The sequence below is a fragment of the Acinetobacter sp. YH12069 genome (assembly GCF_013419675.1).
Classification (GTDB): domain Bacteria; phylum Pseudomonadota; class Gammaproteobacteria; order Pseudomonadales; family Moraxellaceae; genus Acinetobacter; species Acinetobacter amyesii.
Genome location: NZ_VOZS01000004.1, coordinates 1 through 57671 on the forward strand (window position 1 = coordinate 1; position 57671 = coordinate 57671).

At 39.6% G+C, this 57671-nt stretch carries 52 protein-coding genes and 2 pseudogenes; 33 read left to right on the forward strand and 21 right to left on the reverse strand.

The genetic code is table 11. The features are described from left to right. The 8 genes and pseudogenes from FTU16_RS02810 to FTU16_RS02845 all read left to right on the forward strand — a co-directional run. Positions 1–92: pseudogene (locus FTU16_RS02810) on the forward strand (IS5/IS1182 family transposase); the annotation flags it as partial. A gap of 237 nt (positions 93–329) precedes the next feature. Then, positions 330–725 carry a hypothetical protein gene (locus tag FTU16_RS02815; protein ID WP_257227080.1) on the forward strand — a complete coding sequence of 132 codons (396 nt, stop codon included), beginning with the start codon at positions 330–332 and terminating at the stop codon, positions 723–725. A 308-nt stretch (positions 726–1033) separates the two neighbouring features. Further along, positions 1034–1486 (forward strand): GNAT family N-acetyltransferase, encoded by a 453-nt coding sequence (locus FTU16_RS02820; RefSeq protein WP_180162743.1) that lies wholly within the window; start codon positions 1034–1036, stop codon positions 1484–1486. 370 nt (positions 1487–1856) lie between these two features. Next, the gene (locus FTU16_RS02825) at positions 1857–2423 is read left to right on the forward strand and encodes a hypothetical protein (RefSeq protein ID WP_180162651.1); all 567 of its coding nucleotides are present in this window, start codon (positions 1857–1859) and stop codon (positions 2421–2423) included. A 96-nt stretch (positions 2424–2519) separates the two neighbouring features. Continuing rightward, on the forward strand, positions 2520–3482 hold the full coding sequence (gene puuE / locus FTU16_RS02830) for an allantoinase PuuE (protein ID WP_180162652.1): 963 nt from the start codon (positions 2520–2522) through the stop codon (positions 3480–3482). Positions 3483–3625: 143 nt separating this feature from the next. After that, positions 3626–4129, forward strand: a complete 504-nt coding sequence (gene uraD, locus FTU16_RS02835) for a 2-oxo-4-hydroxy-4-carboxy-5-ureidoimidazoline decarboxylase (protein WP_180054671.1) — start codon at positions 3626–3628, stop codon at positions 4127–4129. Next, a complete protein-coding gene (uraH, locus tag FTU16_RS02840; protein ID WP_168379624.1) occupies positions 4126–4446 on the forward strand; it encodes a hydroxyisourate hydrolase in 321 nt (106 codons plus the stop codon). The genes uraD and uraH overlap by 4 nt, the downstream gene beginning before the upstream one ends. A 30-nt stretch (positions 4447–4476) precedes the next feature. Next, positions 4477–5857 (forward strand): annotated as a pseudogene (locus FTU16_RS02845) (nucleobase:cation symporter-2 family protein). A 204-nt stretch (positions 5858–6061) separates the two neighbouring features. Here the strand turns inward: FTU16_RS02845 and FTU16_RS02850 are convergent. Both FTU16_RS02850 and alc read right to left on the reverse strand, forming a co-directional pair. Beyond that, on the reverse strand, positions 6062–6562 hold the full coding sequence (locus FTU16_RS02850; protein ID WP_180022856.1) for an ureidoglycolate lyase: 501 nt from the start codon (positions 6560–6562) through the stop codon (positions 6062–6064). Positions 6563–6652: 90 nt separating this feature from the next. Continuing rightward, entirely contained in the window at positions 6653–7660 is a 1008-nt protein-coding gene (gene alc, locus FTU16_RS02855) for an allantoicase (RefSeq protein WP_180162653.1), read from the reverse strand. A 208-nt stretch (positions 7661–7868) separates the two neighbouring features. Between alc and hpxO the strand changes: the two genes are divergently transcribed. Beyond that, the gene (gene hpxO / locus FTU16_RS02860) at positions 7869–9026 is read left to right on the forward strand and encodes an FAD-dependent urate hydroxylase HpxO (protein WP_180162654.1); all 1158 of its coding nucleotides are present in this window, start codon (positions 7869–7871) and stop codon (positions 9024–9026) included. A gap of 104 nt (positions 9027–9130) precedes the next feature. Here the strand turns inward: hpxO and FTU16_RS02865 are convergent, their stop codons facing one another. Further along, positions 9131–10060, reverse strand: a complete 930-nt coding sequence (locus FTU16_RS02865) for a LysR family transcriptional regulator (protein WP_078190745.1) — start codon at positions 10058–10060, stop codon at positions 9131–9133. Positions 10061–10308: 248 nt separating this feature from the next. On the opposite strand from FTU16_RS02865, the gene FTU16_RS02870 reads away from it, so the two are divergent. Further along, a complete protein-coding gene (locus tag FTU16_RS02870) occupies positions 10309–11364 on the forward strand; it encodes an aromatic ring-hydroxylating dioxygenase subunit alpha (RefSeq protein WP_180008136.1) in 1056 nt (351 codons plus the stop codon). An 85-nt stretch (positions 11365–11449) separates the two neighbouring features. Here FTU16_RS02870 and FTU16_RS02875 read toward each other — a convergent pair whose 3' ends face one another. Further along, positions 11450–11890, reverse strand: coding sequence for a DUF2147 domain-containing protein (locus FTU16_RS02875; RefSeq protein ID WP_168379617.1), 441 nt, complete (start codon positions 11888–11890; stop codon positions 11450–11452). Positions 11891–12414: 524 nt separating this feature from the next. On the opposite strand from FTU16_RS02875, the gene FTU16_RS02880 reads away from it, so the two are divergent. Further along, positions 12415–13251, forward strand: a complete 837-nt coding sequence (locus FTU16_RS02880; RefSeq protein ID WP_180035226.1) for an SDR family oxidoreductase — start codon at positions 12415–12417, stop codon at positions 13249–13251. A gap of 179 nt (positions 13252–13430) precedes the next feature. Here the strand turns inward: FTU16_RS02880 and benE are convergent, their stop codons facing one another. The 6 genes from benE to catA form a co-directional block, all read right to left on the reverse strand. Beyond that, complete coding sequence (gene benE / locus FTU16_RS02885; protein WP_180162655.1) at positions 13431–14654, reverse strand: benzoate/H(+) symporter BenE; 1224 nt, start codon at positions 14652–14654, stop codon at positions 13431–13433. Positions 14655–14717: 63 nt separating this feature from the next. Next, positions 14718–15503: a benzoate diol dehydrogenase BenD gene (gene benD, locus FTU16_RS02890; RefSeq protein WP_180162656.1), complete on the reverse strand. Its 786-nt coding sequence runs from the start codon at positions 15501–15503 to the stop codon at positions 14718–14720. Positions 15504–15517: 14 nt separating this feature from the next. Next, positions 15518–16534: a benzoate 1,2-dioxygenase electron transfer component BenC gene (benC, locus tag FTU16_RS02895; RefSeq protein WP_078190731.1), complete on the reverse strand. Its 1017-nt coding sequence runs from the start codon at positions 16532–16534 to the stop codon at positions 15518–15520. 94 nt (positions 16535–16628) lie between these two features. Further along, a complete protein-coding gene (gene benB, locus FTU16_RS02900; RefSeq protein WP_180128009.1) occupies positions 16629–17138 on the reverse strand; it encodes a benzoate 1,2-dioxygenase small subunit in 510 nt (169 codons plus the stop codon). Next, entirely contained in the window at positions 17135–18532 is a 1398-nt protein-coding gene (benA, locus tag FTU16_RS02905; protein ID WP_168379611.1) for a benzoate 1,2-dioxygenase large subunit, read from the reverse strand. The genes benB and benA overlap by 4 nt, the downstream gene beginning before the upstream one ends. 85 nt (positions 18533–18617) lie before the next feature. After that, positions 18618–19538, reverse strand: coding sequence for a catechol 1,2-dioxygenase (gene catA, locus FTU16_RS02910; RefSeq protein WP_078193335.1), 921 nt, complete (start codon positions 19536–19538; stop codon positions 18618–18620). A gap of 281 nt (positions 19539–19819) precedes the next feature. Between catA and FTU16_RS02915 the strand changes: the two genes are divergently transcribed. The 4 genes from FTU16_RS02915 (at position 19820) to FTU16_RS02930 (ending at position 26237) form a co-directional block, all read left to right on the forward strand. Beyond that, complete coding sequence (locus FTU16_RS02915) at positions 19820–20734, forward strand: LysR family transcriptional regulator (protein WP_180022865.1); 915 nt, start codon at positions 19820–19822, stop codon at positions 20732–20734. Positions 20735–20925: 191 nt separating this feature from the next. After that, a complete protein-coding gene (locus tag FTU16_RS02920) occupies positions 20926–22299 on the forward strand; it encodes an MFS transporter (protein WP_180162657.1) in 1374 nt (457 codons plus the stop codon). A gap of 126 nt (positions 22300–22425) precedes the next feature. Then, positions 22426–23739: a DcaP family trimeric outer membrane transporter gene (locus FTU16_RS02925; RefSeq protein WP_180162658.1), complete on the forward strand. Its 1314-nt coding sequence runs from the start codon at positions 22426–22428 to the stop codon at positions 23737–23739. Positions 23740–24179: 440 nt separating this feature from the next. Then, positions 24180–26237: a TonB-dependent receptor domain-containing protein gene (locus FTU16_RS02930; RefSeq protein WP_257227081.1), complete on the forward strand. Its 2058-nt coding sequence runs from the start codon at positions 24180–24182 to the stop codon at positions 26235–26237. A 106-nt stretch (positions 26238–26343) separates the two neighbouring features. Here the strand turns inward: FTU16_RS02930 and FTU16_RS02935 are convergent, their stop codons facing one another. Together FTU16_RS02935 and FTU16_RS02940 are read right to left on the reverse strand one after the other, a co-directional pair. Then, a complete protein-coding gene (locus FTU16_RS02935; protein ID WP_180162660.1) occupies positions 26344–27780 on the reverse strand; it encodes an amidase in 1437 nt (478 codons plus the stop codon). A gap of 120 nt (positions 27781–27900) precedes the next feature. Then, positions 27901–29325, reverse strand: coding sequence for a PLP-dependent aminotransferase family protein (locus tag FTU16_RS02940; protein WP_180162744.1), 1425 nt, complete (start codon positions 29323–29325; stop codon positions 27901–27903). A 197-nt stretch (positions 29326–29522) separates the two neighbouring features. Here FTU16_RS02940 and FTU16_RS02945 point away from each other — a divergent pair, with 197 nt between their 5' ends. Continuing rightward, a complete protein-coding gene (locus tag FTU16_RS02945; RefSeq protein ID WP_180162661.1) occupies positions 29523–30338 on the forward strand; it encodes a hypothetical protein in 816 nt (271 codons plus the stop codon). A 213-nt stretch (positions 30339–30551) separates the two neighbouring features. Here FTU16_RS02945 and FTU16_RS02950 read toward each other — a convergent pair whose 3' ends face one another. Next, entirely contained in the window at positions 30552–30710 is a 159-nt protein-coding gene (locus FTU16_RS02950) for a hypothetical protein (RefSeq protein ID WP_168379604.1), read from the reverse strand. Between the two features lie 121 nt (positions 30711–30831). Beyond that, positions 30832–31713 (reverse strand): LysR family transcriptional regulator, encoded by an 882-nt coding sequence (locus FTU16_RS02955; protein ID WP_218955614.1) that lies wholly within the window; start codon positions 31711–31713, stop codon positions 30832–30834. 163 nt (positions 31714–31876) lie between these two features. Between FTU16_RS02955 and FTU16_RS02960 the strand changes: the two genes are divergently transcribed. The 7 genes from FTU16_RS02960 to FTU16_RS02990 all read left to right on the forward strand — a co-directional run bounded on the left by FTU16_RS02960 (position 31877) and on the right by FTU16_RS02990 (position 40739). Next, a complete protein-coding gene (locus FTU16_RS02960) occupies positions 31877–33394 on the forward strand; it encodes a CoA-acylating methylmalonate-semialdehyde dehydrogenase (RefSeq protein ID WP_180162663.1) in 1518 nt (505 codons plus the stop codon). 15 nt (positions 33395–33409) lie between these two features. Beyond that, the gene (gene mmsB / locus FTU16_RS02965) at positions 33410–34303 is read left to right on the forward strand and encodes a 3-hydroxyisobutyrate dehydrogenase (protein ID WP_180114644.1); all 894 of its coding nucleotides are present in this window, start codon (positions 33410–33412) and stop codon (positions 34301–34303) included. Positions 34304–34392: 89 nt separating this feature from the next. After that, positions 34393–36048 carry an AMP-binding protein gene (locus tag FTU16_RS02970; protein WP_180162664.1) on the forward strand — a complete coding sequence of 552 codons (1656 nt, stop codon included), beginning with the start codon at positions 34393–34395 and terminating at the stop codon, positions 36046–36048. 120 nt (positions 36049–36168) lie between these two features. Next, positions 36169–37296 carry an acyl-CoA dehydrogenase family protein gene (locus FTU16_RS02975; protein WP_180162665.1) on the forward strand — a complete coding sequence of 376 codons (1128 nt, stop codon included), beginning with the start codon at positions 36169–36171 and terminating at the stop codon, positions 37294–37296. A 79-nt stretch (positions 37297–37375) separates the two neighbouring features. Then, complete coding sequence (locus tag FTU16_RS02980; RefSeq protein ID WP_180162666.1) at positions 37376–38149, forward strand: enoyl-CoA hydratase; 774 nt, start codon at positions 37376–37378, stop codon at positions 38147–38149. 24 nt (positions 38150–38173) lie between these two features. Further along, positions 38174–39199, forward strand: a complete 1026-nt coding sequence (locus tag FTU16_RS02985) for an enoyl-CoA hydratase/isomerase family protein (protein WP_180054714.1) — start codon at positions 38174–38176, stop codon at positions 39197–39199. Positions 39200–39401: 202 nt separating this feature from the next. Next, positions 39402–40739: an MFS transporter gene (locus tag FTU16_RS02990; RefSeq protein WP_180162667.1), complete on the forward strand. Its 1338-nt coding sequence runs from the start codon at positions 39402–39404 to the stop codon at positions 40737–40739. A 175-nt stretch (positions 40740–40914) separates the two neighbouring features. Here the strand turns inward: FTU16_RS02990 and FTU16_RS02995 are convergent, their stop codons facing one another. The 3 genes from FTU16_RS02995 to FTU16_RS03005 all read right to left on the reverse strand — a co-directional run bounded on the left by FTU16_RS02995 (position 40915) and on the right by FTU16_RS03005 (position 43242). After that, positions 40915–42240, reverse strand: a complete 1326-nt coding sequence (locus FTU16_RS02995; RefSeq protein ID WP_001280601.1) for an ISNCY family transposase — start codon at positions 42238–42240, stop codon at positions 40915–40917. 130 nt (positions 42241–42370) lie between these two features. Beyond that, positions 42371–42691: a GrlR family regulatory protein gene (locus FTU16_RS03000; RefSeq protein WP_179997607.1), complete on the reverse strand. Its 321-nt coding sequence runs from the start codon at positions 42689–42691 to the stop codon at positions 42371–42373. 176 nt (positions 42692–42867) lie between these two features. Then, positions 42868–43242 carry a hypothetical protein gene (locus tag FTU16_RS03005; protein ID WP_086322809.1) on the reverse strand — a complete coding sequence of 125 codons (375 nt, stop codon included), beginning with the start codon at positions 43240–43242 and terminating at the stop codon, positions 42868–42870. A 258-nt stretch (positions 43243–43500) separates the two neighbouring features. On the opposite strand from FTU16_RS03005, the gene mobQ reads away from it, so the two are divergent. The 3 genes from mobQ to FTU16_RS03020 all read left to right on the forward strand — a co-directional run bounded on the left by mobQ (position 43501) and on the right by FTU16_RS03020 (position 47492). Further along, the gene (gene mobQ, locus FTU16_RS03010; RefSeq protein WP_233945590.1) at positions 43501–45255 is read left to right on the forward strand and encodes a MobQ family relaxase; all 1755 of its coding nucleotides are present in this window, start codon (positions 43501–43503) and stop codon (positions 45253–45255) included. Positions 45256–45941: 686 nt separating this feature from the next. Beyond that, positions 45942–46865: a replication initiation protein RepM gene (gene repM / locus FTU16_RS03015; protein ID WP_005174434.1), complete on the forward strand. Its 924-nt coding sequence runs from the start codon at positions 45942–45944 to the stop codon at positions 46863–46865. A 60-nt stretch (positions 46866–46925) separates the two neighbouring features. After that, positions 46926–47492: a plasmid replication DNA-binding protein gene (locus FTU16_RS03020; protein WP_233945591.1), complete on the forward strand. Its 567-nt coding sequence runs from the start codon at positions 46926–46928 to the stop codon at positions 47490–47492. 189 nt (positions 47493–47681) lie between these two features. Here FTU16_RS03020 and FTU16_RS03025 read toward each other — a convergent pair whose 3' ends face one another. Then, entirely contained in the window at positions 47682–47996 is a 315-nt protein-coding gene (locus FTU16_RS03025; RefSeq protein WP_005108843.1) for a hypothetical protein, read from the reverse strand. A gap of 106 nt (positions 47997–48102) precedes the next feature. Between FTU16_RS03025 and FTU16_RS03030 the strand changes: the two genes are divergently transcribed. The 5 genes from FTU16_RS03030 (at position 48103) to FTU16_RS03050 (ending at position 50333) form a co-directional block, all read left to right on the forward strand. Then, on the forward strand, positions 48103–48534 hold the full coding sequence (locus tag FTU16_RS03030; RefSeq protein WP_005108844.1) for a hypothetical protein: 432 nt from the start codon (positions 48103–48105) through the stop codon (positions 48532–48534). After that, positions 48524–48850 (forward strand): hypothetical protein, encoded by a 327-nt coding sequence (locus FTU16_RS03035; RefSeq protein ID WP_005108845.1) that lies wholly within the window; start codon positions 48524–48526, stop codon positions 48848–48850. The genes FTU16_RS03030 and FTU16_RS03035 overlap by 11 nt, the downstream gene beginning before the upstream one ends. Positions 48851–49429: 579 nt before the next feature. Further along, on the forward strand, positions 49430–49630 hold the full coding sequence (locus FTU16_RS03040; RefSeq protein ID WP_163146734.1) for a hypothetical protein: 201 nt from the start codon (positions 49430–49432) through the stop codon (positions 49628–49630). A gap of 174 nt (positions 49631–49804) precedes the next feature. Next, positions 49805–50050 (forward strand): type II toxin-antitoxin system RelB/DinJ family antitoxin, encoded by a 246-nt coding sequence (locus tag FTU16_RS03045; RefSeq protein ID WP_111885987.1) that lies wholly within the window; start codon positions 49805–49807, stop codon positions 50048–50050. Beyond that, positions 50040–50333 carry a type II toxin-antitoxin system RelE/ParE family toxin gene (locus FTU16_RS03050; RefSeq protein WP_074947749.1) on the forward strand — a complete coding sequence of 98 codons (294 nt, stop codon included), beginning with the start codon at positions 50040–50042 and terminating at the stop codon, positions 50331–50333. Before FTU16_RS03045 ends, FTU16_RS03050 begins: the two co-directional genes overlap by 11 nt. Before the next feature lie 77 nt (positions 50334–50410). On the opposite strand, the gene FTU16_RS03055 is transcribed toward FTU16_RS03050, so the two are convergent. Continuing rightward, a complete protein-coding gene (locus FTU16_RS03055; protein ID WP_180162668.1) occupies positions 50411–51736 on the reverse strand; it encodes an ISNCY family transposase in 1326 nt (441 codons plus the stop codon). A 377-nt stretch (positions 51737–52113) separates the two neighbouring features. On the opposite strand from FTU16_RS03055, the gene FTU16_RS03060 reads away from it, so the two are divergent. Together FTU16_RS03060 and FTU16_RS03065 are read left to right on the forward strand one after the other, a co-directional pair. Continuing rightward, a complete protein-coding gene (locus FTU16_RS03060) occupies positions 52114–52350 on the forward strand; it encodes a VF530 family DNA-binding protein (protein ID WP_078193741.1) in 237 nt (78 codons plus the stop codon). Positions 52351–52478: 128 nt separating this feature from the next. Then, on the forward strand, positions 52479–53177 hold the full coding sequence (locus FTU16_RS03065) for a DUF1826 domain-containing protein (protein WP_180004439.1): 699 nt from the start codon (positions 52479–52481) through the stop codon (positions 53175–53177). Between the two features lie 114 nt (positions 53178–53291). On the opposite strand, the gene FTU16_RS03070 is transcribed toward FTU16_RS03065, so the two are convergent. Continuing rightward, a complete protein-coding gene (locus tag FTU16_RS03070; protein WP_180162669.1) occupies positions 53292–56447 on the reverse strand; it encodes an efflux RND transporter permease subunit in 3156 nt (1051 codons plus the stop codon). Further along, positions 56437–57663, reverse strand: coding sequence for an efflux RND transporter periplasmic adaptor subunit (locus tag FTU16_RS03075; protein WP_180065440.1), 1227 nt, complete (start codon positions 57661–57663; stop codon positions 56437–56439). The genes FTU16_RS03070 and FTU16_RS03075 overlap by 11 nt, the downstream gene beginning before the upstream one ends. Between the last annotated feature and the right edge of the window lie 8 nt (positions 57664–57671).

The following is a 57671-nucleotide window of genomic DNA, read 5'->3' on the forward strand; positions in this document are numbered from 1 at the left end:
TTAGAGGAATTGCCACAAGATACGATAAGCTAAAACGTAACTATCAAAGCGCTGTTGCTTTAGCTTGTATATTTATATGGTTGCCTCTTTAGCTCAATTTATCGGCTGTAAATGTCAACACACCCTAGTCTTTAGTATAAGCGTGAAATTATCAAACTCTATTTAATTAAAAAGATTTAGAGCTCGTCGTACGTCAAGAGCAGCATGGCGATGAACTAGGTTTAGGTTCTGGTTTATTAACACAAGATTTAAAACTTGGTCAATATATTCATACCTGTATTCGTGCGAATCCAAATTTTCACTTAGCAGAAGGCGTTCACTCTGCGATTTTGATTTGCAATGGCTCAGGAATGGCGAGTTTGCTTTCACATCTAAGGCAACGCGTCGCAACGGTGCACTATCAAAACTGGTTTATTTATGGTGAACGTCAACAAGCTTTCGATGCAATTTTTGCTGATGAACTGCATGAATTACAAAACCAAGGTAAAATTGCAGAAATCGATCGGGTATTTTCTCGTGATGGATTTGCTGAAAAGTATGTGCAAGATGTCCTAGTTGTAAAAAAAGCTGAATTGATTGATTGGCTAGAGCAAGGGGCTTGTCTCTATATCTGCGGCAGTTTGAATATGGCTAAAGCGCTAGATGCCACTTTGCAAGAGATACTGGGCATTGAACAATTGCATACACTGCGTAAAGCAGGTCGTTACCGCCGTGATGTGTATTAAATAATTGACGGCTATTCAATAAATAAAGTAAAAAATCCTCCAAACGTGGGGGATTTTTTTATGTTTTTAGAATTCATTCAGCGTTTATACTTAGCATATTTTTAAAACTGTGCTAAAAAATATTCGAATGACAATTGCATATTGGATGTACAACATCTATTTTAAATTTAGCTGAAGTAACTTTTTAAACCTATTGAAAAATAACAGCTAAAATCGATAATTCATTAAATGACTCTTTTGAGAAAGTTTATTTTCTTTGACGGAGGAAATTGAAGGATTACTTTTATAAAGAGAACAACATGCTAAAAATGATCATACGCCCAGCCTGTGTAGAGGATGTTGATGCAATCGCAGCAGTCATTGGGCCATTTGTCGATGACGTTATTTGCAGTGAAGAAGGCCGTGAGCGCTTTAGGCCTCACATGCTCAAACATATTTTTGAGCGTGATTTAATTCATTATTTTGTTGCAGAAATAAATCAAGAAATCGTTGGCAATGTAGCTTATGTGCATCCTTCACATCTCATGCATTTTTTCTTGAAACCTGAATATCATGGCCAAGGTTTTGGGCGTCAAATGTGGAAGTTTATAGAACGCGAAATAATGCAGCATAAGCCTGAACATATTACGGTAAATTCGAGTTTCTATGCTTTAGAAATTTATAAAAAATTTGGCTTTGAGATTGTAGGTGAATTAACTCAGCAATGGGGAATTCACTACATACCTATGAGAAAGCAGGTAACTAAACCTATAAAATATTGAAAAATATTAAATCTTATTTAAAAATCATTAAATAAAAATTAATTTTCCAGAGCATGATGAGATAGTTTTACAAAGACATTTCATCATGACGCTTTAAATTTATCAATAATTAAGTATAGTTATACCATTAAAAAATTACTAGATTAAACAAACAATGAGAATGCATATTTTTTTAAATTCCTTACTTACGATGTATTGTTCAATTTCAATATTTATGGTCATTTTTATATATTTTTTATCTAATTGGCAAATATGGGAAAAACATTTTACATTCATTAGTTTAATATCATTCTTAATACTGGCAATTTGTTTTTACTTTAAATATAACGAAAAATTGAATGATGGTAATATTTTATTCAAGCAGTTGCCAATGAAAGTACAACTACCAATAAGAACTTCAACTATATTATTTTTAAACCTAAATTTGGGTTTTATCTTATTTATATTGGCAGTGCTTACGATAGTAATTACAGCTAATATATGGTTTTTTACACTTTGTATTTTTATTATTTGGAATGCAATAATTTGTCATCCTCATATTTGGTTTGTAGATTCAATTGATTTAAAACAAGATATAAAGAATAAAACAATTGAATTTGAGAGTCTAAGACAGGATAAAGGTGATTTTGAATATTTTAATGATGGTTTCACATATACTATAATTGGGCCTGAAATAAGCACAAAAACTATATTATGGAAAGATATTCAAAGTATAGATGTCGTACGCCAAAATATTGGAACCATTGATGAGATTCAACTCTATATATTGTGTTCAAATACAATCATTTATATTGCCGAAAATACACCGGGTTATTACTATTTCATTGATCAACTGCATCAGAATTTTCCAGAAATAGATGAAATTTGGCAAATTTCAATCATTGCAGATGATTCAGGACAACCATTCAATATTTTAAAAAAAGGCAATGGTCATTGATATGAAAAGCTATTTAGCCGTCTACGACATTGGCGCATAATTTGCTTGTTTCTACCTAATTTTTTACTGTTTGATATAACAAATTAGGAAGTTGAAGTGACTACAGGCTACTTACGTGGACAAGACTTAATTGACCAGATCCAACAACAGGATTATTCCAGAGACTTAATTGGATATCATGGTAATGTACCTCAAGTCGTATGGCCTAATCAGGCACGGATTGCTGTGCAGTTTGTGTTGAACTATGAAGAAGGTGGGGAAAACCACATCGAACATGGGGATGCAGGATCAGAACAATTCTTATCCGATATTATTGGAGCGGCCAGTTTTCCTGCCAAACATATGTCGATGGACTCGATGTATGAATATGGCTCCAGAGCAGGTTTTTGGCGGATTCATGAAGAGTTTAAAAAACGTGATTTACCCATGACGGTCTTTGGTGTCGGTATGGCTTTAGCGCGCAATCCTTATATCGTCGATGCGATCAAACAAGCCAATTATGATGTCGTTTCACATGGTCAACGCTGGTTACATTATCAGGATATGCCGATAGAGTTGGAACATCAGCACATGGATCAGGCAATTAGTGTGCTTGAAGCTTTATTTGGAAAGATGCCTATTGGTTGGTACACAGGGCGTGACAGTCCCAATACACGTCAGCTATTGGCTGAATTCCCGCAAATCAAATATGACTGTGATCACTATGGTGATGATTTACCTTTTTGGAGTCATTTGACGAATGAAAATGGTCTAACCCGTCCTCATTTAATTATTCCTTATACACTCGAAAGCAATGATATGAAGTTTTGTTCACCGGGTGGTTTCAACAGTGGTGAACAGTTTTATCAATATCTTAAAGACGCTTTTGATGTGCTATATGCAGAAGGTGAAAGCGCGCCAAAAATGTTATCGATAGGGATGCATTGTCGTATTTTAGGGCGACCAGGCCGTTTTAAAGCACTACAACGATTCTTAGATTATGTGCAATCACATGAAAAAGTCTGGATCTGTCGCCGTGGTGATATCGCGGAACATTGGTATACACATCATGCAGTCTAGTAAAAAAATATTTGGATAAAGAGGAGCTTAGCTCCTCTTTTTTTAGGCCTGTACTTAGGTAACTGACATCATAGACCTAGGTTGGCACTGATATTGCAAAACTAAATTTGAACAATCATTCAATAATTTTAGGCGATTTTATAGTGCAACTTGTTGAATTTAATAAAGCATCCGAAGCAGATGTAAAAACTTTTTTAAAGCACTGTGTGCAAATTGAAGGCTGGGCAGAACATATTGTAGCGCAGCGTCCTTATACCTGTGTCACACAAATCATAGAGCAAGCAGTAAAAGCTGCAAATGCTTGGACTTGGGATGAAATCAAAAATGCTCTAGATAACCATCCACGGATTGGTGAAAAAAAGGCACAGGCAGAATTAAGTTGTTTGGAACAACAATTTTCTAATCGAGAACAGTCTGAAATTTCAGCAGATGAAGAAACTCAATTTGCATTGCTCAAAGGCAATATCGCGTATGAGAAAAAGTATGGTTATCTCTTTTTAATCAAAGCCTCTGGCCTTAGTAGTGAAGATGTACTACAGGCACTGCAATATCGATTATTGAATGATCCTGAAACTGAAAAACGAATTGTTCATCATCAATTGGCTGAAATTGCCTTATTAAGATTAAAACAGGAGCTTAGCGCATGATTAGCTCACATATTTTAGATACCAATCTGGGTAAACCTGCAGCGAATGTCCACATTCAATTATTTAATGCACACGGAGAGTTACTAGGTTCAGCCCAAACCAATGCAGATGGTCGCGTCAATGATTTTGCGCTGAAGGACTTTACAGCAGGTGCTTATAGCCTTGAATTTGCGACTGCTGAATATTTTCAGACTTTAAATACCGAAACCTTTTTTCCAAAAGCTGTGATTCATTTTTATGTAAAAGATGCCTCACAGCATTTTCATATTCCTTTACTCATCAGCCCATTTGCATATTCAACGTATCGCGGAAGCTAAGAGCAAAGTTTAAAAATAGGGGATATAAAAATGACAGAACAAGATAAAACAGTTTCACCAGAACATGAATATTTAGGCGCAGGGAAAAGCCTTGCCTATGGACTACAGCATGTATTAACCATGTATGGCGGTATTATCGCTCCGCCATTGATTATTGGTACAGCCGCGGGACTTGAACCTGCGCAGATCGGTTTATTGATTGCGGCGGCGCTTTTTGTCGGTGGCTTGGCGACCATCCTACAAACCGTAGGTGTGAAATATATCGGTGCAAAATTACCCTTAGTACAAGGTGTTTCATTTGCAGGTGTGGCGACGATGATTGCCATAGTAACCGCAGGCGGTGGGCTTTCTGCTGTTTATGGCGCAGTGATTGTTGCATCTCTAATTGGCTTTTTTCTAGCTCCATATTTTTCAAAAATTATTCGTTTTTTCCCACCGATTGTGACTGGCTGTGTGATCACTGTGATTGGTCTTTCATTGCTGCCTGTAGCGGTACGCTGGATGATGGGGGGGGAACAATAAAGCACCAGACTGGGGAAGTGCTGAGAACATCAGTTTGGCATTTTTAACTTTGGGTATCGTGATTGCGCTGAACTTAACCCGTAATGCAACTATCCGACGTTTATCAATTTTGTTGGCCATTGTCTTCGGTACGGTGCTGGCTTATGCCTTTGGTTTTGGCGATTTTTCTAAAGTTGCAAATGGTAACTGGATTCAATTTCCAAGCTTCTTTGCTTTCGGTATGCCAACTTTTGAGTTAAGTGCCATTATTGCTATGTTGATCGTGACTTTAGTGATTATGACTGAAACGACAGCAGATATTATTGCCGTTGGGGAGATTGTTGGTACTAAAGTGGATGCTGAGCGTATTACCAATGGCTTACGTGCAGATATGTTATCTAGTGCAGCAGCGCCAATTTTCGGTTCATTCATGCAAAGTGCTTTTGCACAAAATGTCGGTTTAGTCGCGATTACAGGCGTGAAAAGTCGCTTTGTTGTCGCTGCGGGTGGAATGATTTTAGTCGTATTAGGCGTTCTACCAATTATGGGGCGACTGATTGCAGCGATTCCTGTCCCTGTATTAGGTGGTGCTGGTTTAGTTTTGTTTGGAACGGTTGCGGCAAGTGGTATTCGTACCTTGGCGAAAATTGACTATAACGAGCAAAAGAACCTCATCATTGTTGCGACTGCGATTGCAGCAGGGATGATTCCAATTATCGATCATTCTTTCTACGCAAACTTCCCGAAATGGGTGCAAACACTCTTTCATTCAGGCATTAGTTCAACTTGTTTGATGGCGATTATTTTAAATATTGTGTTCAATCATTTGAATTTATTTAAAAATAAAGAAGTGACTATGAGCAAAGATCAGGTTAAAAAACCAAGCATGGCGATAGATGTACAACATTAATCATTGGCAATCTTGGGTCTTGAACCACACGATGATTCATAGAATATAGTTTGTATAGAATAAATAAAGCCCTTTGAATTGAGGGCTTTTTTAATGCGTTATGTTTAAATTAAATAATATCAAAAGATGAAATTAATTATGTATTAACAATTGGTTAAGTGATTTTTAGTCTATTTAACTGTAAGTGTTTAAGCTAAAAATACATTAATTTGAAATGTGAATAGGCGTTTGGAACTGGAACACATCACAATTATGTCCAATGCCAATACGATCGATGACGGCAAAGCTACTGGGTGCTTCGAGTGTCAGGAGAGGATGATGCCATGTTCCTGCACGATAGTTGACTCCTTGGCTCCCATCAGTGATGAAAGCACATAGCTGTGTAAGATCAGGGCTGTGATCATCCAACGCAGGTGCAACTACCACTAAAAAAGCCTGCGCTTGCATTGGAATAAACGCTTGTGAGCCGTTGGGATGACGCTCCAACATCGAAATCGTAAAAGGCAATTCAGTGGTTTTGATATTTCTAAAGATGCTAATTCCAGCAACCGCATCACCTGAAATTTCTGTTTCCACGAGGGCATGATATCGCTCTGTATGTGTGTCATTGATGTGGAAAAAATCATGTCCAGTCGTGCAAATGACCTCTCCAAAAGGCGCAAAGCCTTCAATACTTAGAGCTTGTATTTTTATGCTATGTGTCATGTTTAGATATCTTAGTAAGGCATTTAATTAAAAAAATTGAAACCATACACATAGGAAGCACGAAGGCTTCCTATTTTATCAATATTGCAATTAAGGATGTATTTTTCCCCATAACCGTATGCGACTAATCCCCCCGTCAGGAATCATATTGATGCGGATATGCGATATTTTTTCATGCTTTAAAATCTCACTGACGAAGCTATGAATGTGATCCATCTGCATGTCTTGTGCGTCGAGCAAAAACGGCCAGAACATACTTTGCGGAATCAGTTGAGGGTCAGTGGCATCTTCCACATAGATCGCTTGTATGGAAACCTGCGCAGGGAAGTTGCCTTTAAAATGGGCAGTATCAATATCAATTTTCTCTATTGCACCAGATTGACCCAAAGCCAAAATACACCAGTCAAAACCTGGTGCACGGCGACGTTTAGTTTCCCAACCATCTCCCATATTGATACCACGACCAGGGTTAATTAAGTTTCGTGGATGTCCAAAATGAGCATCACTATAAGCAATTACGCGTCCACCATTTTCCAGTGCAACAAGGTCTAATGTGCTCGTACTGTCTTGAATTTGAACCTGAACTTCACCATAGACTTTAAATCGTGCAATACCACCGTCTGGATATATATTTAAACGTACATGGGTAAACACCTGATCATTTGAGACCTTCAATATATGGTGTTGGCTCGGGCCCAATACGGTATTGTCTAAGATATTGACCCATGCTGCCTGTGCTAGCTCACCACTTGGTGCAAAACAGGCTTCAACTGATGCGGAAGCTGGATAATTCCCTGTAAAGAATGTTGTATCAATATCTAAGGCTTGAATTCGTCCAGCAACACCGAGTTGGATGATTGCCCAATCATAACCTGCATGGCGTTTACGACGCGTTTCCCAACCATCCATCCATTTGCCATGATCATCAAATTTATCTTCGACGAAGATAGGTGCATTAAATTGAAGCATGCGTTTTGCTTCTGCAAAAAAATCATCTGAACATTCAAGTATTTTTGCACCAATACGGTCATCTGCTAAATTTGTAAGTGTCTGTAATTGTGCAGGAATATCAAAACTTGGTGCGAGTAAAGTCGCCATATATAAAATCCATTCACTATTTTCATTTAAAACATATGCATTTTGTTTTTAGTGTTAAAAATTTAACATTTGATAAAAACTAGCATTTACACGTGTTTAGAAGCACAGCGTGTGCCAACTTTAGATTTTTTTATTGTTTGTTTGAAAAAATGGCATGCTTTTCGCTTTTTAGGAGAAAGATATTTAAAAAAACACAGGGGAGTTATAGATGGACATTAGAATTATTGGTGCAGGTATGGCGGGCCTAACGACAGGGATCGCTTTGAAAAAATTTGGACACCAAGTAACCATCTATGAACAGGCAGAACAAATTTTACCTGTTGGAGCCGCTATTTCTTTATGGTCTAACGGTGTCAAATGTTTGAACTATTTGGGGCTAACCGAACAAGTCGAAAAGCTCGGTGGCAAGATGGATCACTTAGCCTATATCGATGGCTTAACGGGCGATGTTATGACGCAGTTTAGTCTGTTTCCTTTAATCGAAGAAGTTGGTCAGCGACCTTATCCAGTTTCACGTGCAGACTTACAAAATATGCTTATGAATGAGTTTGGCCGCGAAAATATTCATCTAGGAAAAAAAATGGTGAGCTTCTCAGAACAAGATGATCAAGTGATCACATGTTTTGCCGATGGAAGTGAGGTTCAGGCTGATTTATTGGTTGGCGCCGATGGTACACATTCATTGACACGGGCGTATGTATTGGGGGAACAAGTTGAGCGCCGCTATGCAGGTTATGTCAATTGGAACGGGTTAGTCGACATTTCAGAAGAATTTGCTGCGGCAGATCAATGGACGACATTTGTAGGAGAAGGTAAACGTGTTTCGCTGATGCCCGTTGCCGACAACCGATTCTATTTCTTCTTTGATGTCCCTTTAGCAGCAGGCTTAGAAAATGACCGCACACAATATAAGGCTTTATTTAAAGAATACTTTAAAGGTTGGTGTGAACCGGTGCAAAAGCTGATTGATGCTGTAGATGCCCAAAAAACCAATCGGGTAGAAATTCATGATATTGAACCTTTTGCAGATTTCTACAAAGGTCGTGTGGTGATCGTGGGTGATGCAGCACACAGTACAACGCCGGATATTGGACAAGGTGGCTGCCAAGCAATGGAAGATGCAATTTATTTAGCCCGTTCTCTGCAAATCAATACTTTAGGCTTACAAGATTCATTGCGTCGTTATCAAAATAAACGTAATGAACGTGCCAATGAATTGGTACTGCGAGCGCGTAAGCGTTGTGATGTGACCCATATGAAAGATGAAAGTGTGACGCGTGAATGGTATGCAGAACTGCGTAAAGAACAAGGCAATCATATTATGAAAGGCATTATTAGTAATATTGTAGGTAATCCATTGGATTAAAAAATAAACAGATAAAACTTTAGCTTTCAGCAGCCAGTACGGGTTATTCGCACTGGCTTTTTTTTACAAAAAAATAAGTGACAAAAAAAGCCTAAATAATGGTTTTAGGGGTTCAAAGATTTTAAATTGATCTTAATTTCTTCCATTTTTTCCACCAAAAGATTAATCATGATCTGAGAAATTCGGGAGGTTTGGCGCTTCGATGCGACACATAAAGCGATGGTTAAACTGTGTAAACCTTTTTCACGGATCGGTTTAAAAATAATCTTATTATTCTCAAGCAGTGGCAAAGCATCCATATATGACATCAAACTGATGCCTAATTGTTGCTGAACCAATGACAATATCATTCTAATGTCATTACATTCGATCTTTTGAATCGGACTAAACTTATGATGTTTATATAAAGTCTGTACATATTCACTAATAATGAGTGGATCACTCGGTAAAATATGTCGTTCATTTAACGTATCTGAAAGATAAATTTTATCCATTCCACCCAAGGTATGATGCGGCGACATCACAAAGCCCAACGGAATTTCTATAAAGGATAAAATTTCTAATTGGCTATGGCTTTTGGGATTTAAAATAATGCCAAAATCTAATTCTGCATCGACGATTTTTCTGGAAATATCTTCACTGCTATTCATGCTGATGTTGAGGTTGATCCACGGATAGGTTTCAGCCATCTTTTGAATGCAGTCGACGACAAAACTGTCATTCAAAGCCGCAATAAAGCCCATTTCAATGTTTCCACGGTTCAAACCTTGGATTTCATCAAATCGAGTTCGCGTCAGTTGATACTCTTTTTGCCATTTTAATAAATCGGCATACAGTAATTCACCTGCAAGCGTCAGTTTTAAGCCCTGAGGTAGTCGTTCAAATAGGGCAACCCCGAGTTCTTCCTCTGCCAAAACGATTTGTCGATGAACTGCCGAGACTGAAATAAAAAGTTGTTCAGCAGCTTTGCGCAGACTCCCAGTCCGTGCAACCGCCATAAAATATTCAGAAAATCTAGAAAAAGTAATCGACATACAGGCTTCAATCTCTATCGCGTGATTAGCGAATCATAATGTTATGCATTTTAAGCGATATTCATGCCAGCTTTATCAAATCAAGCAATGATGAATGTTTAATGTTCTAAAAAACAGAACAATCTATGCAAATCATTCTAATAGACAGAAATGTATTTGGATTTTAATTTCGACTTAGAAAATAAGGATTTAGCAAAATTTAAATAGCGCTAAATGCTGAAGAAATATTGAAATTGTCGAGATGAACTATGAATGCCATTCCTGTACTCAATTTATTTACCCAACCTCAGTGCAGTACATTTGATGCTAACGACTGGAATATTTTGGCGCAGCATTGGTATCCCGTTGCACGTGTAGAAGATGTTTCGATTGAACCGCAACAAGTGCAATTACTCGATGTAAAAATGGCGTTATATCAAACTGAAAGTGGAAAAATTCATTTGGTTCGTGACATCTGTCCACATCGTGGGGTGCCATTAACCAAAGGCTGGGTCAAGGGTGAAGACATTATTTGTCCATATCATGGTCTACATTATAACGGCGCAGGAAAGTGTGTAAAAATTCCCGCACAGCCAGAGCTGACTCAAATTTCAGAGCGTTTTTCATTAACTAAATTTCCAGTTGTATTGAAATATGGATTAGTGTGGACCAGTTTATTTAACCGCGATGAATCTACGGCCAATTTTCCCGATTTAGACACGTGGGATACCGAGCAGCACCAATCTATATTGCCACCTCATGTTGATATTGGAGGTTCAAGTGGACGTCAACTCGAAGGCTTTATTGATGTTGCACATTTCGCATGGGTGCATCATGAGAGCTTTGCAGACCGTGAAAATCCTAAAGTACAAAAATATTCCACAGTACGCACGGACTATGGACTACATACAGAATATCTTAGTGATGTGAGTAATTATCCGCATGGCTTACAACATTTAGCGCCAGAAGATTTTTTATGGAAAAGAACATTTGATGTCTATCCACCATTTTCAGCAATTTTAACCATCGATTTTCCTGAAAATGGGGTGTTAAAAATATTAAATGCCTGTTGTCCTGTATCGCATAATAAAACCCGTTTATTTGTGCCTTTAACTCGTAATTTTGATACCACAGGCGATTTACAAGCGGTCTATGATTTTAATGCACAAATTTTTGCTGAAGATCAGGACATGGTGGAAAGTCAAAAACCTGAGGAATTGCCACTGGATATCAGTATGGAGGCGCATTTCGAAGCAGATCGCTCATCGACAACCTATCGTCGAATATTAGCCGAATGGGGGCTAAGCAAACGTTATACCGTTTAATTTTTATTTTCGAATAATTTCATTCTTGGTTTTCATACAAAAAAAGCGACTCAATCGAGCCGCTTTTGACTTTGTACATAAAGGATTAGTTTACACGTATCCATGTTTGGCTGCGTCCAAGCGCAGATACACCAATATAGCCACGACCATTCAAGGTCTTGCCGTCATTCGACATTTTGGCATTGAAACTATAGGTTTTACCATTTTTCGGGTCAGTAATTTTACCGCCGTCATAGGTATTTTTACCGGTATTTTTCAAACCATTCACGATTTGCACACCGAGTAGTGGTTTATTGTGGAATTTACCTACACATTTTTGGCAGTTTTCTGCTTCACCCGGGGTGAGTACATCAACGATTTTTGCAGATAAAACGCCCTTTGATGTTTCATTAAATTGAACTACAGATAAAGGTTTTTTGGTTTGGTCATCGATGGTTTTCCATTTAGTACCATGCAATGGATCAGCAGCCAAAGCTAAGCTAGACACCAGTGACAAACCGATTAGGCTAAGAGTTGTTTTTATCATTTTAGAACCTCTATTGAACATAGTAAGAGATGTGCATCCCTGATCTTCCAAAGGGTGGATACACAAGACTTGGAAAATTACAAAGCATCAGCCTTGTTGTCTTCAAGGGCTATATTCACAAAAAAATAAGTATATATTGTGGATTTTATATACTGATTTTGAATATGTAGAATCTGGATCGTGTAGAAAAATAGAATAAATGTTGAGCTTTGTTTATAACATTTGGGATTTGTATCACTTTTATAAATATCAAACGCTGTTTGAGCTGAAAAATTTAGAGCTACAATCCCAAAAAAAGCCGGAGCTAAAAGGCTCATTTAAGTTTTCAATTTTTGCTCTAATCATGTTGAATTACATTAATTTGATTTGAAGCAATAACGCTAAAGAGCTATGTATAGCATTCATATTTTACAATTAAATAAAATCATTTCATTCATAGATCAGTTCTCGTTAAGCTTGTGTTATGAATAATATGAAAATGCAGCTTGTTCACTGAACGAGATTAAGTGTGTATAGGAATCACGATGAAAAATTTTAACAACAAAGTCGCAGCCATTACTGGAGCAGGTTCAGGTATTGGGCAGCAGTTAGCCATTCAACTGGCTCAATCAGGTGCGCATCTAGCATTAAGTGATCGCAACCTTGACGGTCTTGCACAAACGGCTGAAATGATTAAGCACACCGGTGTGAAAATAATTCAGACCCAATTAGATGTATCTGATCGTGCCGCTGTCGAGCAATGGGCGGCTGCAACCCAAGCTGAATTTGGCCAGGTCAATTTGATCTTTAATAATGCAGGTGTCGCGTTAGCCAGTACTGTAGAAGGTATGCATTATGATGAAATTGAGTGGATTATGAATATTAATTTCTGGGGCGTGGTATATGGGACAAAAGCATTTTTACCGTATTTAAAACAAAGTGGCGATGGACATATAGTTAATATTTCCAGCTTATTTGGTTTGACGGCTCAACCGACTCAAAGTGCCTATAATGCAACGAAGTTTGCGGTACGAGGTTTTACTGAATCTTTACGCCAAGAATTAGACTTGGAAAATGCTGGAGTCAGCGCAACTTGCGTGCATCCGGGTGGGATTCGAACCAATATTGCAAATAGCGCGCGTATGAGTGACAGTATTCGTGCGTTAGGGATGAACCCAGATAGAGCCACGAAAGCATTTAATAAAGTGCTAAAAACACCGCCTGAAGTCGCAGCAAAAGTCATTTTAGATGCGGTAAAGCAGAATAAACGTCGAGTTTTAATTGGTAATGATGCCAAAATTATTGATTTAATTCAGCGAATTGCACCTACACGTTATGCCCAAGCCATAGATCTACTTAGTGGTAAGAAAAAACGTAAATAATTCAAAGATAAGTAAAAAAGGGATGATGCAACATGATCCCTTTTTTATCCTATAGAGCTCTTAATTTCGAATATTGAATTTTTAAGTTTAAATGACAAGAAAATCAAAAAATTGAGTTTTCGATTAAACAAAGAAGATGTAGTGTTCCATCTTCTTTGTATTGGCAATGCGTTTGGACATTATGAACTTTTAGAATCTTGAGTCGTTGTCATCGGTGCTTGTGTGGCTACTCGTTTGGTCAAAATGACATGTGCAGCGACACCGATACAAATCCCCCAAAATACTGAGCTTAGCCCTAAAAAATGCATACCTGAGGCTGTCGCTAAAAAAGTGATTAGCGCCGCATCACGGTTGGCCTCATTTTTCATCGCAACGGACATGTTTGTTCCAATCGCACCTAATAACGCTAAACCTGCAAGTGCGGCGACTAACTCTTTAGGTAATAGGCTAAATAACATGACAATACTGCCTGCAAATAAGCCGCCTAAAATATAAAAAATACCATTGGCAATACCGGCTATATAACGTTTTTCTTTTAGTTCATGTGCATCTTTGCCCATACACATGGCTGCGGTAATTGACGCTAAAACAATGGTAATGCCGCCGACACATGCGACAGCGAGCGAGGCAATACTGGTCGCTGTGATAATCGGCTTGGCTGGCGTGTCATATCCACTGAGTTTCATGATCGCCATCCCCGGAAGGAATTGTCCACTCAGACTGACTAAGATTAAGGGAATCGCCAAATTTAAAGTTGAGTTCCAAGTCCAAATTGGGGCAATAAACTGTGGTATAGCGAGTTGAAAATTCACATCAACAGGATTGATTTTCCCTAATGTAAAACTCAGGACAACACCAGTTAGCAAGACCCAAATCATCGCGTAGCGTGGCGATAGTCTTTTAGAAATAAGAAAGACCAATAACATGCCAAAGACAATGATCGGCATACTATCTGTAGCAGTGAAAAGCCCAAGACCAAACTGAAATAAAATACCTGCCATCATCCCCGCAGCGACATCTTGAGGAATCCATTTTAAAAGTTTGTCAAAATAGCCAGTGATGCCGATCAAAAAAATAACGATAGCGGATGTGATATAAGCCGCTATGGCTTCATTCAGCGAAATATTCGGAAAGAGCGTGACTAAAAGAGCCGTACCAGGCGCTGACCACGCGGTAATTACCGGGGTTTTATATTTAATTGAGAGATAAATACCCGCCAGCGCTGCACCAATAGAAATGCCCCAAATCCATGAAATCATCATGGCTGGGGAGACTTGGGCTTTTTGTGCGGCTTGGAAAAAAATAATTAGTGGGCCTGAATATGAGATCAGCACGGCTAAAAATCCTGCAACCGTCGCTGAAATCGACCAATCTTCTTTTAATGTTTTTAACAGGGGTGCCATCGCTTTTGCCTCCATGCGACTATGTCAATGAGCCTGTTGAATTAAACCAATGATTTTTAGAGATTAACCTTGATCTCCACCACCAACAGGGACGACTGTTCCTGTCATATAAGATGAATCATCGGATGCCAAAAATAAGATGGCATTGACTTGTTCCTGAATTGTGCCATAGCGGCCTAAGAATGTGCGGTCAATGGTTTGATCGACCACGTCTTGCATCCATTGTTTTTCATGATCTGACAATGGGTTGGCGTTTCTAGGTACTTTTCGTGGTGGCGCTTCTGTACCACCTGTAGCTACGGCATTGACTCGAATACCATCTTTGGCATGTTCAAAAGCGAGTGCAGAGGTTAAGCCATTTACCCCACCTTTTGACGCTGAATATGGCACACGGTTAATACCACGGGTTGCAATAGAAGATACATTTACAATTGTCCCTTGCTGATTTTGAATCATTTCAGGTAACACGGCTCGGCAGCACCACATAGTTGGAAATAATGAACGATTAACTTCCTTAATGATTTCTTCTTCTGAAAACTCTTGGAAGGGCTTCATCCAAATCGCACCGCCAACGTTATTGATTAAGATATCAATTCGGCCATATTTTTCAATGGCTTGAGCAGCAACTGCATGAGCGCCTGCAAATGTTTCAAGGTTGGCTTTAACAATAATGGCATCGCCATTGTGGGCTTGAATATCGTTCAGCGTCTCTTCAACAAAATCTGAGAGATCTGCCAATACCACTTGAGCACCTTCTCGGGCCACTTGAAGGGCGACTCCACGACCGATACCTTGAGCGGCACCGGTTACGATGACAACTTTATTGTTAAATCTGGCTTGTTCTGACATTAAACTATTCTCCCTTAATTCGCTGAGAATTTTTCAAACAAGAAGTTTGCAGGTTTAACGCCTTCGGTATCTAACCAGCCACGTACCGCTTCGACCATCGGCACAGGACCACAGAGGTAAATATCTACATCGCCATTGTTTAACCAATCTTTTTCAACATGACTGGTCACATAGCCTTTACGTTCATGCTGTGACTCAGGGTGAGCGACCACAGTACGGTATTCGAACCATGGGAGTTTGCTTTGTAATTCATCGAGTTTGTCTTTAGCTACGATGTCAAAGTCATTGGTTACGCCAAATACAAGACGAACAGGTTGCTCAGACCCTTTTTCTTCAAGCACTTGTAGCATGGACATAAACGGCGCAATACCTGTACCACCTGCAAGCATGACCACAGGACGGACAACATTACGTAGATAAAAACTACCAAAAGGTCCTTTGAAGGTCATTTTGTCGCCAGCTTTCGCATCGGCACTCAGGAAGGTACTCATTTTTCCTTCAGGGACATTACGAACCACGAAGCCTGTTAAGCGATTGCCCGGCTTTGAACTAAACGAATATGAACGAGTTTCTTCAGTCCCCGGAATGCCGACATTGACGTATTGACCTGCCAAGAAGTTAATGTCCGGTTGACCTTCATCCAGTTGAATATCAAAGGTAATCGTAGAATCCGACATATTTTCAACACGAGACAATGTGCCTTGAAACTCATGAATTTCAGTTTTACACACGTCAGATGATGCACTGATTTGGAAAACAGCATCTGAACTTGGACGACATTGGCAAGCTAAAATATAACCTTGCTCAGCTTCTTCGGGGGTTAAAGCGTCTTCGATATAAGATTCTTCAGGCATGTCGTAAGTACCCGACTCACAAAATGCACGGCATGTCCCACAGGCGCCATCACGGCAATCTAGTGGGATATTGATTTTTTGACGATAGGCTGCGTCGGAGAGGGTTTCACCTTGAGCAACACTAATAAAACGAGTAACGCCATCTTCAAATTGAAGTGCAACATTATGGTTTGACATGGCTGAATATCCTTTTGAAAATCTGGTATAACGTGTCCTTTCAGCCAAATATCCTTCTGGCTGAAAGTTAAACCTTGCTTAGTGAAATAAGCTTTTAGAGGTGATAAATATCAATCACTTGGTTGATATAATCGTTTTTCAGAACAACATATTTGCTGAGGATTTTTGGCTGCTCACCTGAAAAATCAATTTCATAACGTGACATGCCAAAGTAGCTATAGTTGGTTTTGTAGCGGAAACTTAAGGTGTTCCAGTTAAAACGCACAGTTACTTTGTCGCCATCACGTTCAATAATCTCGACGTTATTAATGTTATGGCTGGTTCGGGTATCTGGCATCGTGGCAGATGAACGCTCTGTTTTAATGCGGAAGACACGGTCTTCTAAACCTTGACGGTCTGGATAATAAATCAAAGAAATCTCAGACTGAGGATCTTCTGTCAGGCGGTCATCGTCATCCCAAGCAGGCATCCAAAATGATGCAGATGGGGCATAGCACTCTAGCCATTCATCCCACTGTTCATCATCTAAAAAACGCGCTTCGCGGTAGAGGAACTGAGATACAGCTTCAATGCTTACGCTGTCTAAATGTGCAGTTGCATTCATGCGACATCTCCTTGTTCATTTGCGACTTGTTCAGCTAGTTCTTTTTCTTCAGCGATGGCATGTTTCATGGTTTTTAACCAATATTGATGCTGAGCAAGGTAAAGACCTTCATCTTCGGTTTTGATGCCACTTAATAGCGGTTTTAAACCAATTTCATTGGCTGCATCATCTGGTCCATGAATCCAGTGTTTTGAACCACGGCACATGTCGTTCCATTCCAGCTCAATTCCTGCATAACCTGCTTGGCAGGCACGGAATTCTTCTAAATCATCAGGTGTTGCCATGCCTGAAGCATTAAAGAAGTCTTCATATTGACGAATACGACGTGTACGTGCTTCTGGCTCTTCACCGACAGGGGCGATACAGTAAATGGTGACTTCAGTTTTATTGACAGAAATCGGGCGTAAAACTCGAATTTGTGAACCGAATTGATCCATCAAATAAACGTTTGGATAAAGACATAAGTTACGTGAACGTTCGATCATCCATTTCGACATCGGCGCGCCGAATTTTTCGGTATATTCATCGGCTTTGCTAAAGTTTGGACGGTCTTCTGGGTTAGCCCATTGCGTCCATAACAACATGTGACCACTGTCAAAACCATAAGAACCACCACCTTGCTTGCCCCAAGAACCCGCACTCATGGCACGAATATTATCCGCTGCTTGTGCTTCTTTACGGTGCTGTGTGGTGGCTGCATAGTTCCAATGCACGGCTGAAACGTGATAGCCATCTGCGCCATTTTCAGCTGTCAGTTTCCAGTTACCTTCATAGGTATAGGTAGATGAACCACGTAAAACTTCTAAACCATTTTCCGACTGACCTTCGATCATGTCTATAATTTTGGTGGTTTCACCTAAGAATTCTACTAGACTTGGCACATCAGGATTTAAGCTGCCAAATAAAAAGCCTTTATAACTTTCAAAGCGTGCGACTTTTTTCAAGTCATGTGAACCATCTTGGTTAAAGCAATCTGAATAACCCGCTTCGGCAGGGTCTTTAACTTTGAGTAATTTACCTGAGTTATTAAAGGTCCAACCATGGAATGGACAGGTATACGTCGCTTTGTTGCCTTTTTTATAACGACATAACTGTGCACCACGGTGTGAGCAGGCATTGATCATGGCATTCAGTTCACCATTACGGTTACGTGCAATGATGATCGGCTGGCGACCAATATGAGTCGTGTAATAATCATTGTTATTTGGAATTTGGCTTTCATGTGCCAAATACACCCAGTTACCTTCAAAAATGTATTTCATTTCAAGATCAAACAACGCTTGATCGGTAAATACTGAGCGGTGCAGTTTAAATTCACCAGTGTCAAAATTATCGACAAGAAGTTCATCAATACGATCTAGATGGCTGGTGTTAATTACAGGAATACGTGGCATGTCCATTCTCCGACTGTCCAATGAGGGGATAGTCGCCGAGTTGTCATACTAGGATGAGGCAGCTCGGCTTCCTTTGAGTGAGTAATTAAGCGCTAGCGCGTCGACGATCAACTTCAGTATTTGGTGCTGCAGCTTGTTCTTTAACTAACTCAACATTAAAGCTAATGTGTTTAAACGGCTGGTTTAGACCACGACGTGCAATTTCAGCTTCGTCTGTGATATCAACAGCAGTTGCCACCAGACCATCACGAGTTGCAAAGGCAAAGTCGTCCCAAAGGTATTTGTCACCTTCGATGTTGAATTGAGTGGTTAACTTGCGGTAACCCGGTGCAGAGATAAAATAATGTACATGTGATGGACGGTTACCATGACGGCCTAATTTGTCTAAAACAAATTGGGTTGTGCCTTCTGGAGGACAGCCATAACCAACTGGCATCGTAGTTTGTGCAACATATTTACCGTCTTGGTCAGAAAGAATGGTACGGCGAAGGTTGAAGTCAGATTGAGACTTATCAAAGAAAGAATAGTTACCTAGGCTGTTGGCATGCCAAATTTCAACTTTAGCGCCTTCAATGATGTTGCCTTCGGTATCTGTTACTGTACCTTCAATAAACAGAGTTGGAATTTTATCGGTTTCCGTACCATCATCCATACGAGCAAAGCCCACTGATTCAGGTGCGCCAGCCACATATAAAGGGCCTTCAATGGTACGTGGTGTACCACCTGTAATACCTGCTTTCGCATCAGCTTCATCGGCACGTAAATCTAGATAGTGCTCTAAACCTAAACCAGCGGCTAAAAGACCTAATTCGTTCGCTTGACCCGCATCTGTAAAATACTCTAGACCTTTCCATAGTTCAGTTTGAGTAATATCTAGATCTTCAATCGCTTGGAATAAATCACCCAATAAACGTACCACAACTTGTTGTACACGTTGGTCAACAGGCCCTGTCGCTGTATCTACGTTCATTTGTTTAACCAGAACATCAATCTCTTGACGGTTCATACTATATCTCCTTAAGTATGCATTTAAGTATGGGTGGCTATCACTCGATAAAAGAGGTCTTTGGCTGCCACGTTCCTTGTTTGGTTGTCTAACAATACTTTTTAAGTTGTTTCGTGTAGCGGCTGAAGTTTCTTTCAGGGAATGGGCTACACGATGTTTTTGATCTGTTGGATGGGATTAAAGTTGCTTAATCCTGTCTATGTGATATACCTTAAAAGAATAAAATCTTCACGTCGAAGATCAAATTTGCATTTTATTATACTTAATAGGTATCGAAAGCTATGGAACTAAGACACTTAAGATACTTTGTCGCGGTGGTTGAAGAGCAGAGTTTTACCAAAGCGGCAGAAAAACTATATATAGCTCAACCACCTTTGAGTCGGCAGATTCAAAATTTGGAACATGAGCTTGGAATTCAGTTATTTGAACGCGGTAGCCGTCCGCTTAAGACCACAGAAGCAGGCCAATTTTTTTATCATCATGCTTTAAAACTTTTGTCTAATGCAGAAGAAATTAAATCGATGACGAAACGAATCGGTTTGACAGAAAGAACAGTGACAATCGGTTTTGTGAGCTCTTTATTGTTTGGTTTACTCTCGAATATTTTGTATTTATTCAAACAACAACATCCACATTTAAAAATAGAAATGGAGGAAATGGCCACCACTGAACAAATCAAAGCATTAAAAGAAGGCCGTATAGATGTCGGCTTTGGGCGTTTACGTATTTCAGACCCTGCAATTAAACGGGTTTTACTGCGTGAAGAACGCTTAGTAGTTGCCTTACACGCTAGTCATCCTTTGGCACAAAAAAAGGAAGGAGTCTATCTTGCAGATCTGATCGATCAACAATTGATTTTTTACCCAAATCACAACAAACCAAACTTTTCTACCCAAGTGCGTGGCATATTTTCAGAGTATGGTTTGGAACCTAAAAAAGTACGCGAAGTACGTGAATTACAACTGGCTCTAGGCTTTGTTGCAGCTAATGAAGGGGTTTGTATCACTCCAATGAGTGCCCAAAGTGTGCAATTAACACATTTAACCTTTGTTCCTATCTTAGATGAAGCCGCGATTAGCCCTGTATTTATGGCTGTACGTAATATGGATGAAAGCGAAGATATTCGTGGTTTATTTGATAGTGTTTATCAAGTATATGATTTAGAAGCGATTCCTTATGATCGTGCTGTGTTTTGAGTATGCTGTCGCTAGACGTTCAGATGAACTGCACATATGAAATGATCTATTTAAATAAAGCGGAATCAAGGGATTAATTTGTATTCAACTTTTTAGGTATACAAACATGCCTAATCGGTTTTGGACATTAAGCACCAACTTATTCATTGTGAAAAGCGAATTTTACAAGCTTCACAATTAGGAGGTGGGCTATGCAAAACCAGAAAATTAATATTAATACCTTGGTTGATGAAGCCAAATTTACGCCATTTCATTGGGGTGTTTTGATTTGGTGTCTTTTGATTATTATTTTTGACGGTTATGACTTGGTGATCTATGGCGTTGCCTTACCGTTGTTGATGCAAGAATGGTCCTTATCTGCAGTACAAGCCGGTTTACTGGCAAGTACGGCTTTATTTGGCATGATGTTTGGTGCCATGTGTTTTGGCACACTGTCCGATAAAATTGGTCGTAAAAAAACCATTATGATCTGTGTCGGTATCTTTAGTGGTTTTACCTTCTGTGGCGCTTTTGCAAGTACCCCAGTCGAGTTTGGTGTTTTACGTTTTCTTGCCGGTCTAGGCATCGGTGGTGTTATGCCGAACGTTGTGGCATTAATGACAGAATACGCGCCAAAACGTATACGAAGCACCTTGGTTGCACTAATGTTTAGTGGTTATGCCATTGGTGGTATGGCTTCAGCATTATTGGGTGCTTGGTTAGTGCCTGTATATGGCTGGAAAATCATGTTTTATATTGCGATTATTCCATGTCTTGCATTGCCTGTAATTTGGAAATTCCTCCCTGAGTCATTGATGTATTTAACCTCAAAGCATCAAACAGATACGACTCGAACGATTGTCTCTAAAATTGCCCCTGAACAAGTCCTCACAACGGATACGCAATTTGTACTCAATGAAGTTTCTGAAGAAGACAAAGCACCGTTAAAAGCATTATTTCAACAAGGCCGTAGTTTCAGTACGTTCATGTTCTGGATTGCATTTTTCATGTGCTTATTGATGGTTTATGCACTTGGAAGCTGGTTACCAAAATTGATGATTCAAGCTGGCTATTCGCTTGGTGCAAGTATGATTTTCCTCTTTGCACTGAATATAGGTGGAATGGTAGGTGCTATTGGTGGTGGTGCTTTTGCAGACCGATTCCATATCAAAAAAGTACTGAGCATCATGTTCATGTGTGGCGCGTTGGCTTTAATCTTACTGGGCTTTAACAGTCCGCAAATGGTTCTGTATACCTTAATTGCTGTTGCAGGTGCAGCTACCATCGGTTCGCAAATCCTACTTTATACCTTTGTCGCACAATACTACCCAACCACAGTACGTTCTACAGGTATGGGTTGGGCATCGGGGATTGGACGAATTGGTGCAATCGTTGGACCGGTACTTACTGGTGCGCTTTTAACCATGAATTTACCGCATCAAATGAACTTCTTGGTGATTGCCATTCCGGGTGTCATAGCTGCATTAGCAATCTTTATGGTGAATTTGCAAGCGTCTGTAGAGGCGTCTACTCAAGGTCAATCGCCAAAGCTCAATACGCAAGCCATCAAAAATCCAGCAAATTAAGCTGTCATTTAAAGATTTAACATTACCCCAAAATTTTAAGTTTCCAGGCCCTGATGCACAGCATGAGGGCTAGTGGGAAATTGTGACAAAAAATAAGGAAAGGGCATTGCCCAAATCGAGGTCAGGATGAAAACTCAAAAGCTAAATTTAGTCAAAAAAACCTTTAAAATTAAACCGATGATACTAGCTTGTGCAGTCGCGTTCCCCATGTGGACACATGCGGCAGTCAGCGAAGCTGAAGTTGAACAGTTGCGTGATGAAGTCAAAGCATTAAAAGCCATGATGCAGCAATATGTTCAGCAGCAAAACACTTTATCGAGTGAAATCAAAGACGTAAAACAAGGATCTGTAGTTGCTGCGCAGAATCAAAAACCGACTCAAACACCGAGCCTGAGTTTAAATACCAAATCGGGCGCTGAGTTTAGCTTGTATGGCAATGTGCGAGCAGATGCATCTTATCAGACAGAAGGCGGCAGCTTATCTCGCCTGTATAACCAAATGAATAGTGTTCCGCTAGAAGGGAATGCTGAAAGTTCAGATCGTTTAAAAGCAACACTTGCTGCCACACGTTTAGGACTAGACTTTAAAACGCCGACTCAAGTGGGAGATGTAGGTGGTAAAATTGAAGTCGACTTTTTGGGTGCGAATGATGGACTACGTATTCGTCATGCCTATTTAACCTATGGTGATTGGTTGGTGGGGCAAACATGGTCTAACTTTGCTGTACCTGATTATATGCCTGAAACCATTGATGCATTGGGCTATGTCGGTGGTGCTGTTAAACGTACATCGCAAGTTCGCTATAGTCACAAATTTAGTCCAGAGACAAATCTTGTACTCGCTGCCGAAGATTCTAAGGATGACAGTTCAAACATGCGTTTGCCTGCATTAACAGCGCGTTTAAACCATAAAATGACAGATACGCTGATGTTAAGCGCACGTGCGATGGGTGCTGAAAAGAAAACGGATACGGATACAGAAACCGCATGGGGGCTTGGTCTGGGCGCAAAACTAGATTTGACGGATAAAACAGTGCTCAAGGCGGATTATTACCATGTCAAAGGCGACAGTAGTTTTGTGTCATGGACCAACCAAGGCTTTGTCACTAATGCGGATAAAGACATCATCGCCACCAATGAATTTGACTCGATTACAGTAGGTTTAACTCAACAAATTTCAGCACAATGGCGCGGAACATTGGGCTATGGTTATATGAAAGCAGATAATAATGCTGATTATGTCAACTCATTAGTCGATAAAACCAAGGCCAATAAAAACTTGTGGCAAGCATGGGCAAATGTATTTTACAGCCCTGTTAAGCCGATTAGTTTAGGTCTGGAATATGTCTATGGTGAACGTGAAGCTTTTGGTGCTGCGCCAAATGGCAGTACCAAGGGTGAAGATAACCGAATCAATGCGGTCGCGATGTACAACTTCTAATGCCGTTACAGAGAATTGTTTAATTTAAATTGCCTTAGAAATTTCAATATCAATTTAACGAGAGTGTGATTGAAAGTATGTTCAGGATTTGACATCTAACTTTCCGAAAATCTTTCAATGCGTACTCTCAATCCATACACGCCCTTGATCTTTATCGATTGAGGGCTTTTATCTTATTTAGAAACTTTTATTTTTGACTAAAAAATATAATTATCTGTTTTATTTCATTTAACAAATCATTTGAATATAAAAATACGAAGAAGGATATTGATAAATATCATGAATTTTGAAATATTTTGATACATACATGATGATAAAACACACTATAATCCTTGCCGTCAATTTCGTTTCACTTAGAAGACGCAATCATGGATGTCCCTCAATTTTCCAAATATAACAACACGTCACTTAAGCTTTTAAGCCTGATGATACTCACCGCGATGGCACCATATAGTGTTGCAGATAGCAATGTATTACCTGAAATCACCATTAACGTTGAACAAAGTTCAATGAATGATCAAATAAAAAAAGCACTGACTAAAGTAAATGGTGCAACCAATGCGATCGTTGCAGCAGACATTCAAGATGTACCCAAGCGAACAAATGCTGATTTATTTAAAAATCAACCGGGGATATACGCGGCATCTTCAGGAAATGAAGGGGTGAAACTGTCGATACGTGGCTCGGGGATCAATCGTGCACCGGGGGCGCATGCTTCAGGGTTGTATGTAACCTTAGATGATTTGCCATTTACAGGGCCAGGAGGAACACCTTATGAACTGCTTGAGCCGCTGTGGGTAGACCATATAGAGGTTTTACGGGGGGCTAATGGTTTAACACGTGGCGCATTAAGCTTGGGTGGTCTAATTAACTATGCCAGCCCAACTGGAAAAAATGCAGCAAAACTGTCAGTGCATCATGAAATGGGTAGCCACGGTTATCAGAAAAGTGAAATCAGCTCAGGACAACAAATCGGTGACTTAGACTATTATGTTTCATTAACGCAAAGTGATGATGATGGTTTTCAAGATCATTCCTCAAGCCAGAGTAAAGGTATATCGGCCAATGTGGGATATCAATTAAATCCTCACCTAGATACACGATTTTATCTGCGTTACCGAGAGACTGAACACCAAACACCGGGACGACTAACCCAACAACAGATTGAACAAGATCCAAAACAAGCATTAGCCCTAAATATCTCGCTGAATAATAATCGTCCGCAGCCGGGAAGTCTTTGGTTGGCGAATAAAACCAATATGACTTTGGACTCGGGCGATCGTTTACAGTTGGGGCTGGCCTATCATCATTATCCGATGGATTTGCAAGAAGGACTTTATAGTACTGATGTTGACTATGATGATATTAGTACCTTATTTAACTACCAATTTGACCGAACGCTATGGGGGCATGAAAGCCAAAATACTTTAGGTTTTCGTAGTACCACGCATTTGCCAGATGGTCAGGTCGTTGAACGCTTGCGTGTAGCGCAAGGCGCCTATGCTGCGGATACAGAAACGCGGCATTATACCTACCAAGGTGGTGACTATGTTTTACATTATGCCAATGCCTTGGCACTACACCCACAGTTTTGGCTCGATAGTCGAGTTGCATTGGCGTACACCCATCGTGAAAGTGAAGTGACATGGCCTGTGCAAAGTCATAAAGAAAATATTCGTGAATGGAATGTCCTGCCATCGCTAGGTTTTCGATATCAAATCCAACCTGAAACACAGCTCTTTGCCAATGTCAGTCGAAGCTTAGAAGCACCACATCCATGGGCTTTAATTTGGGGGTCGGATCAATACTTCCCAGATGGTAGTGGCGCAGCAACGGGACGCCAAAGTGCTCCGATACATTTGAATAGTCAGACAGCGAACACTCTTGAACTAGGTGGGCGTGGTCAACATGCACTGGGTGAGTGGAATATTGCATATTACTATTCACAGGTTAAAAATGAACTATTGGCCGTTGAAATCCAATCAGAGCCTAAAAAGATTATTGCTGAATCAAATGCTTCAGACACCATCCATCAAGGGATTGAAGTCGGTTTAAACAGTTCACTTTGGCAAAATGATACATATGGACAAGTTCAACTAAAACAAGCCTATACCTTGAATGATTTTCACTATAAAAATGATGCGGTATTTGGAAAAAATGAGCTTGCAGGTATACCAAAACACATCTATCAGGCTGAACTGAAATACGAACATCCTTTAGGTTTTTATGCTGCGGTGAATACACTTTATGCCGCAAAGGTCGCAACCGACTATGCCAATAGTGTCTACGCAAAAGATTGGCAAATTTGGGGAGCTTCGTTTGGCTATATGCAACCACAAAAACAATATATGGCGTGGTTGGATTTCAGAAATATAGCCAATAAAAAATATGCATCTACCGTGACACCGGGCTATAACGATGCCGGCAAAGATCCTGCTCGTTTAACACCGGGTGAAGGCCGAGCGGTATATGCAGGACTAACGTATCATTTTAATTAAGCATCTTGTATTCCATACAGCGAACAATTAAAAAGTCTTATTCTGCGGATTTGAATAAAAAAAGGGAGCCAATCAGCTCCCTTTTTTTAAATCTTTGATTAGTTTGTTAAGCAGTTCGAGGCATATCCTGAATACGTCGCCATGGCTGAGCTTCTTCAATTTCATACGCCAGTTCAATCAAGGTTTTTTCATCACCGACATCGGCTGATATTTGCATACTGATCGGTAGTCCGTCGTTTTGCGTTTCTCCCATAGGAATCGACATACCCGGCGCACCCACCACATTTTGGATAGGGGTAAATGTCACATAGTTCTGTATACGCTCAAATAACTGGTCAAACGGTAATTGAGGTGACAAATAGCCGATTTTAGGTGTGGTATGTGCAAGTACCGGCGATAGCAAAACGTCATAATGCTTAAAGATTTCACGATATTGCTGCTGCATTTTCTTTAATCGATACAGAAATAGCGGGGTTTTATAAAAGTTCTTTTTATACAACTTCGATAAACCAACGGTTAAGTGATCTAACTCTTTTGGATTAAAGTCAGCGCCAAAGATTTTCTTGCCAAAGGTACTCAGTAAAAAGGACAACATTCCCCAATATTCACTAAAATCTTCAACAAAGCTTAAGGAAAAAGGTAACTGAAGTTCTTCAACATGATGACCTAATTTTTCTAAGAGTGCTGCGCTATGCATTAAGGTTGCAGTTGTTTCGCTATCTATTTGCCCTGTAATTGATTGTGGGACTAAACCGATGCATAGTCGACGTTTAGAAGGGCCATGAATCATGCCTATGCGTGGCAACTTTTTATTATAATAACTTGACTCCATTCCTGCATAGAAATGCGCAGTATCGCGTATGCTACGGGTTAGGACACCTTCACTGATGATATTAATCGGAAGAGAGCCTGCTGCTTCACTGTCATACGTACGGCCACGGCTAGGCTTTAATCCAATCAAACCGCAGCATGCAGCAGGGATTCGAATCGAACCACCGCCATCATTGGCATGAGCAATCGGCACTACCCCGGCTGCAACGAGAGCTGCGGAGCCGCCTGAAGATGCACCGCAGGAATAACTTAAATGCCAAGGGTTATAGGTGGCTGATCCATCTTTATATTCGGTGCTGGCATTTAGACCAAATTCAGGGAGCTTGGATTTCCCTAATACGACAAAACCTTGATCTAAGATTTGTTGGCTAATTTGAGGATTACGATCGGCTGGTTTTGAACCTATGGCCTTTGAACCATGGCGTGAGGGCAAGCCTTGATAATCTAGATTATCTTTAAAGAAAAAAGGGACGCCCGCAAATAGACCATGTTCAACATATTGATTTTTCTCTAAAGCACGTTGAAAACAGTCCAGTTCAATGGCATTTAGATACGGATTGACTTGTTCCGCACGTGCAATAGCCGCTTGTGTTATTTCCTGTACAGAGGCTTCTTTAGATTTGATGAGCTGTGCAATCCCCACAGCATCTAGATCTGTGAGTACATCCGAACTAAAGGCATGTATGCGTTGACTGTGTTTTTGATCTTCCATGAACTAACCCATTTGTTTTTTGAATTTTGGTAAATGTTGAATGAACTCGGTGTTATCTCAACAACAAATATATGTATTTGAACAATATCTGTTTGAGCATAATAATGACAATAAAAATTGTCAAATATTCATCTGATCTGAGGAAAGTGCAGAGATTGTACTAAGGAGGGCATCTAAAGCCTGTTGAATCTCATCCTTCCATGCAAAGGAACAATTTAAACGGATATATTGAGTTTTGGCTTCTGATACGTTAAATAAACGGCCCGGAGCAACACCGATCTGCTGTTGAATTAAGGCTTCATAGACCGCCATGCTTTCAATATTTTCTGGTAGTTTTAACCAAAGAAAATAACCACTTGGATGATATTGTAATTTGCATCCAGTCGGTAGGCGGCTTTCTAAATAACGGTAAAACTGTAATTTATGTTGCTGTAGACTTTTTCTTAAGACCCGTAAATGTTTTTCATAATGATAATTTGAAATAAATTCCACCAAGGCATTTTGCAATAAGGTATTGACGGAAATCGTGCTCATGAGTTGTAAGTGTTGAATCGCTTGAGAGTATTTACCGGCGTGTACCCAACCCACTCGAAATGCAGCGCCCAACGTTTTAGAAAAAGATGAGCAATGTAAGACCATATTATTTTGGTCAAAATATTTCATTGATACGGGTTTCTTAGACGCATAATGCATTTCTTCATACACATCGTCCTCAATTAAATGCACATGATATTGGTGTAAGAGCACGGCAATTTTTTGCTTGATTTCATCACTCACTGTGAAGCCCACAGGATTATGTGAATTTAGCATCAGCCAACAGATCTTGACGGGATAAGTTTTTAAAATATGTTCAAACGCGGTTAAATCAAAACCGTCTTGTGGATGTTCAGGTAAGGTCACCACTTTAAGGCCTAAGCGCTCTGCAGCTTGCAAGGCGCCATAGAAAATATTTTGCTGTAACACAATATAGTCACCCGGTGAGGCTATGGCCTGTAAGGAAAGATTCAGTGCATCCATACAGCCTGAGGTAATCACAATATCCTCGGGATCTGTGGCAATGCCTTGCATGCAATAACGCTGTGCAATCAACTTACGTAGGGCTAAATTTCCGGGTGGAAGATTATCAATGGCATCGTAACTTTTGGGATTTCGGGAAATTTGCCCCATGATTTGGGTTAACTTTTTAGAAAAAACAATATCTTGAGCTGGAAAGGCTGAACCCAATGGAATGATTTTTTCATCTTGTATTGATTTTAAATACTTAAAGACCAGAGAGTTAATTTCAACCGGTGTGTTTAAGGACACGATTTGAGTTTGTTCAGCTTCTATTTCGAGTAAGCCTTGCGCCACATAGTAGCCAGATTTTTCACGTGCATAGATTAAGCCACGCGATTCTAACTCCTGATAAGCATTCATGACCGTGATTAAACTAAAGCCAGACAACTGCACTTGTTCACGCAAAGACGGGAGCTTTTCGTGCGCTTTTAAAGTGCCATTTTCAATCAGTTGACGTAGGTGCTGAGCAAGCTGTTCCGATTTATACATAGTCATCAACAAGACAAAATTCTGTTATAAATATATCAGTAAAATTAATTGTGCATTATATTTTTATAACAGATGAGTCTGTACTGTTATATGTTTTTTCAAAATCACTGTATCTAGTTTTAAGCTTGAATTTTTTATAAGGTGCATAGACCACAACACTTGTGGCGTCAAATGGTATGGAAGTTAGGGAGTTGAGTATGTTTAAAGCCAGTGAATTAGAACTGTTACAACATTTACTGGTGGATGTTCCATTGACAGATTCAACGCTGCATCTGTTGCAACAACAGCATACAAATTTAGAAGCGGTGCTTTTACGCAGTCGAATTTTGCGTCAAGTACAGCAAGTGGGCTATGTCAGTATTTGTCAGGAGCATATGCACGCCAAGGCTGAAAATGCGGCTTTCTTATTTGCACCCTTTATCTTAGCGAATTTGAATCAGAAGGTGATCTACGCTACACCGCAAAGCCCTGAAAATGTTGCGATATTAAATCGTTATTATCAAGCGGAGGCTAAACTTAGCGCATTTAAAGTTGATGATGTTTTATCGGGACTCAATGTCTACATTGAGCTACATAATGAACAACTATCGCCAGCAGAATACTTCTATTTTAGTTTGATCAATAGCTTATGTAATCCGAAAGTTTCCAAAATTATTTGTATTACACATCTACATATCGACTTAGAAAAATTAAATCAGCTTGCTGAATATTTAGATGTTGAAATCCATGTCTTGGCGGATAAAGCTGAACCGATTGACTTTGATCTAAATAAAATCAATATGTTAAAGCTGCTATTTAAAGACAAAGATCAGCAATATATCGATTTATGCCAAAAGTTTTCGTTTATTAACGCCAAAATTTTACAACGATTAGGTTTATATGAATTTGACCGTGCGCAAGTCTTGGTAGAAGACATGTTTTATTCAGAGCATATCTTTGAAAAAATGTCGGTCTACGGTGAATACATTCAAACGCATCTTCAGCACCAAGTTAAAAAACAGAGTCCTGCATAAGTGATTCAGATGAGTAAGTAATTTTATAACTGTGAATTGATTACTTTAAAATGCAAAAAGCTTGTAAATCTAGACTTACAAGCTTTTTTAAAATTCAAATTTAAACCAAATTATTTGGCTTAATGATCAATTCATTATGAGCTGATCATGAGCGAACATGAAATGTAAGATATACATGCAATAGCAAGTTGCAATAAGCGAATAGATTATCGCTTAAGGTAGATAGGAATTATCTGCACCAACGACAAACGCTACACCAATACAGAATAAAAGCACATAGATCGAGAACCAAATAATGGCACGTTTAAAGGCCTTATCTGAAATTTCACTGTCTGCATATTTTTGCGGTTTTTTAGGCTCTTGATTGCTCATAAGATGTACTCTAAATCCCTAGTGGTTATAGGTGATTATTGGGGTATATCACTTGAAAGCATAGATACAACATTCATCTAAATTTCTATAACAGTTATAGTTTGGAAGGTAGCTTCATTTCTTAATCCATTAATAAACTATGATATTGGTCGGTTCTTTTTCTCAAAAAGTCCCAAACCAGTTTAATACGCGGCTCATGCTGTAAATCAACTAAGGTTAGCATCCAAAAGGTATGCACAAAACGAACATCTTGCGCCAAGACTTGTTCTAATTCGGGTTTTTCCTCGGCCAAAAACTTGGGCAATATTGCCAATCCTGCACCCGCACTCACGGCAATTTGTTGCGCCAAAATACTACTACTTCTAAAGTTGGCATTGAGCTGAATAGGTAAGCGCTCTAAACAATACAGTTCAGGGCTATAGACCAAATCATCTATATAATTCACAAAAATGTGTGATTTTAAATCTTCTAAGGTATGAATGGGTTGCGTGTTTTTTAGGTATTCCTTACTGCCATAAATTTTTAAACAATAGTCTGCCAATCGAGTAATGATATAAGGGCCTGATTTCGGTCGATCGATGGAAATAACAATATCTGCTTCACGATGTGAAAGCTTGATCATTTTCGGGACAGGAATAAGGTCGATAGTCAGCAAGGGGTATTTTTTGGACAATTCTGCCAAGAGCTGTGTCAAAAATGCTGTTCCAAACCCTTCGGGTGTGCCAATTCGCACACGACCTTGCATAGGTTGGTTGGGTTTTTCGATTTGTAAAAAGGCCTGTTCCATTTGTTCAACGCGAGGAACCAGTGCCAAACCTTCTAAAGTGAGCTCATAACCTGTGGCTTCACGTTTAAATAATGGTGTGCCTAAAGCCAGTTCTAGCGCATGTATGCGTCGAGAAACTGTACTGTGCTCAACACCGATAATACGTGCGGTATTGGTTAGGGTTTTCGCACGAGCCAAAACCAAAAAATACTGTAAATGATCCCAATCTACTTTCATTGTTATTGTCATCCCTGTGCATATTTGCACATCAATCGTGCGTGAATCTCTATTGGTAGTCAAAATTTTCTTTGCTAGTTTGAAGTGAATTGGAAAATATAAATATAAGGCTTTTGGATATTTTCTAAGTCAGTACAAAACAATAAGTGCCTATGGAGAGGTCATGAACACAATGTCAAATATTCAGTCAGCAACGGCTAAATTATTAATTAACGGTAAATTTGTAGAGTCAAATACTACAGAGTGGCAAGACATTCTAAATCCTGCAACTCAAGAGGTTTTGGGTCGTGTGCCAATGGCGACTATGGAAGAAGTGGATGCAGCAATTGCTTCAGCGCAAGAGGCTTTTAAAACTTGGCGCTTAACACCTGTTCAAGCACGTATGCGCATTATGCTGAAGCTACAAGATCTCATCCGTAGCAATATGAAAGAGATTGCCCGTGTACTGACTGCTGAGCAAGGAAAGACACTTGCAGATGCTGAAGGTGATATTCAACGTGGTTTAGAAGTCGTTGAGCATGCGTGTTCGGTTGGCACACTTCAAATGGGCGAATATATAGAAGGTGTTGCACGTGGTGTGGATACCTATACCTTGCAGCAACCTTTGGGTGTATGTGCAGGAATTACGCCATTTAACTTTCCTGCGATGATTCCGCTGTGGATGTTCCCAATGGCCATTGTCAGTGGAAATACCTTTGTTTTAAAGCCATCTGAACAAGATCCATTATCGACCATGATGCTTGTCGAACTTGCGATTGAAGCCGGTATTCCAGCAGGCGTATTGAACGTAGTGCATGGTGGTAAAGACGTTGTTGATCGTTTATGTACACATCAAGCTATTAAGGCCATTTCATTTGTAGGCTCTACAGCCGTTGGTACACATGTATATAACCTTGCAGGACAGCATAGAAAACGTGTGCAGTCGATGATGGGGGCCAAAAACCATGTCGTGGTAATGCCGGATGCCAATAAAGAACAAACTTTAAATGCCCTCGTTGGTGCAGCATTCGGTGCGGCAGGTCAGCGTTGTATGGCTTTGTCGGTTGCTGTCATGGTTGGTGAAAGTAAAGAATGGGTCAATGAACTGGTTGAAAAAGCCAAAACGCTGAAGGTCAATGCAGGGCATGAGCCGAATACCGATATTGGCCCAGTTATTTCACCTCGCGCAAAAGCACGTGTACTGGATTTAATTCAAAGCGGTGTAGAACAAGGCGCAGAACTGTTGCTGGATGGTCGTGATGTTCAAGTCATTGGCTATGAGCAAGGAAACTTTGTCGGAGCAACGATTTTTAATCAAGTTTCAACCGATATGCGCATCTATACCGAAGAGATCTTTGGACCCGTATTAGCCATTATTCATGTTGATACTTTAGAGCAGGCGATTGAATTGATTAATGCTAATCCATTCGGCAACGGTGTTGGACTGTTTACACAAAGTGGTGCAGTTGCTCGTAAATTCCAAAGCGATATCGATATTGGTCAAGTGGGTATCAACATTCCAATTCCTGTACCTGTACCTTTCTTTAGCTTTACAGGATCGCGTGGTTCAAAACTGGGTGACTTAGGTCCATATGGTAAGCAAGCAGTTCAGTTCTATACACAAACCAAAACCATCACCAGTCGTTGGTTCGAAGATACACAAGAAAAAGGTGAAGTGAATACCACCATTAACCTACGTTAATTTAGGAGTTCAAGGATGAATATTGCCTTTATCGGTTTAGGAAACATGGGCGGAAAAATGGCTCAAAACCTACTCAAAGCAGGTTTTACGGTTTACGGTTTCGACTTAAGCGAAATTGCGATTCAGCATTTTACTGAAGCAGGTGGCATCGTTTGCCAAAGCCCACAAGATGCCGCGAAACAAGCAGATGTCGTGATTAGCATGTTGCCTGCTGCCAAGCATGTCAAAGAGGTGTACTTGGGAGAAAATGGTGTATTGGCGGTAATGAAAGCAGGAAGCTTATGTATCGATAGCAGTACCATTGATCCGCAAACCATTAAGGACATAGCCGAGGCGGGTGCTGCACATCAGATAAAAATCTGTGATGCACCTGTTTCAGGCGGAACTATTGGTGCTCAGGCAGGTACATTAACCTTTATGGTCGGTTCGGATGATCAAACCTTTGAAAAAACCAAAGCGGTATTGGGCCACATGGGTAAAAACATTGTGCATTGTGGTGATGTGGGTGCAGGTCAAATTGCGAAAATTTGCAATAACTTGATTCTTGGTATTTCCATGGCAGCCGTTGCTGAAGGTATGGCGCTCGGTGCGCGTCTAGGGATTGATCCTCAAGCCTTAGCAGGTGTGGTGAATAGTTCGAGCGGACGTTGCTGGAGTTCGGATGTATGTAATCCATGGCCGGGTATCTCAGCAAATGCACCTGCGGGACGTGGCTATACCGATGGTTTTGCAACGCAGTTGATGTTGAAAGATTTGGGACTGGCTGTAGAAGCCGCAGGACAAGTCAAACAGCCGATTATTTTAGGCGGACTGGTTCAGCAGATGTATCAACAGCTGTGTTTACAAGGTAATGCACACTTAGATTTTTCAAGCATCGTGCAGCAATATTTACCTAAGGATGCTGAATAATCGCATTGAACACCAATCAGGCCTAGGGATGGCTAACAATACAAACACTCGTGTCGGAATAACAATAAATTGAGACTGAGGTAGAGAAGATGTCGAATTATCAAGATGTTGCTAAGGCATTTGACTTAAATCATGCTGCCAAAGAAATGTTATCAGGCTCTTTAGAGCAATTAAATGCATGCTATGAATGCTGTGACCGTTATGCGATTGATCAAGATAAGATCGCACTGTATTGGCAAGGTAAAGATGGGCGGAAAGAACAATATACCTTTGCAGAGCTACAACAGTGGTCGAGCCAATTTGCCAATTTTTTAAAGTCACAGGGTGTGCAAAAAGGTGATCGTGTATCGGGTTTATTACCTCGTACAGTTGAATTACTTGTGGTGATTTTAGGGGCTTGGCGAATAGGTGCTGTATATCAACCGCTGTTTACCGCCTTTGGCCCCAAAGCCATTGAACATCGTTTACACCTTGCACAAAGCAAATTGGTGATTAGCGATGTTGGTAATCGCAGTAAATTAGATGAAGTTGTACATTGTCCCCAAATCGTTACTGTTGCAGATCTAGCGGGTCAAGGGATTCAACAGGGAGATTTAAACTTTTGGGATGAAGTAAACGCACAGTCTACAGATTGTGAAATTGTCCTACAGAGCATCAATGATCCATTTCTTTTGATGTTTACTTCAGGTACTACAGGTCCTGCAAAGCCCTTAGAAGTCCCGCTTAAAGCTTTGATCGCTTTTGGTCAATATATGAAAAATGCGGTAGGACTGCGTGAAGATGATTCGTTTTGGAATATTGCCGATCCGGGTTGGGCTTATGGTTTGTATTACGGAATTACTGGGCCACTTTTACTTGGACATGCAACACTCTTTTACGAAGGTGGTTTTAGCATTGATAGTTTGTGTCAGATCGTAGATGACTACAAAGTGACGAACCTTGCAGGCGCACCGACAGCGTATCGGATGATGATGGCAGCTGATCCTGAACAAATGGCAAAACTCAAAGGGAAATTTCGAGTCGTCAGTAGCGCTGGTGAGCCGCTTAACCCTGAAGTGTTCCGCTGGTTTAAACAAGTTTTAGATGCACCGATCTTTGACCATTATGGTCAGACTGAAGTTGGTATGGTGGTGTGTAATCATCATGGCTTACAACATGATATTCGCGCAGGTGTCGCAGGTTATGCCAGTCCAGGATATCGCGTGGCGGTTGTTGATGAACAAGGGCAAGAGCTAGCTGCAGGAACGCCAGGAGTACTGGCTGTTGATATCAGTCAATCACCGATGATGTGGTTTGGTGGCTATAAAGAAAGTCGTAAGTCACCCTTTGTAAAGCATTATTACCTCACGGGTGATACCGCAGAATTACACGCAGATGGCAGTATGAGCTTCGTTGGTCGTAATGATGATGTGATTACAACATCCGGTTACCGTATCGGGCCATTCGATGTAGAAAGCGCTTTACTTGAGCATGATGCAGTGATTGAAGCTGCGGTCATTGGTGTGCCTGATCCAGATCGGACAGAAATCGTAAAAGCTTTTGTAATTTTAGCTGAGCATGTCACAGCGTCCGAAGAATTAGCAGAGCAGCTAGGGCAATTTGTGAAAAAGCGCCTATCTGCACATGCTTATCCACGATTGGTGGAGTTTGTTCAAGAACTGCCGAAAACCCCAAGTGGAAAAATTCAGCGTTTCTTATTAAGAAATCAAGAGATTGCGAAACAATCCACGCAGCATGCAAGTTAAATGACGTAACGATTAACTCTAAATGAATGCCGAACAATCAGGATCAAAATCAAGCTTTCATTCAGTTCTAATCATTTTCAAACTGGATGGAAGCATTTGATTGATGTACAGGAAGATAAGATGCAATTTACCGAAGAACAATTATTAATTCAGGACATGGCACGCAGTTTCGCACAGGAACAAATTAAACCTCAAGCAGCTGAATGGGATAAACACGGTACCTTTCCCAAAGCGGCTTTAGCGCAGATGGGAGAACTGGGTTTATTGGGTATGTTGGTATCAGATGAATGGGGTGGTTCAGATACAGGTAATCTTGCCTATGTTATGGCTTTAGAAGAGATTGCAGCGGCAGATGGGGCAACCTCAACCATTATGAGTGTACATAACTCGGTAGGCTGTGTTCCTATTGCTAAATTTGGCACAGAAGAACAAAAGCAGAAATATTTAGTGCCTTTAGCACAAGGCAAAATGATCGGGGCATTTGCATTAACTGAGCCGCATACGGGTTCAGATGCTGCTGCCATTAAAACTCGTGCAGTCAAAGATGGTAATGAATGGGTGATTAATGGTGCTAAGCAGTTTATTACCTCTGGACATAATGCAGGGGTCATTATTGTCTTTGCTGTGACTGACCCAAGTGCAGGGAAAAAAGGCATGAGTGCTTTTATTGTCCCTCGTGAAACAGCTGGCTATGAAGTGATTCGTACTGAAGAAAAGCTTGGATTACATGCCTCAGATACCTGCCAAATCGCACTCACAGACGTGCGTGTGCATGAAAGCCTGATGTTAGGAAAAGAAGGTGAAGGTTTGAAAATCGCCTTATCAAATCTAGAAGGCGGTCGTATTGGTATAGCGGCGCAAGCAGTTGGTCTTGCACGAGCAGCATTAGAAGAAGCAACGCGATATGCCAAAGAGCGTATTACTTTTGGAAAGCCGATCTTTGAACATCAGGCAGTTGCGTTCCGATTGGCAAGTATGGCAACAGAAATAGAAGCCGCACGCCAATTGGTCTATCACGCGGCACGTTTAAAAGAAGCAGGGCAACCTTGCTTAAATGAAGCGTCTATGGCCAAGCTTTTTTCGTCTGAAATGGCTGAGCGTGTTTGCTCCGCAGCATTACAAGTCTTTGGTGGTTATGGCTATCTCAAAGATTTCCCGATAGAACGTATATATCGTGATGCGCGTATTTGCCAAATCTATGAAGGTACGAGTGATATTCAACGTTTAGTAATTGCCCGTAGCTTATAACGTCTTTAAGACATTTAAAACGACAAGGCTTCAGATATGAAGCCTACTCATGAATATTGAACATATATAGGGATCTCACATGCAATTTGAAACGATTCTGCTTGAAAAGAACAATGGTGTTGGACTCATTATTTTAAATCGTCCTCAGGCCTTAAATGCGTTGAATAGCACAATAATTAAAGACCTTAATTTGGCCTTAGATGATTTAGATCGAGATCCAGCCATCGGTTGTATGGTTATTACAGGTTCTGAAAAAGCCTTTGCCGCTGGTGCAGATATTAAAGAAATGGCTGAACTGAGTTTTCCAAATATTTATTTGGATGATTTTTTTCATCTGGCAGATCGAATTGCACAGCGCCGTAAACCTTTAATCGCCGCTGTTAGTGGTTATGCGTTAGGTGGAGGCTGTGAGTTAGCGCTCATGTGTGACTTTATTTACTGTGCCGACAATGCAAAATTCGGTTTACCAGAAGTGACTTTGGGAGTAATCCCAGGGATAGGTGGGACACAGCGCTTAACGCTTGCTATTGGTAAGGCCAAAGCCATGGAAATGTGTCTGACTGCGAGACAAATGGGCGCAGTAGAAGCAGAGCAGAGCGGTTTAGTTGCTCAAGTCTTCCCTAAAGAGGAGTTAGTCGAAAAGACCTTAAAAGCTGCTGAAAAAATAGCCGAAAAATCTGTAGTCGCAACCATAATGATCAAAGAGTCAATTAACCGTGCATTTGAAGTGAGTTTGCAAGAAGGTTTACGCTTTGAACGTAGAACATTCCATTCGATTTTTGCAACTCAAGACCAAAAAGAAGGCATGCAAGCATTTGTTGAAAAGCGCCAAGCCAATTTTAAAAACAATTAAAAATAAAAAAAGGATAATACGGATATGAGTACAAATAACTTAATGATTGAAGAACATGGACATTTAGGCCAAATCAGTTTAGATCGCGTGGCAAGTTTAAATGCCTTGTCTTTGGAAATGATTCAAGGGATTCAACAGCAATTAGCACTATGGGCTGATCAAACTAATATTCATGCTGTACTTATTCGCTCAAATAGTCCTAAAGCATTTTGTGCAGGTGGCGATATTCGTTATCTCTATGATAGTTATATGAATGGTAAAGAAGATCATCAAGCTTATTTTCAAGCTGAGTATGAAATGCTGAATACCATTCGTGCGTATGAAAAACCCATTATTGTCATACTTGATGGCTATGTACTTGGCGGTGGATTTGGCTTGGCCCAAGCATGTCATGTGCTTATCAGCAGCGAAAAATCTAGATTTGCCATGCCTGAAACTGCCATTGGATTTTTCCCAGATGTGGCTGCGACACACTTTTTATCACGTTTAGATGATATTGGTGTGTACATGGCAACTACAGGCGATCAAATCAGTGCCAGCGATGCGTTGTATCTAGATTTGATTGACTACCATGTTCCGAGTGAGCAACTTGTTCAATTAGAAGAAGAATTAAGAAATTCCAAGCAACTAAGCAAGGAAAATATTGAACAATTGATTGCGAAATATATTACTCGACCAGCGGAAAGTGAACTTAGTCAAAATGCAGATTTAATTCGTAAGCATTTTGGTTTTGAGAGCATTGATGCCATTGAAAATAGTCTTGAAAATGAACAGCATAATGATGCTCAAGTGTGGGCGCTAAAAATACGCAATACCTTGGAACAACGATCTCCAATCGCGAAAAGAATCAGTTTACAACTCCAGCATTTAGGTCGTGGTCTTTCACTGAAGCAATGCATGCAAATTGAACGACATTTACAAGACGTTTGGTTTCAACATGGCGATATTGTCGAAGGTGTGCGCGCATTAATTGTGGATAAAGACAAACAGCCAAAGTGGCAACAGTCTAGTCCGACCTTAGATAAAATAATGGAGGAAATATCTATTTAATCAGTAATTTAAAAACATTCACGGTTCAAACACTTGGGTAATATTCATATTCAATTTCTTATTCAATATGAACAAGTGACTCAGCGTAAATTAAACAGATATAAGATCTAAAAATATTGATTTTCATGAAGAAAATCATCATACAAATCAAGCATCGTGAAAATGCAACGTAGAAATATCTTGCAGAATAAGGAAGATAACAATGCAAAATGTACAGGGAAACACAGCTCCACCAGCTAAGTCCTCGCATCGTTTAGCGGGTATTTCCAGTATGGTGGGTACAACCATCGAATGGTATGACTTTTTTATCTATGGTGCTGCCGCAGCACTCATTTTCAATCGACTTTTTTTCCCAAATCTTGATCCCTTAACTGGCGTGTTGGCTGCATTTGCAACCTATGCTGTAGGCTTTATTGGTCGACCACTCGGTGGAATAGTTTTTGGTCATTTTGGCGATAAAGTTGGTCGTAAATCAATGTTATTGGTCACATTAATGTTGATGGGTATTCCAACGGTGATGATTGGGTTGTTACCGACATTTGAAACCATTGGTTATTGGGCAACGGTCTGTTTAATTATATTAAGATTTATACAGGGCATGGCCATGGGTGGAGAATGGGGCGGAGCAGTCCTCATGGCGGTAGAGCATGCGCCAGCGGGTAAAAAAGGCTTTTGGGGAAGTTTACCGCAAGCCAGTACAGGTGGTGGTTTATTGCTCGCTTCGGTAGCTTTAGGCTTAGTCTCAATGTTGCCTGAAGAAGCACTATTTAGCTGGGGTTGGCGTCTGCCATTTTTAGCCAGCATTATTTTACTGGCTGTAGGTTGGTATATTCGAGTGAAAGTGCCTGAGTCACCAGACTTTGAAAAAGTTAAAGCTCAAACCGAAACAATTAAAGTTCCAGCAAAACAAGTGTTTAAAAATCATCCTAAGCAGTTGATTACGATTATTTTATCTCGAGCTGCTGAAAATGCTTGGTTCTATTTAGCATCGACATTTGCTTTAGCCTATACTACCACACAGCTGAATATTCCTAGACAAGACATTTTGTTTGCAACGATTTGTGGTGCTGCAGTCATCATGGTTATTACGCCAATTTTTGGGCATTTGTCTGATAAAGTTGGGCAAAAAAACATGTTTAGATTTGGTTTATGCGTATTGGCTATATACAGCTATCCATTTTTTGCGATGTTAAATACCAAGGATCCTGTATTGGTTTGGACGGCCATTGTGATTGGTATTGGTGTAGTTTTTCCTTTGATGTATGCACCGCAGTCACAGTTATTTTCACGCCAATTTCCAGCAGAAATACGTTATAGCGGTATTTCAATCTCAGTTCAATTTGCAGGCGTGCTAGGTGGCGGTTTAGCACCATTAATCGCGACGAAATTGCTAAGTATTGGTGATGGAAGCCCAAATTTAATTATTGCCTATATTTCAGGCTTTGCAGTGATTGCGATTATTGCATCTTCATTTTTAAAGCCGGATCAAATAGAGCAAAAGACAAAAGCATTTAGCAGTGAAGAAATCTTCCTAAATTAACAATCAGGAAAACAGAAGACTGATTTAAATATAGAAATACATGTGAACAGCCATAGCAACAATTGTTATGGCTTTTTTCTTGTCTGAGGATTGTAGCAGGACAAATAATATTGTCAGTATTATACTTGTTATTCCTAAGTAGAAATGTCCTACCTAATAACCAAATAGAAATGTCCTATATGGACAATTCCAAGTCAAGCACAGGATTTAGATTTCGTTCTTTGATTGCTATTTTCTGTGCACGTCTGCTTGGCATCTTTTGAGAACGATTGCGTTTGTTTTGTTGTTCCAGTTCTTCATGCTGTTGTTGGATATGATTCAGAACAGCACCCAACCGTTTATTCTCAACAATCTCTCGCTGATTCAGCTGACTTAATTTATCGAAGAGGCTGTAATTGATCTTTCGGCCATCATGCATGAGGGCTACAGTACCATCCGGGTATTCCAGGAACTCAAGATACTTACCGATCAACCTTTGATTTTCTTCGGTGTTTTCCAGGAGATATACGCATTTATCATAAGTAATCGTCAGGCTATTCGTGACTCTGCGGGGTTCACGCCAAGTAAAAATATCATCTAATTCTTCGGCTGTTTCAGTGATAGGCCGATGTAGATCCTTAGGATTAAAAGCCATCTTGGCGAACTTCTGATTGAACTGCTCAATGAAGCAGGGTAGCCAGGCATTAGCTTGCTCAATCGAGCTGATACCTTCCAGACGCATCTCCTTGATCAGACGGTCCTGAAGGGTTCTGTTGGCACGTTCCACACGGCCTTTGGCCTGTGGTGAATTGGCGAAGATGATATCGATATTCAGGGTACTGAGTACGCGTCCAAACTGGGTAATCTTGGTGTCTTTCTTGCTGCTTTGATTCACCCTGAAGACTGAATGTTTGTCGCTGTAAAATGCCAACGGCTTACCATGCTGCTCAACATACAAGCGTGTTGAAATCATATAATCAAAGGCTGATTCTGATTCACAGAAGCGTAAATGCTGCAATTTTCCTGTAGCATCATCGATAAACACCAGCAGACAGCATTTAGCAGCGCGTCCTTCAAACCAGTCATGATATGAGCCATCAATTTGGATCAGTTCACCAAAGCAATCCCGGTTGTAACGAGGCTGATACGGGCGTTTCAGGCGCTTGGATCGAGGAATCCATAAGTCAGCTGCAATCATCCAGGAACGCAGGGTTTCTACTGAAAGATCGAATCCATGTACGGTGGTGAGCTTTTCATGCGCTAAAGTGGGTCCGAAACCATGGAGTTGGTCAGAAACAATATTGAGGCACTTGAGTCTGAGTTCTTCAGGAAGTTTGGAATTGCTGATTTGGCCACGACCGGCATGGGCTAATGCAGCGGGACCTTGAGCTTTGTATTTCTGCAGTAAGCGTCTGATCTGACGTTCTGAAATATGAAGTAGCTGAGCAGCCTGGGATTGAGTTATGCGTTGATCGCAGATTTCCTGCAAGACCGACAATCGTTTAAGTTCTTTATCCGACATAGACACCAACATATCAAACCGTCCGCTAACGAAATTGCAAAAGTGCATATTCTAAAAGCGGACATTTTTACTTTGGAGAAACCGGACATTTCTATTTTGGAGTTACATTTTTGACTTCGCATAACGTGTATTATGTTAATTTTAGAAATAAGTCACCTATAAATTTTGCTTTTATATAAACGACTAAATTAGGTCTATTAGTAATACTCCCTAATAATTCATAATCATAATTCGTCTTTTTAATAGATACATTTAAAGTTTCATTTATAGCTTTTTCTATACTATTATCATGTTGTTTTATAATAACTTTCGATTTTTGATTAATGATTTCACCTTGAAAGGAAAATGCATAGTTTCCACCATTTATTATATTATTTTGTACTACAAAAACTCCATTACCAAAATCATTAAAATTATCTTGAAATTCAAGGAAGTAAATACCATCTCGCATTCTTAAAATACCAGTTCAACAAAGTGAGTGTTTTATATATTTTACGCCAATTTCAACTTTAAATAAGCTTTTAGTTGTTCAAACAAATTGAGCTACCTCTCCTGTAATACAAACATTAGCATTTCATAGTAGTTAACCTTTATTTAACATAAAATCTCTTATATGAAATTTAGAACTTATCCCTTAAAAAGATCATTAAAAAGCTCTTTATCTTTCTGTCTATTTTCTTCTGTCTTACTTTCCGCACTTAAAAACTGCTCAAAATCAGCCCATTGATGTTTAAAAGATTCATCATTCTTAAATTTATTCAAAACCCAAGCGCCAAGCAAAATTTTCCGTCTAGTTTCATTTTTCCGTTCTTGAGCTTTGGCTTCACTTAAAAGTTTTTGCTGCTTAAGTTTAAGCTCATTCTGTTTCTGTTTTGCCTGTTCTAAGATCTGCTCTTGTTCTTTTTTCAAATACTCAATTTGCTCTTGTAGAGATAACTTCTTCTGCTGTGCTTTAGTGAGCTTCTTTAAAACTGCATCTTTCTTTTCTTGAATATCTGACATAGTATTAAACCGTGATGATCAATAATCAAACATCATCATAGAGTCAAAAAACAAAGCGAGCAATATCAAACGTAGCGAAGCGGAGTTTTCCCGGAATGAAATGAAGGGCGCACTTACCCACTTTTATCATTTCATTCAAAAGTGGACGTTGCGACAGGGGAAACCCCTGTACCCCATGACCTCGCTTTAGCATGGTCAGCAACTTTTTCAAAGTTGCAAAAATCAAAACCACGGTATGCAGAAATTTAGGTTTTTAAAGTGGCAATTTTTCATTTGAATGAAAGCAACATCTCACGAAGTGACGGACGTTCAGCCGTTGCTTGTGCTGCTTATCGTGCCTGTGAAAAATTAGAGGATCTGACTTTTGGAAAGACTCAGGACTACACTAAAAAAAAGGGACTTGAATACAAAAATATTTATGCACCAGAACATACCAATACAAAACTTTTAGACCGTCAAACACTTTGGAATACAGTAGAAAAAAAAGAATTCAATGCCAATGGCTCAATGAAAGCCAATGCACGACTCGCCAAAGAATATATCTGTGCTTTACCACATGAATTAACAGATGCAGAACGCATAAAAATCGTTGATGACTTTTGCCGAGACTTTGTGAACAAGCACAATGTTATTGTCGATGCCTGCATCCATGCACCACATGAACATAACGATGAAACCAATAATAAAAACTATCACGTACACATGATGTTCACGACCAGACTCATCAATGAAAAAGGCGAATTAGGAAAGAAACAAAGAATCTTCAACGACCATGGTCCCGAGATCCTGAAGGACAGCCGAGCAACTTTTGCCAATGTTGTAAACACAGTATTGGAAAATGCCGGACTAGACGAACGCATCGACCACCGGAGTTACAAGGATCAGGGCTTAGACTTTCTTGAACCCACTCATCATGAAGGGCATGAAGCTACAGCACTTCGCAGACAATATGATGAGGAACAAAAAAGACCGCTTGACGAACGTAACACTGAAATTGTGCTACCAAGAATTGCACTTGAAAATGAAGCCATCAAAGCCAAAAATTTAGATGCTGCACGAGAATACCAACAGATCATCAAGGGCCTTGATCAAGAAATTATTGTTCCAAGTCGATTAGAAGATCAGATTACCCAACTAGAGAACGAACTTCAGTTAACCGAAGCAGAAGAAAAAGAGCTTTTAGCAGAATTAGAACATCTCAACCTAGAAGAAGAACGCCTGCAAGAACAACAGGTTCAACAGATTGACAACGCATATGATGACTTCATTCGTTGCCAGGATATTTATGCAGAATTTGCTAGTCAGTTTTACACCATTCAAAGCAATGCTGCTAATAATCAAAAACAGATTGAATCAAATCTCACCAAGACAAAACGATGGTTAGCAGAAAACAAAAGCGATTTTTACCTACGTAACGATAATTTGTTTTATGACTCTTACCATCATACTTACAGAGATATAAAAAAACCTGATTTTTATGCGACTGAAAAATCAGTAGAACAGGCAAAAAATGAGAACTGGAGAGAATACGCAACCGAGGTCGAACAACTTGCTAAAGAATACGATATTGAGAATGTCGTCAAACGCTTAGGCCAATGCTCAGAGATACTGGAAAATAATGGGATTGAACGACCAACGATAAAACCCACTTTCTGGCAAAAGCTAAAACGAGAGTACGTTCACTCTTTCGATACCCTGCATGATTTTAATGATGATATGAAACCTATCCTTGTCGAAAAACGGGCAGATGATCTCAAAATTGAACAAGAAAGAATGCAGCAAGTACGCCAAGCGGAAGTGGATCGCCAACGAAAAATTGAAAATGATCGCAGAGAAAGTGAATTTAGAGAGCAATTACGTAAAGAACGAGAGCAAAGAGAACAACGCTATGAACAAGATAGACGCGAACGAGAACATTTGGCATTTCTAAGACGGCAAGAATTGGAAAAACAGCAAAAAAATGAGCCTAAAAAACCAGAAAATGAAAATAAAAACGATTACCGACCTTGGTGAATGCTGTTTAAACGCAAAAAAATAGGGTTTTTAGCGATGTTTTGCTAAACCACAGTAGATTTATAGTTGAGTTAAGAAAAAACTCTTAAATCGCAAATGAGAGCATTTAGCGAGTGTCTACGAGCGAACTACAGGGATCTAAATTTTTTCACTTGTTTTTCCCTGATTACAGGCTCCCCTGTGTATCAAGAACTCAGAATCAGAGCATCCCGAATGGGTGCGAACTGATTACGGTGGCTTTATGTCGAGCGAAGCGAGTGAAAAAGTTCTATGAGCGAAGCGAATTCCTAGTTGCTTTTCTTTTTTAAAAAGTCACGAAATTTTAAGCCAAAAATTGCCCCTACGAACTGAGCGAAAGCGAAGTTCAATAGAGTTTGAGCGTAGCGAAAACCAAGGGCAATTTTTCATTCCCTGGGCTTTTAATTATTTTTAAAGTTTTTAAATGCTTTTAGGTAAGCTGAAAGCCTTGTAAATAAAGGCTTCTAGACTTCATATGACTACGTTTACCTACCAATATGACTACGTTTACCTACCAATATGACTACGTTTACCTACCAATATGACTACGTTTACCTACCATAAGTCTACCTTGTTTATCTTGTAGATTTAACCACGTTTACCTTGCATTAATCTACAGATTTATTAATATAGACTTATATTCATAACTAATAAGATAGATAAATAAAGTGCGGGATTTAGTAGTTAAAGATAATGCATTAATTAATGCGAGTTATAACTTAGATTTAGTAGAACAGCGTTTAATCTTATTAGCTATTGTTGAAGCAAGAGATAGTGGTCGAGGCATTAATGCCAATGATCCATTAGAAGTCCATGCTGAGAGCTATGTAAATCAATTTAATGTTGCAAGACAAACAGCGTACCAAGCGTTAAAAGATGCTTGTAAAGATCTATTCGTACGCCAATTTAGCTATCAAGAAATCAATAAGAGAGGAAATGTAGAAAATGTTTTAAGCCGCTGGGTCAGCGAGATTAGATATATCGATGATGAAGCAACCGTGAAGTTAATATTTGCTCCTGCAATCGTCCCACTTATTACACGTTTAGAAGAGCAATTTACTAAATATGAATTACAACAAATTAGTAATCTCAGCAGTGCGTATGCTGTGCGGTTATATGAATTGTTAATAGCTTGGCGCAGTACAGGCCAAACTCCTATTATTGAACTAGCAGAGTTCAGGAAAAAAATAGGTGTTCTTGATGATGAATATACAAGAATGGGGAATTTCAAAGACCGAGTATTAAATTTGGCTATTGCTCAAATTAATGAACATACAGATATTAAGGTCCAATGTCAGCAACATAAAAAGGGACGTAATATTTCTGGCTTTTCATTTACCTTTAAACAGAAAAAAGTCGTTATAGCTAACAATAAAAAGCAAACTACTCTTGAGATTTTCTCAAAATTTACTGATGCGCAGCGACATTTTTTTGCTAATAAGCTATCTGAGCTTCCAGAAATGAATAAATATTCTCAAGGTACTGAAAGCTACTCGCAGTTCGCAGTTCGAATTTCTGAAATGCTAAAAGATCTACAAAAATTTGAGGAGCTACTGCCATATCTAGAGAAAGTAGGCTTTAATGCAAAATAAACTTCATGTTTAGATCGGATGTTCATATGAACATCCCTGTACACGTACTGAGGGACACCATTGAACACAACAAAATTCAGCGTTATGGACGCCAGTAAAGCCTTTAAAAAGTCTAGAACAACAATTTATGAAGCTATAAAAAATGGTGAATTATCAAGGGATAGTGATGGACTCATAGACCTATCGGAATTAATAAGAGTTTATGGAAATCCAACTGGTGTTCAGTCCAGTACACGTATTGAACAAGTCCAGAAGGATGCACCTGTACGCATACAGTCCGAAATCGAAAATGTTCTAAAAGATCAGATTACTTTACTTAAAAATCAGTTAGATTTAGCAAATCAAAGAGAAAAGTCTTTGATGCAACATATTGAAGATCTAACTCATAGAATTGAGTTTAAAGGCACCTTAGAACAGCCAAAACAAGAAAATACTAATAAGCTAAATGAATCTACTAATCTAAATATAGCAACAGATCCTCGGCCAGAGATTGAGTCGAACTATGACGCATTGACTACTCCTGGGGAAGACAACAAGCGTATACCTATTCCTAAACACGTTGAACCGGAACCTAAAAAAAGGGGATTATTGGGCCGTTTAGCTCGGGCAGTTTTTACAGATGAGTAAGGTTTTATTGTTGTTTTTAGCTAAACAAAAGTGTGGAACATTGCTTGTTTATTGAGCGTGGAACGTGAGTAATCATTAAAAAAGCCCAAGTACACATACTTGGGCTTTCAACATCAATATAAAACTATGATTTATATCGAATAAAAAACAGTATTTCGTATAACGCGTATTATGTTAATTTTAGGAGATCTATACAATTCTGTACTTTTTCACAATCATAGAAAAAGCAAATAAAATACTTATCCAAAATAAATAATCAATAAAAAAATTGAGAAAAACAAATTGATCCATGCCGATGAAAATAAATAAAGGATTGATACTTATACTTCCGACTGGAGAGGTTTCACCATCTATAAGGAACTGTAGAGGAAATCCCCCAGCTATGACTTCAACTTCTCCAAGCTTATCTACAACTATGCGGTCAACTAATATATTTTTTTGATAAAGCAAAGATACGTAGGTCAAAATAATTGCTAAGAAATTAAAATATAAAAATTTTTTCATAATTTTATCTCATATATCTATTAATTTTAACAATTTTTAATCAGAGCCTTTTGGAATAATTTGCTTTAATTTCTCTATTATGATTTTATCAAAAAATTCCTTTAATATGAAAAGATTAGAATTTATTTTATTAAGTTTACTTGCAGCCTGTAGTCCAGTTACAGAAAAAATTGAATCAAATATAGTTGTTCCACGTATTCAATATACGGGGGGAGCAGATAATGCAAGTTATAGTGAGGCTAAGCTTATTAGGGAAGGTAAATGCCTATACCTAGAACATGCTGATGGATCTAAAGTTCTGCCAATTTTTGCTACAAAAACTCTAGATTGGGATATGGAAACTAAGAGCCTAAAAGTAGATTCGGATACTTATTTTTTAGGTGATAAAGCAGCATATGGAGGCGGAGAATCCTATCCTCTAGAAAAAAATAATTATTCTTGGATAACTGAAGTAGATCCTAGCTGTGATACCTCAAAAGTTATAGTTATTAGTCGACTCATAAGACCAATTGAACAGAACTACCAAAATGAAGAATAGCCTATTTTACTGTCTTGCATTAGTTTTAATTATAGGATGCCAACCATTAGAAAAGAATGGATATATTTCTATTAAAAATTGGACCAATGCCCCAATCACAGATCTTAAAATAACTTATATCAGTGCTCAAAAAACTTATAGCTTAGGTACTCTTTATCCTTATTCGGAATATAAATACGCCATCAACTATGAGCAGCATAATGAGGATTCAATAATCTTTTCATATGTAGATAAAAGTCATAAAAAGATTAATCAAGAAGTAGCTACATATGCAGCCAAATATGATAGGAGAATTTATGAAATAATTATTCAATAGAATATAAATTTATATAGAAATTACAATTACTAATTGAACGAAAGAGCTTCTATTTGAAGTTTCAAAAACTGGAGTTTTCCACCAATCTAACCTCCATTTAACATAATGGCGGTTATACGAAACTTAGATGTAAGCCCAAAGTAGAAATGTCCGGTTTCTCCAAAGTAAAAATGTCCGCTTTTAGAATATGCACTTTTGCAATTTTCTTATGTTCTTAAAAAAAATAGTTCTAATTAGTACAATAATAACTAGTAGTCTTGCTCTTGCATATGATCCTACAACGCCTTCATATTATTTAACGAAAGAATTGTGATGTGTGCAGAATATTATGCAGACTGTATTGATGTCTATGGGTCTGCTGGTAGCGGTGGAATGTCAGAGTGTGGAAACTCTTTAAATACATGCATCACTACAGGTGATTGGAATCCACCAAATCTTCCTGTACCATCATCGGATAGATTATTAAACCTTTTTAGTTCAGAAACTAGAGAAGCTACAACAAGATATACCACGGCCTAATAAATCAGGATCTCAATGTAATATGATTGGGATCCTTACCAACATATATAGAAGAGAAAAATGGATCAATTAAAAAAAATAAATGATGATTTGTATCAAGCTGCAATATTATTAGACAGTATTCCTAGTAAGATTCAATCAGATCCATCACTAGAAAATAGAGAAAATATCTTACTGATAGGAAAAGCTCTCAGTCATATTTTTGAACTCCAAAATAATATTTATAAAATTCGCCCTGATTTAAAAAATAATAATCAGTAATAACAGTTATTTATAGTATTTTTTAAGAAAGATAGCGGCTCATTTGAGAATATAAAAGTAATATTCTATTTGTAATAGTTTCTCTGAAATTAACATAATACGGATTATACGAACTAGCCACGTAATGCAACTTGCATTACAATATTCCTATGCATTCAATAAATGGGAAAAATAATGGCTACTGTTAACTTCAGGGTCGATGAAGCCCTTAAAGAAAAATCTTATTCAGTTCTAAGAGAACAAGGTATTGCACCTACTGAGTTTTTTACAAATGTCCTTGAATACATTGCAGCGACTGGGAAACTCCCTGTACAAAAAGCCTTACTCTCAGAAGAGGATACCGAGCTATTAGCGATTGTTCGTAAACGTATTAATGATCCTAAAGAAATGTTTGAGGAAATTACTTTAGATGACTTATAAGCTTTTACGTCATAAGGACTTCACAGCTGAATGGGAAAAGCTTCCTAGTGCTATAAGAGATCAATTTAAGAAAAAACTTGCCAAGGTCATAGAGCAGCCACATATTCCAAAGAATATGCTTAGAGGTGATCTTGCAGGTTGCTACAAAATTAAATTATTAAAGGCTGGAGTCCGACTAGTTTATCAAGTTAAAGATGATCAGGTAGTTATCTTGCTCATTACGGTTGGGAAACGAGCTGACAGCATAGTTTATGACGAAGCGAAAAAGCGCATTAAAGACTAAAAATGGGAGCTTAGAGCTCCCATTTTTGTGTTATTCCTAAGTAGAAATGTCCTACCTAATAACCAAATAGAAATGTCCTATATGGACAATTCCAAGTCAAGCACAGGATTTAGATTTCGTTCTTTGATTGCTATTTTCTGTGCACGTCTGCTTGGCATCTTTTGAGAACGATTGCGTTTGTTTTGTTGTTCCAGTTCTTCATGCTGTTGTTGGATATGATTCAGAACAGCACCCAACCGTTTATTCTCAACAATCTCTCGCTGATTCAGCTGACTTAATTTATCGAAGAGGCTGTAATTGATCTTTCGGCCATCATGCATGAGGGCTACAGTACCATCCGGGTATTCCAGGAACTCAAGATACTTACCGATCAACCTTTGATTTTCTTCGGTGTTTTCCAGGAGATATACGCATTTATCATAAGTAATCGTCAGGCTATTCGTGACTCTGCGGGGTTCACGCCAAGTAAAAATATCATCTAATTCTTCGGCTGTTTCAGTGATAGGCCGATGTAGATCCTTAGGATTAAAAGCCATCTTGGCGAACTTCTGATTGAACTGCTCAATGAAGCAGGGTAGCCAGGCATTAGCTTGCTCAATCGAGCTGATACCTTCCAGACGCATCTCCTTGATCAGACGGTCCTGAAGGGTTCTGTTGGCACGTTCCACACGGCCTTTGGCCTGTGGTGAATTGGCGAAGATGATATCGATATTCAGGGTACTGAGTACGCGTCCAAACTGGGTAATCTTGGTGTCTTTCTTGCTGCTTTGATTCACCCTGAAGACTGAATGTTTGTCGCTGTAAAATGCCAACGGCTTACCATGCTGCTCAACATACAAGCGTGTTGAAATCATATAATCAAAGGCTGATTCTGATTCACAGAAGCGTAAATTCTGCAATTTTCCTGTAGCATCATCGATAAACAACAGCAGACAGCATTTAGCAGCGCGTCCTTCAAACCAGTCATTATATGAGCCATCAATTTGGATCAGTTCACCAACGCAATCCCGGTTGTAACGAGGCTGATACGGGCGTTTCAGGCGCTTGGATCGAGGAATCCATAAGTCAGCTGCAATCATCCAGGAACGCAGGGTTTCTACTGAAAGATCGAATCCATGTACGGTGGTGAGCTTTTCATGCGCTAAAGTGGGTCCGAAACCATGGAGTTGGTCAGAAACAATATTGAGGCACTTGAGTCTGAGTTCTTCAGGAAGTTTGGAATTGCTGATTTGGCCACGACCGGCATGGGCTAATGCAGCGGGACCTTGAGCTTTGTATTTCTGCAGTAAGCGTCTGATCTGACGTTCTGAAATATGAAGTAGCTGAGCAGCCTGGGATTGAGTTATGCGTTGATCGCAGATTTCCTGCAAGACCGACAATCGTTTAAGTTCTTTATCCGACATAGACACCAACATATCAAACCGTCCGCTAACGAAATTGCAAAAGTGCATATTCTAAAAGCGGACATTTTTACTTTGGAGAAACCGGACATTTCTATTTTGGAGTTACAATACTATTTCGTATAATATATATTATGTTAAATAGCATATCCAAGACTGTGGCCTACACAACGCATCCGTTGCCACAGCTCGACATCGTGAATCTGTAAAATTATCATTCACGATGCCGAGTACGCTAATGAACATAATATACGTTATGCCGAAATCAGAATCTTATCAATTGGCGAATCTGACGTTCCTGATGTTTAAATTCAAACCCTCTCATTTTTTCAACTCGCTCAGGTTATAATAATGGTCTCCCAAAATATGATTGATCTAATATGAGCACCTCCAATGACCCTTTACACGGCAAAAAACTTGCTGACATCTTGGATGAATTATTGGATTACTACGGTGGTTTTGAAGGCTTAAGCCGCAAAATTGAAATTAGATGTTTTTGCATAGATCCAAGCGTTAAATCATCACTACGATTCTTACGTACTACACCTTGGGCACGTGAAAAAGTAGAAAGCTTATATTTGTATGTCTTACGCCAAAAAGCCAAACAGAAAGCGTAACGATGAATGCCTATGCTCGAATAATTTTGTATAGCAGTTTATGGTTTAAGATAGAATAAAACTGCTTAATCCTTCTAGCACTTCCTTGTACGCAGTATCTTCGCCTCAGATTTAAATTGATCCCTATTATGAGCAATACTTTTTCCCAGCATCCTCAAATTGGTGTAGTCACTACATTTTCTGAATTGATTCATAGTCATTTCGAAGGTCAAATGAATGCGCTTTGCTGGCAACGCAGCATACAAGGCGACTTTAAAGAAATAGTCGAAAAACTCGAACTGATTGAAAATATAACCGAAATTTCTATAGATGATCTGATGAAGTTAACACTTTCATCGCAAGGCCATTTAGCCAGAGAAGTTATTTTAAATGATCTGCAACAATTAACAGAATTTGGTGCATCACCTTCGTTGAACTTGCTCAAATGCTATGAACGAGATGATGAATTCGATTTCATCTCAACCGATGTTTATTCCTTTCATGTCGATCGATCACCTATCGCTACCGATACCTTTTTATGTACATATTATGGTGCTTCCAGTGATATTGTGCCAAATGATCAAGTGACACAAAGAATCTTAATTCCTAAAATACGAGAACAACTTAAAGATTTGTACGATGGCCCTACCTCAGAATTTGATGATTTTTTAGCGGAATATTTTTTTGATTTACATTATCAGCTCAAAGAAAATGCTGTGCCTGTAAATCTAGGCAATGGTCATCTTTGGCGTTTAGCGGTGGATCATCCTACACAGCAAGTTTTGCCTTGTGTACACCGTGCACCTGTAGAAAATGTAGGTGAATATCGGCTTATACTGATTTGCTGATTTTAGCTGTGTTTAAATATTGATAAATCGTAAGTCCATACGATCCATTCTGTCTAATGAATGAACCGTATGGGTTAATGCAATATCGTTTTAATCAAAATTGCTTAGTCTAGATTATTGAGATCGAGCTGTATTAAGCCAGCGGTAAAGCACTGGCAATAGCACCAAGGTCAGCAAGGTGGAAGAAAGAATACCGCCGATCACAACCGTGGCTAAAGGCCGTTGCACTTCCGCACCTGTACCTGTTGCCAAAGCCATTGGTACAAAACCTAAAGAGGCAACACAGGCAGTCATGAGTACTGGGCGTAATCGAAGTACAGCGCCCTGCCATACGGCTTCATGCAATGGATACTTGTCCCCCAGTTCTTTAATGAAGGTCAGCATGACCAGGCCATTCAGCACAGCAACACCTGAGAGTGCAATAAATCCAATCCCTGCAGACATCGAAAGCGGAATATCTCTTAACCAAAGAAACAATACACCGCCCGTTAAGGCAAAGGGTACGCCAGTAAAGACCAGCAGACTTTCTTTCACATTATGAAATACTGCCATTAATAAAATAAAGATGGTCAGTAGTGCTAAAGGAATGACAATTTGCATTCTTGCTTTGGCAGATGCAAGGTTTTCAAATTGACCGCCATATTCAATCCAATAACCGCTTGGTAATGCATATTGTTTCAGCTGAGTCTGCATATCCGCCACAAAAGAACCTAAATCACGGCCTTCAACATTGGCAGTCACTACAATACGGCGTTTACCATTTTCACGGCTGACTTGATTGATCCCATCTACATTAGACACTGTGGCAACATTTGAGAGTACAATACTGCCACCATTTGGCAACTTTAACGGTAGTTGTGAAATCGTGCTTACATTACGGTCTTGATCATTTAAACGAATAACAAAGTCAAAACGGCGATCGCCTTCTAAAATCTCCCCTACACTTTGTCCACCGACACTGGCTGCCACAGTATCCTGTATAGATTTAACGCTTAAACCATATTGCGCAGCCAAAGCCTTATCTATTTCAATATTTAATAAAGGCAAACCTGAGGTTTGTTCAACTTTTACGGCGCTACTCCCCGCAACTTGCTGCATAATTTTGGCAATTTTAGTGGCTTCTGTGTTAAGCACTTGCATATCATCGCCAAATATTTTAACGCCCACATCACTACGCACACCTGAGATCAACTCATTAAAGCGCAGTTCAATAGGTTGGGAAAACTCACTGTTATTACCTGGAATTGTAGCCACATAAGCCACCATACGGCCACGCAGTTCATCCACACTTTCTTTAGGGTTTGGCCATTCATTACGTGGTTTGAGCATAATATAACCATCGGAAATGTTCGGAGGCATTACATCGGTTGCCACTTCTGCTGTACCTGTACGAGCAAATACAGCCTGAATCTCTGGAAATTTTTTCAGCAGCAATTTCTCAGCGTTCTCCTGCATTTTTAATGATTCTTCTAGGCCTGTGCTTGGTGAGCGCATCAACTGAACTGCAAAATCACCCTCACTCAGCTGTGGTGCAAACTCACTGCCAATTTTGGTGCTTAAAAGCCCAGTAATGAGCAGTAAACACAGTGCAAAAGTCATCACTACAGCCTTGTAATGAAAGGCTTTATTTAAAATTTGAAGATACTGCTTTTTCAGCCAATTCATCCAACGGCTTTCTGTTTCTTTAATTTCACCTTTCACCCAAAGCGCTACAGCAGCAGGTACAAATGTAATAGACAGAATGATCGCCGCCACAAGTGCCAATACCACAGTTAATGCCATCGGATGGAACATTTTTGCTTCTACACCACTTAAAGCAAAAATTGGCAAATAAACCACTAAAATAATTAACTGACCGAATATCAGCGGACGGCGCGCCTGACGTGCAGCCAAAAAGACTTCTTTAAAACGTTCATTTTGCGTTAATGGACGCTTTAATGTTTGCTGTGCATGCGCCAAGCGGCGGATACAGTTTTCAACAATGACCACAGCACCATCAACAATAATCCCGAAATCCAGCGCACCTAAGCTCATCAAATTCGCGCTGATATTCTTTTGTGCCATGCCGGTTAAGGTAAACAGCATTGACAGCGGAATAACACAGGCCGTAATGAGTGCTGCACGGATATTGCCTAAAAAGATAAATAAAATGATGATGACTAGAATTGCGCCTTCAACCAAGTTCTTTTGAACGGTTTTAATCGCTTTCTCCACCAATGTGGTACGGTCATACACTGTTTCAATTTTTACCCCTTTGGGTAAGCTGGCTTGAATGTCTTTAATTTTGGAATCTACAGCTTTCGAGACAGTTCGGCTATTTTGTCCCATAGCCATCATGGCAATACCTAAAACCGTTTCTTCTCCGTTATAGGTTGCACCACCTGTGCGCAAATCATGCCCAATGGAGACTTGCGCAATATCACCCACCCGAATTGGACTGCCATTTGGGCTGTCAATCATGGTGTTTTCAATATCTGAAATGGTGTTTAAGGTTCCCGGCACTCGAACTGTTAACTGCTGACCATTTTCCTCAATAAATCCTGCACCACGGTTTTCATTATTTTCTGTAAGCGCTTGCTGTAATTGTTCTAATGACAGGTTCAGCTGTTGCATGCGGTTTAAATCAGGTGAAACCACGTAGGTTTTATTAAAACCACCAATACTGTTGACCTCGGCAACACCTTGTACACGCTGTAATTGCGGACGCACAATCCAGTCCTGAATTTCACGCAAATCCATCGCGCTATATGCCGTACCATCTGCTTTTTTTGCATTGGGTTCTGCTTTCAGCACCCATTGATAAATCTCGCCCAAACCTGTCGAAACTGGCGACATCGTCGGAGAAACCTGAGCTGGCAATGACGACTGAACTTCCTGTACCCGCTGATTAATTTGCTGACGTGCCCAGTAAATATCCGTACCGTCTTTAAAGACAATCGTGACTTGTGACAGGCCATAACGGGAAATAGAACGGGTCAACTCCAAATCTGGAATACCTGCCATCGCATTTTCAATCGGATAAGTAATCCGCTGTTCAACTTCTAACGCTGTAAAGCCATTGGCCTGCGTATTAATTTGCACTTGGGTGTTGGTAATATCAGGTACTGCATCAATCGGCAGTTTTTGATAACTGTAAATCCCGACGGCAATCCATGTGCAGACAAACAGCATCACCCAAATTGCATTTTGAATTGAAAACTGAATAATGCGTTCGAATAGACCTGCTGGCTTTGGTAAATTTGTGTTCGGATTCTCTGAATTAGTGTTCATGGCCAGCCTCGTCTTTTTCCAGTTCCGATTTCAGTAAAAAACTGCCTTGGGAAATATACTTTTGCCCTGCATCAAGACCCGAAATCACTTCTAGCCATTGCCCATCACTGGATGCTTGTCCAAGTTTTAGCGCTTGCGCTTTTAAATGCACTTGACCTTTTTGTTCAGATTCAACAATAAAAATACTGTCTTTACCCTCTATGCTTTGCACGGCGGACTTTTGCACCCGTAATACATTTTTAGTACCTGAATCTGCCAATAGCACGTTGACCATCACATTCGGGCGAAGCTCAGCAGATTGTTGTTTTAATTTGGCACGTACCACCAAGCGTCCCGTTTGCACATCTGCCTTTGACGTCAGGCTTTGTACCTCTGCGCTATAGAGCTGATCTGAACTATTGATTTTGAAAGAGACGATTTGACCCGTTTGTAATTGTGCGGAATATTGATGAGCTAAGTTAAATTCCAGCCACAAATCTTTAAGCTGTTCGATGGTGAACAATTGGTCTGCCAATTGCACATTTTCACCCACCACAATATCTTTTTGACTAATCACGCCAGCGATTGGCGCACGAATAATAAATCGTCCGTTTTGACCGCTATTCGCGCCCAAAGCTTGTAAGCGCGATTGTGCTGACTGTACGCTAATTTGAGCCTGACGATAGGCATTTTCAGCACGCTGGAAGTCCTGTTTGGCAGAAATTCCTTGAGACCATAGCTTTTGCTCACGCTGATAATCTTGACGGGCTAAATCTAAATTGGCTTCTGCCATACGTAAATTGGCTTGCTGATCAATCAATTCAGGTACTGACAGCACAGCTAAAGTTTGACCTTTTTGTACAGTTTGACCGAGTGCTACACTGACTTGTTCGACATGACCGCTGAAGTTTGGGGAAATATGTGCCTGCTGATCTGTATTGACCGCCAATTTACCCGGCAATTGAATAATATTTTCGACCAGACCATTTTCTACAGTCGCAATTTTAATTCCTTGTTCCACCATTTGTTGAGTGGTGAGTTGCAGTTCACCTTCTTCCGCATGTTCTGCTTCAGTATCACTCTTTTTGGCTTCGCTATTTTCACCTTCCGACTCAGTTTTATCCGCATCGGATTTATTTGTACTTAACCAAATAGCAGTACACAGCATCAGCGTTAGGCCAACCAAAACTGCAATCATCAAAGGCTGTGAAATTTTTCCATCTTGTTTAATTTTCATGTGATTAA

Excerpts from the sequence above, each read along its gene's own strand:
- FTU16_RS02820 (WP_180162743.1), top strand. The coding sequence starts at position 1,034 with ATGATCATACGCCCAGCCTGTGTAGAGGATGTTGATGCAATCGCAGCA.
- FTU16_RS02825 (WP_180162651.1), top strand. The coding sequence starts at position 1,857 with ATGAAAGTACAACTACCAATAAGAACTTCAACTATATTATTTTTAAAC.
- uraH (WP_168379624.1), top strand. The coding sequence starts at position 4,126 with ATGATTAGCTCACATATTTTAGATACCAATCTGGGTAAACCTGCAGCG.
- FTU16_RS02850 (WP_180022856.1), bottom strand. The coding sequence starts at position 6,562 with ATGACACATAGCATAAAAATACAAGCTCTAAGTATTGAAGGCTTTGCG.
- alc (WP_180162653.1), bottom strand. The coding sequence starts at position 7,660 with ATGGCGACTTTACTCGCACCAAGTTTTGATATTCCTGCACAATTACAG.
- hpxO (WP_180162654.1), top strand. The coding sequence starts at position 7,869 with ATGGACATTAGAATTATTGGTGCAGGTATGGCGGGCCTAACGACAGGG.
- FTU16_RS02865 (WP_078190745.1), bottom strand. The coding sequence starts at position 10,060 with ATGTCGATTACTTTTTCTAGATTTTCTGAATATTTTATGGCGGTTGCA.
- FTU16_RS02870 (WP_180008136.1), top strand. The coding sequence starts at position 10,309 with ATGAATGCCATTCCTGTACTCAATTTATTTACCCAACCTCAGTGCAGT.
- FTU16_RS02875 (WP_168379617.1), bottom strand. The coding sequence starts at position 11,890 with ATGATAAAAACAACTCTTAGCCTAATCGGTTTGTCACTGGTGTCTAGC.
- FTU16_RS02880 (WP_180035226.1), top strand. The coding sequence starts at position 12,415 with ATGAAAAATTTTAACAACAAAGTCGCAGCCATTACTGGAGCAGGTTCA.
- benE (WP_180162655.1), bottom strand. The coding sequence starts at position 14,654 with ATGGCACCCCTGTTAAAAACATTAAAAGAAGATTGGTCGATTTCAGCG.
- benD (WP_180162656.1), bottom strand. The coding sequence starts at position 15,503 with ATGTCAGAACAAGCCAGATTTAACAATAAAGTTGTCATCGTAACCGGT.
- benC (WP_078190731.1), bottom strand. The coding sequence starts at position 16,534 with ATGTCAAACCATAATGTTGCACTTCAATTTGAAGATGGCGTTACTCGT.
- benB (WP_180128009.1), bottom strand. The coding sequence starts at position 17,138 with ATGAATGCAACTGCACATTTAGACAGCGTAAGCATTGAAGCTGTATCT.
- benA (WP_168379611.1), bottom strand. The coding sequence starts at position 18,532 with ATGCCACGTATTCCTGTAATTAACACCAGCCATCTAGATCGTATTGAT.
- catA (WP_078193335.1), bottom strand. The coding sequence starts at position 19,538 with ATGAACCGTCAAGAGATTGATGTTCTGGTTAAACAAATGAACGTAGAT.
- FTU16_RS02915 (WP_180022865.1), top strand. The coding sequence starts at position 19,820 with ATGGAACTAAGACACTTAAGATACTTTGTCGCGGTGGTTGAAGAGCAG.
- FTU16_RS02920 (WP_180162657.1), top strand. The coding sequence starts at position 20,926 with ATGCAAAACCAGAAAATTAATATTAATACCTTGGTTGATGAAGCCAAA.
- FTU16_RS02925 (WP_180162658.1), top strand. The coding sequence starts at position 22,426 with ATGAAAACTCAAAAGCTAAATTTAGTCAAAAAAACCTTTAAAATTAAA.
- FTU16_RS02930 (WP_257227081.1), top strand. The coding sequence starts at position 24,180 with ATGGCACCATATAGTGTTGCAGATAGCAATGTATTACCTGAAATCACC.
- FTU16_RS02935 (WP_180162660.1), bottom strand. The coding sequence starts at position 27,780 with ATGGAAGATCAAAAACACAGTCAACGCATACATGCCTTTAGTTCGGAT.
- FTU16_RS02940 (WP_180162744.1), bottom strand. The coding sequence starts at position 29,325 with ATGTATAAATCGGAACAGCTTGCTCAGCACCTACGTCAACTGATTGAA.
- FTU16_RS02945 (WP_180162661.1), top strand. The coding sequence starts at position 29,523 with ATGTTTAAAGCCAGTGAATTAGAACTGTTACAACATTTACTGGTGGAT.
- FTU16_RS02950 (WP_168379604.1), bottom strand. The coding sequence starts at position 30,710 with ATGAGCAATCAAGAGCCTAAAAAACCGCAAAAATATGCAGACAGTGAA.
- FTU16_RS02955 (WP_218955614.1), bottom strand. The coding sequence starts at position 31,713 with ATGAAAGTAGATTGGGATCATTTACAGTATTTTTTGGTTTTGGCTCGT.
- FTU16_RS02960 (WP_180162663.1), top strand. The coding sequence starts at position 31,877 with ATGAACACAATGTCAAATATTCAGTCAGCAACGGCTAAATTATTAATT.
- mmsB (WP_180114644.1), top strand. The coding sequence starts at position 33,410 with ATGAATATTGCCTTTATCGGTTTAGGAAACATGGGCGGAAAAATGGCT.
- FTU16_RS02970 (WP_180162664.1), top strand. The coding sequence starts at position 34,393 with ATGTCGAATTATCAAGATGTTGCTAAGGCATTTGACTTAAATCATGCT.
- FTU16_RS02975 (WP_180162665.1), top strand. The coding sequence starts at position 36,169 with ATGCAATTTACCGAAGAACAATTATTAATTCAGGACATGGCACGCAGT.
- FTU16_RS02980 (WP_180162666.1), top strand. The coding sequence starts at position 37,376 with ATGCAATTTGAAACGATTCTGCTTGAAAAGAACAATGGTGTTGGACTC.
- FTU16_RS02985 (WP_180054714.1), top strand. The coding sequence starts at position 38,174 with ATGAGTACAAATAACTTAATGATTGAAGAACATGGACATTTAGGCCAA.
- FTU16_RS02990 (WP_180162667.1), top strand. The coding sequence starts at position 39,402 with ATGCAAAATGTACAGGGAAACACAGCTCCACCAGCTAAGTCCTCGCAT.
- FTU16_RS02995 (WP_001280601.1), bottom strand. The coding sequence starts at position 42,240 with ATGTCGGATAAAGAACTTAAACGATTGTCGGTCTTGCAGGAAATCTGC.
- FTU16_RS03000 (WP_179997607.1), bottom strand. The coding sequence starts at position 42,691 with ATGCGAGATGGTATTTACTTCCTTGAATTTCAAGATAATTTTAATGAT.
- FTU16_RS03005 (WP_086322809.1), bottom strand. The coding sequence starts at position 43,242 with ATGTCAGATATTCAAGAAAAGAAAGATGCAGTTTTAAAGAAGCTCACT.
- FTU16_RS03025 (WP_005108843.1), bottom strand. The coding sequence starts at position 47,996 with ATGAAAAAATTTTTATATTTTAATTTCTTAGCAATTATTTTGACCTAC.
- FTU16_RS03030 (WP_005108844.1), top strand. The coding sequence starts at position 48,103 with ATGAAAAGATTAGAATTTATTTTATTAAGTTTACTTGCAGCCTGTAGT.
- FTU16_RS03035 (WP_005108845.1), top strand. The coding sequence starts at position 48,524 with ATGAAGAATAGCCTATTTTACTGTCTTGCATTAGTTTTAATTATAGGA.
- FTU16_RS03040 (WP_163146734.1), top strand. The coding sequence starts at position 49,430 with ATGGATCAATTAAAAAAAATAAATGATGATTTGTATCAAGCTGCAATA.
- FTU16_RS03045 (WP_111885987.1), top strand. The coding sequence starts at position 49,805 with ATGGCTACTGTTAACTTCAGGGTCGATGAAGCCCTTAAAGAAAAATCT.
- FTU16_RS03050 (WP_074947749.1), top strand. The coding sequence starts at position 50,040 with ATGACTTATAAGCTTTTACGTCATAAGGACTTCACAGCTGAATGGGAA.
- FTU16_RS03055 (WP_180162668.1), bottom strand. The coding sequence starts at position 51,736 with ATGTCGGATAAAGAACTTAAACGATTGTCGGTCTTGCAGGAAATCTGC.
- FTU16_RS03060 (WP_078193741.1), top strand. The coding sequence starts at position 52,114 with ATGAGCACCTCCAATGACCCTTTACACGGCAAAAAACTTGCTGACATC.
- FTU16_RS03065 (WP_180004439.1), top strand. The coding sequence starts at position 52,479 with ATGAGCAATACTTTTTCCCAGCATCCTCAAATTGGTGTAGTCACTACA.
- FTU16_RS03070 (WP_180162669.1), bottom strand. The coding sequence starts at position 56,447 with ATGAACACTAATTCAGAGAATCCGAACACAAATTTACCAAAGCCAGCA.
- FTU16_RS03075 (WP_180065440.1), bottom strand. The coding sequence starts at position 57,663 with ATGAAAATTAAACAAGATGGAAAAATTTCACAGCCTTTGATGATTGCA.